Genomic DNA, 57,671 nt, shown 5'->3' with positions numbered 1-57,671 from the left:
ATAATAACGACACAAATGCATTAGTTGCGCCGCCACTTAAAGAAAGCAAAACAGTTAAAAACAAAACGTCAGCAGTGAGTTGCATCAGCATAACCGAGGGTTTAGCGTGGCTAACGTGTCGGTAAGCAAATAGACTGACTAATTGAAACGCAGCTTCTAAAGCAATAACACCAAGTAAGGGCAGTAATGCCAATTGGTAATCAAGTAAAAAATAAACACTTAATACTGCAATTAATTGTACTGCAATGGCGCCGCTTCGTAGCATAAGTAAACGGCTGATAGTGGGATCAGTTTGCATTAACAAAACAATGATTTTCCAATTTAATATATAAAAATGAGTTGAGGTAAAACGTTACTCGTCGTCCATTGAAATTGTAAAAGCAGCGCACGGTGTGCCTTGATGAAACACCATTTGCCATTGCTGTGCGCTATTTTTACGCCATAACGACATGCGAAGTGAATAATTAAATTCGGCACGGGCTGAGCGCCTATACGCTGCTTGATAACTTATTTGCGCCACATCTATACTCAACATTCGGCCTTTAAAATGCTGATTATAAAACTGCGGCACCACTTCAGTAGGTAGGCGTGTGAGTACTTGGTATTTATTAAACGACGTGCCATTAGCAGCAATTTCGATAAACTCATCGTCTAGTAAAGCGTCGAGTGCACGCTCTGATTGGCGAACTTCAGGCTCAAGTAATTGACGCTCAGCCTCAATTAAATGATTAAACAACGACGCTTTAATTTTGCTGCTCATGTGCTTCCCTATTGCTTGTAAATTTGCCCTGCTTTCATAACAAATTGCACGTTTTTAAGTACGTTTATGTCTTCAAGTGGCGAACCATTTACGCTGATAATATCTGCTTGCTTACCAACACTCAAGTCGCCTAACTGATGGCTTTGCCCTAACAATTTAGCAGCATACACTGTGGCTGACTTTATTGCATGCGCCTCACTCATTCCATTATTAACCATTAAACCAAACTCGTTTGCATTAAGACCATGACGCGATACACCCGAGTCGGTACCAAAGGCAATGTTTACCTTGTTTTTGAGCGCTAACTTAAACGATGCCTGCATTTTAGGCGTTACTTCTCGCACTTTATTCGCAATTGCCGCTGGCATATTAGGATTAGTAAGTACCTCTTCACTTACCGTGGCACCAGCAAGCAGTGTGGGAACTAAATAGGCCTGCGTTTTATTGAATAAATCGACTGTTTTTTTATCTAAATAAGACCCGTGCTCTATTGAGTCAACCCCAGCTCTAAGCGCTGCTTTAATTCCTTCTGTTCCGTGGGCATGCGCTGTTACCTTTCGCCCTAAATGATGCGCTGTATCTACAATAGCAGCAAGCTCATCATCAGTGAGTTGTTGATTCACTCCCGCTGCGGTATTACTCAACACACCACCCGTTGCAGTAATTTTAATTACATCAGCACCACTTTTAATAACTTCTCTCACAGCACGGCGGCAATCGTCAGCGCCATTACAAATGCCTAATGTCGTTTTAAAAACATCGGTTATGTCTTTTCTGTAGCCATGCATATCAGCATGACCGCCACTTGGCGATATTGTATTACCCGCTGCAAAAATACGAGGTCCTGCAATGTCTTGTCGTTCAATTGCGCGTTTTAACGGAAAAATAACTTGATAGTCGCTGCCTAAATCACGCACCGACGTAAAGCCGGCATCAAGCGTACGCTGTAAATATTTAATAGAACGAAGCGCATAATCGGCTTCATATTCTGTAGCCCAACGGTGTGGGTTTGCTTTAGCGTCACGTTCAAAAGTTACATGCACATGCATATCAATCAAACCTGGCATAACAAACTGGTTTTTTAAATTAACTATTTCAGCATCGGGTAAATTAAGTACTGACTTTGATACATAACCGTCTTTAATAGCCGTTATTTTGTCATTGGTAACAACTAAGGTTTGTTCTTTTTTTAATGCCTGCTCAGGTGCTACAAGTAAACTACCTGCGTAAATGATTTTAGATTGTGCTGCGTTTACATTATTAACGAACATTGCCAATACAATTGACGATAATGTTGTGAGTGCTGTTTTCATACATGCTCCTTTTTTATACTAGCTTTACTCTAAAAAACCTTTAATAGCGAATATTTACGATACAAAGCATGCTATAAACTAGTCTTATAAGTCGAATTTTGGTATAACTTGCCGGTAATAAATTGAAGTTATACCACCTTAAGAGAACACACTATGCCATACGCACATATCACTGGTTGGGGCAAATGCATACCACCAGCAAGTATTAGCAACGATGAAATTAGCGAAATAGTTGATACCACCGACGAGTGGATCACCACGCGTACTGGCATCAAATCTCGCCGTGTGAGCCATGTAAGCACGGCAGAGCTGGCAACTGTTGCAGCAAAACACGCACTTGCTTGCGCAGGTATTGACGCAAAAGACATTGATCTTGTCATACTTGCAACCTGTACGCCTTCAACAGTTGTTGCAAATACGGCATCCCAAGTGCAAAAAAATATTGGCGCAACAGGCGCAGCCGCCATGGATACGAATGCTGCCTGTTCTGGCTTTTTATACGCATTACAAGCTGCTACTGCGCAAATTCAAGCAGGCATGATCAAAAAAGCGGTCGTTATTGCTGCTGAACGAATGACTTGGTATGTAAACTGGGCGCGCCGCGACAGTGCAGTACTATTTGGTGATGGCGCTGGTGCTGTTGTACTAGAAGCTGCAGAAACACCGGCAGGTTTACTTGGCACTAAAACAGGGTGCGATAGTGAAGACCGCGACATTCTTCATATTACTAACTTTGGTAGTGATTTGAACAAATATGAACCCATTGGCCCGTCTGATCTGCTATTTGAAGGCCGAGAGATATTCAAGCGTGCCGTAAAAGGTATGAGTGAAGCCTGTGACGACGTTCTCGAGCAAGCTAATTTAAGCCTAGACGACATAAACGTACTAGTACCACATCAGGCTAATTTACGCATAATTCAGGCAATTCAGCACCGTTTAAAAGTACCTGATGAAAAAGTAATGGTTAACATTGCAGATTATGGCAACACATCAGCTGCAACCATTGCTATTGCGCTATGTGAAGCAGTTGAACAAGGGTTAATAAAGCCTCATTCAAATATTATGTCTGCGGCTTTTGGCGCGGGTTTGACATGGGCTGCAAGCTACATAAAATGGGGCGAACGTGTAACTCCAATTAGCGTTAGCGACGCACAATTAGCACCTTGCACCCAAACAGGTTTAGAGCTTGTGGCGCCAGCTGTAAAAGCATGTAAAGACGCTGAATGAGCTTGCTTTAAAAACGTATAATTAAACGCACTTTTTAGTGCGTTTTTTATTTAAGGAAGATAAATTTATGGAGCTTTTAGGTATTCATCATGCTGCAATTATTTGCAGTAATTATCCTCGCTCTAAACATTTTTATAGTGAAATTTTAAAACTCAACATTATTAACGAACATTATAGGGAAAAGCGTAATTCGTATAAGTTAGACTTAGCAATGCCTGATGGTAGTCAAGTTGAGTTGTTTTCGTTTGAGGGTGCGCCCTCAAGGCCTAGTTACCCGGAAGCACAAGGCTTACGCCATTTAGCGTTTAAAGTCGACAATGTAACTAAAGCAAAAGAATATTTAGAAAGTAAAAGTGTGGCAGTTGAAGAGATTAGAATTGATGAAATTACAGGTAAAAAATTTACTTTTTTTGCCGACCCAGATGATTTACCGCTAGAGCTATATGAAGTTTAAGCTTCATATAGCGCTAATGTTTTACGGGTAATTAATGATTAAAGCGGTTTTGCAAATAGTTAAACACGGCTCTAATGCCAAGTGCTTCACCGCCAGCAGGGCGACCTGGCAGCGCACGTAAATTCCATGCCATCACATCAAAATGCACCCAAGGCGTGGTTGGCTCTACAAATTCTTTTAAGTAAAGTGCGGCGGTAATTGCGCCACCAAATGGTGTACTTGCACTATTAGCCATATCTGCGACATCACTTTTCAAAAATCCACGATACTGCTCAAATAAAGGCAACTGCCAAACAGGGTCATTCACACTGATTCCTGCATCAATTATTCCATTTGCTACATCACGCTCTGTAGAAAAGAAACCAGGTAACTCAGTACCTAACGCTACACGACATGCACCTGTTAATGTTGCAAAATCAATAATAAGCTCCGGATTATCGTTTTGTGCTTCACTTAACGCGTCACACAAAACTAAACGCCCTTCAGCATCCGTGTTATCTATTTCAACCATAATACCTTTGCGCGTTTTTACAACATCGCCCGGGCGAAATGCATTTCGCGACACCGCATTTTCAACTGCCGGTACTAATACTCTCAAACGGACAGGCAATTTAGCAGCCATAATCAGCTGAGCTAATGCAATAACATGCGCAGCACCGCCCATGTCTTTTTTCATATTACGCATACCATTGCTTGGCTTTAAGTCGAGCCCGCCAGAGTCAAAACACACACCTTTACCAACAAGCGTTATTAGTGGCGCATCATCTGCTCCCCACTTTAAATCAAGCAAACGCGGTTTATTCTCGCTTGCACGACCTACCATATGAATAGTTGGGTAGTTTTGCTCTAACAATTCATCGCCTATCCATTGTGAAAAATCACCGCCATGAGTTGAAGCCAAATCTTCCATCACTTGCGATAAATGTTGCGGCATCATATCGACGGCAGGCGTGTTTACTAAATCACGCGCTAAAAAAATAGCTTCCGCTTGCTGCTTGATACGCGTGTAAAGCTGTTCATCGCCAATACACAACTCGGCTTTAACAGTCGGTTTTTCTTTGTATTCACTAAATTCGTAGCCACCAAGAACAAATCCTAATGCCACAAACTCTATAAACGTATCGTCACCTTGAATTTGATAACTACCCACTGGTAGCGTATTGGCCAAATTGCCAGCAGCCCAAAAGTCGTTTGGGCTTTGCATTAAACAAATTACTTGGGACAACTCCCCGGAATTGCTATCGGGAATTAATGCTAAACCTTGCTTTTCAAAGCCTGTATTGTTTAGCCAATTTTGAATAAATGTAGGCTGCTTTGCTTGCCAATCAGAGAGTTCGCTTTTAAGAATAAATGATAAAGGAATACCAGAAGATGTATTGCGAAGTAATGCACTCATTAAATAGCTCATAATTTGTAAAAATTGTTCTTACGAGCATATCAATAAGCACTATTAAAAGGTATCGCTAATTGTCGGGTTTTTAGTGTTATTTATTGTGTATATTTTTTTTAACTGATTCTTGATGCGATTGTTCTATTTCGTTATCAAGTTCTTTTATTGATTTATTAATGCTAAACGAGCTGGGCAATACATCCACCCCCACTAACCGCCCTAACTTAACAACAAGTGGAATAGTAACGGGTGAAAAAGGAAGCACAGCAAATACGCCCAATCCAAGGCCTTTTAAAATATCGACAAACTGCTCATTCGCTCGTTTAAGCTCTGCACTATTTGTTTGCCCTTGTGTGTAACGCTTGTATATGGCCAACATCTCTTTAGTTTCTTGTTTTTCTTGTGCAAGTGCAATTTTAAGCGCCACCATAGCACGACGAAAACGAAGCTGTTGACGCTTTTTACTAATTTTTACTACACGCCAAGGAGCACGGTGAATAACTTTATATAATCGCATTTCTATATTTTCACACATGCTGTTGGGTTAACAAAGAATAATTTACTTGATTATGACTATACTTTATCCTTTGCACCAAACTAGTGCCAAAAAGTATTAACTATGACTGATTTAACAACTCAAATTCCACAAAAACCTGAAAAACCAAAATCTGATGAATGTTGCGGCAGTGGCAATTGTTATTCATGTGTGTGGGATGAATATAGAGAAAAATTAGCAACATGGAAATTAACAAATTTGCAAACTAAAACAAAAAAACAGGATGACATTTAAAAAGCCAACCTCGAAAACCCCTTCCCCACCTGCATTAATATTCCCAATTACATCTTAACCTGCACACAAATGGTTATAAGTAGCACTAAAATGCACCACCTTTGGATTTTTTACCTAATTAAAGTTTTGTTATTTAATAGTTAATTAATAATTGCTCTTGTTGTTTTTTATGTATAGTCTGTATTCAGGAGTTAACAGAAGGTGAGTATTTACGCTCTTTTGATTCGATACTTCAATCGCGTAAAACCACTCTGTTCGTTCCACAATTATGATTAAGGCGTGCTTTAAAGTACGCCTAAAACAAAATTATTCTAACTGGGGAAATTTAGAATGAAATTAAAAAATAATACGCTAAACCAAGCGATTAAATTTGCATTAGCCACAACCACCGCCGGATTATTCATCTCGGGCTCTGCAATAGCAGCAGATGAACAAAGCGAAGTTAAAGTTAATAAGAATGTAGAGAAAATTGCTGTAGTAGGTACGCGTTCAGCTCCACGTTCAATTGGTGATTCACCCGTTCCTATTGATATCATAGGTGGCGAAGAGCTAGAAAAGTCAGGTAACACTGACATGCTAGAACTTCTTAAAGGCTCAGTTCCTTCTTTCAACGTTCATCAAAACCCTATTAGTGATGCAGCATCACTAGTCCGCCCTGCTAACCTTCGTGGTTTACCATCAGACAGCACGTTAGTACTTTTAAACGGCAAACGTCGTCACCGTGCATCTGTAATCGCATTTCTAGGCGGTGGTATTAACGATGGTGCACAAGGCGCCGATATTTCAGTTATTCCTAGCATTGCAATTAAACAAGTAGAAGTACTTCGTGACGGTGCAGCCGCTCAGTACGGTTCTGATGCTATTGCAGGTGTAATGAACTTCCAATTAAAAGACGCTTCAGAAGGCGGTAAGTTTGAAGTTCGTAAAGGTCAATATTTTGAAGGCGACGGCGATACTACTCAAATTTCTGGTAACGTAGGTTTACCGTTTACAGACAGTGGTTTTGCAAACTTAAGCTTCCAATACAAAACAGCAGATGCAACGAGTCGTTCAGTTCAACGCCCAGATGCAGCAGGTTTTGCAGCAGCAGGCGTACCTGATGTTTCGTCTCTTGCTCAAGTTTGGGGTGCACCAGAAGTTGATGACGATATCTCACTTTTTGGTAATGTAGGCCTAGACTTAACAAACAACTCACAATTTTACATGTTTGGTAACTACTCTGAGCGCGATGTACGTGGTGGCTTTTACTATCGTAACCCGCATACTCGTTCAGGTGTATATTCAAACGATGATGGCGCAACACTCCTTGTTGCAGACCTAACTGACGACATGAGCGGTAACTGTCCTACCATTTCAATTACAGATGGTAATGTATTAGACGACCCGGCTTACGTAAACGGCGTAGCTAACAACCCAGATTGTTTTGCATTTAACGAAATGATCCCGGGTGGTTTTACACCAAACTTTGGTGGCAACATCACTGATACCTCTTTAACCATTGGTACAAAAGGTGAATTTACAGACGGCTTCATGAAAGACGTATTGTATGATTTAAGCGGTACTGTGGGTTTAAATGAATCACGTTACTTTATTTACAACACGGTGAATGCATCTTTAGGCCCAGACACACCGCGCGACTTTAGCCCTGGTAAATATGAGCAGTTAGAGAAAAACTTTAACTTAGACCTATCTAAAGGCTACGACTTTGGCCTAGCATATGATGTGAACGTAGCCGGTGGTTTAGAATGGCATGAAGAAACATTTACAATCATCTCAGGTGATGAAGCATCTTACACAGCGGGTCCATTAACAGCGCAAGGCTTTGGCATTGGCTCAAACGGCTTCCCTGGTTTCAAACCGTCGCAAGCAGGTGAATTTTCACGTCGTAACTACGCTGCATTTGTAGACGTTGAAGCACCATTTACAGAAGACTTCTTAATGGGCTTAGCGCTTCGATTTGAAGACTACGACTCGTTTGGTAGCACAACAAACTACAAATTAATGGCTCAGTACCATGTAACTGAAGACCTAAATATTCGTGGTTCAATTAGCACAGGTTTCCGTGCACCAACTGTTGGTCAAGCAAACGTAAGTAACGTTCAAACAAACTTAAGTGATGGTGTGTTAAGAGATTCTGCATTATTACCACCAACAAACCCTGTTGCTGTTCAACTTGGTGGTACGGAGCTGCAACCTGAAGAATCGCAAAGTTATACATTTGGTGCAGTTTATACAATTGGCGATTTGTTCCTAACTGTTGATTACTACAACATTCAAGTTGAAGACCGTATCAGTCAATCTGAAAAAATTACGCTTAGCCAAGCTGATAAAGATACACTTTCAGCTGCGGGTGTACCTAATGTTGAAGGTCTTGCGCAAGTTAGTTTCTTCACTAATGACTTTGATACAACAACTCAAGGTGTTGATGTTGTAGCTAATTACACGGCAGATATTTTAGGTGGCAGCTCTACATTTAGCCTTGCTTACAACTGGAATGAAACTGAAGTAACTAAGTTCAGTGATATTACGGGTGAGTTTAAAGTTAAACGCCTAGAAGAAGACTTACCTAACCACCGTGCAACACTTACGTGGGCACAACAGTGGGAGTCAATCTCTGCGTTTACTCGTCTTAACTACTATGGCGAATATCAAGGTGTTCACGTTGATTACGATGCAACAGCTAAAACAGCAGACGCATCTGTAACGCTTGATGCAGAAATTACGTACTTTGTGAACGATTCAATCAGCTTCTCTGTAGGTGCACAAAACTTACTTGACCAAGATGCTGAAAAACTTGATTTCCAAGATGCAACGGGTATCCCAAATAATAACTGGGGTGGTAAATACTACGAAACATCTCCTTACGGTATTAACGGTGGTTTCTACTACGCTAAGGCCACATATACTTTCTAATTTTTAGAATGAAAGCATTAAGGCGAAATGTTAAGACATTTCGCCTTTTTTATTTTATAGTAAATAAAAAATAAAATGCCCCACTATGCTACTAGATAAAGCCAACAAACTACTCGCACAAAATAAGCTTAAAGAAGCTGAATTTCATTACAAAACGATACTTGCTACTGAGCCCGAAAATGGCGAAGCCTTATTTGGTTTAGGTAAAATAGCACTAAGACTAGAAAAGTTTGATGCCGCAGTTTATTTACTACAAAAAGCCTGCGAACGTTTACCGCACATGTTAGAACCGCTTCACGCATTGGCAGACGCTTTTAATGGTGTTAATTCACCACAGGACGCACTTACCGTATTAGAATATGCAAAAAGCCTAGCAAGCCATAACCCTGAACCACATTATTACTTAGCCCAGCATTATTTAACACATGGTGATTTGGATAAAGCGCACACAACATTTGCACACGCATTAAGTATGGGCTTATACCCTGTCACAGCCTATATTTTGTTTGAATTAGTACAACTTGGCCGTTTTAATAAAGAACACAATTACATTAGTAATTTGCATCACTTAGTAACTCAAACTAACAACCTACGTCTTAAAATGGTGTGTTACTACGCATTAGGCAAAAGTTACGATAAACTAAACGATACAGATCAAGCTTTTAACTATTTTGAGCTAGCAAATACGCTACAATATAAATTAAGTACGTTTACAACCAAAGAGCTTGACCCTTTTTATGATCAGATCATTAAATACAGTACTCTAGATTTATTAGCTTCACGTGAAGAAGACTTTTCCGCAACAATCACGCCTGTATTTATAATTGGCATGCCAAGAAGCGGGTCAACTCTACTAGAGCAAATGCTTATAAGTCATAGCGAATGTTCAAGCCTAGGCGAAAACACGAGTATTAGTAATAATGTTGTTGCCTTTTTAGAGCAAAAAACCAAAACTCCGTATCCTCAGTGCTTAGCCAATTTAACGCCTAGCCTAATTAATCAAGCTCGTAATATTTATATTGATACACTAAAAACAGCGACACCGTTAAGGCCGATTATTATTAATAAGCTACCAAGCAATTATCAATCGCTCGGGCTGATTTATATTTTATTTCCAAACGCTAAGTTTATTAATTTATCACGTAACGTTAATGCCACAGCATTTTCTGTATTTAGTAATTATTTTGCTGAGAACGAGCCGTACTTTTGCTCTTTAACTGAATTTAAGCACTACCATGGCTTATATGAAAAACTAATGACACATTGGAATACTTTAAGATTACCTGTGTTTAATTTAGCCTATGAAGACTTAGTAAATAATCCTGAAGACCAATTAAATACTCTTTTTGAGTTTTTAGGGTGTAAATATGAGCAAAACTGCTTATCGTTTTACAATCAAAAAAGAGCCGTCACAACACTGAGCAAACAAGCTGTTCGCCAGCCAGTAAATACAAATGCCGTTAGTAAATGGGAACGATACCAAGTCCCCTTGCTCAAGCTAATGAACAAGGGTGACTCTTAAACCATTGAAGTAAATCGTTAAATTGCTCTTTACGGGCTATTGGATGAGTTAACATATTTATGTGGTCGTAATCTATACGGTGTCCATGGCGACGACCATAAATACGCATTTGTTGGATACCAGGGCCAGATTCATCAATAAACCTTTGAATATCAACTGGCTGCGCTAATGCTTTATCTTTAACCGCTGCAATATGTAGCGTAGGTGGCAAATGAAGTGAACGCAATGCTTTTGCATAATCAAAATTATCATCGGAATCAACCCAAGGCTTTTTTTTAGCCCACTGCATGCTTTGATAATGCGACTTTTGGGTTTCGTCGTCACTTCCCCACTTTAAGCGCTTTGCAGGTAAATACCCGTGCTTTTTAGCTAGTAATGGCGCCATAAAATACCAAATAAAATTAGCTTGAAGTAACTTTTTTGGATGATTGTTAAACAGTGAGCGTTTTGAACCAAAGTAAACACATGCTTTTACATCATCAATATAATGTGGAAAGCGTGCAAATACGCTATTCATTAAAACGCCACCCCACGAATGGGCCACCCAGTAATCTGGTTTAGAACCTTCGAGCTGCTCAATTTTATTAATAAACGCGGGAATATCTTCTAATATAGCTTCGGTTTGCCCATAGGCAGCAGATTTAGATATAACAGGCTTACTTTCTCCGCGCCCACGCAGATCAGCGACATAGCAACGATATCCGTGCTCAGCTAAAAATGGAGCAAGACCTTTATTACTATGTGTATAAAAAATTTTGCCATTTTCGACTGCACCATGCATAAAGAATACGATGGGACCATTTTGTTGTTCATCGAATATTTTGCGTAAATGCAGTGTTTGTTTATCTGCTAAATTTATAGTTATTGATTGTTGAGAAATGGCCACGCTTAATCCTTATTGTTACCCTCAACTCATCGTACCAGTATTTTTAAATATGCCAAAGTAATTGTCTGCACTTTAATTACGAGGATTTGTTACAATTAACTATTGATATAGATTGCTAAAATAAATTCATGACTAAAAATACACCACGTGCAAAACTACACCCACGCAATCAGCATAATAACGGTTACGATTTTAACTTACTAACAGCTGCGCTGCCGGCTTTAAGCCCTTATATAGTTAACACGCCTGCAGGTACTAAAAGTATTGACTTTGCAAATAATAAAGCAGTAAAAACACTCAACCAAGCGCTACTCAAAGCGCACTATAATATTGAATTTTGGGATATTCCCGAGCACAACTTATGCCCACCAATACCAGGGCGAGTAGACTATATCCATCACTTGGCCGATCTATTAAGCGAAGATAATAAACAAACAATCCCTCAAGGTAAGCAGGTTAAAGTACTTGATATAGGTACTGGTGCAAATTTAGTTTATCCATTAACAGGGACGAGTGAATATAACTGGCACTTCACTGGCTCAGATATAGACCCTGTCTCGGTTAAAATAGCCAAGCAAATTGCACAATTTAATGCCTTAAAAATAACGGTTAAGCTGCAAAAAAAACCGGCTAATATATTTAAAGGTGTTATAAACCAAAAAGATTTATATCACTTAACGCTTTGTAACCCGCCATTTCATGCAAGCGAACAAGAGGCAAAAAAAGGAAGTGAACGAAAATGGAAAAACTTAGGAAAAGCGCCCAGTAAAACGCTTAACTTTGGTGGTAACAACAACGAGCTTTGGTGCGAAGGTGGTGAAGTACAATTCATCACAACAATGATTGCAGAAAGTGAAGAATTTGCACAACAAGTGTTGTGGTTTACATCTTTAGTCTCAAAAAAAGACTCACTTAGTGCACTTGAAGCAAAACTAAAAACATACCCAATTGCGGAATATAAAATTATTGATATGGCTCAAGGGCAAAAAGTTAGCCGATTTCTTGCTTGGAGTTACTTTGATAAAGAGACGCGTGAACACATTTGTAATGAACTTGATTAAATAAGAAAAAGGAAAAATATGATAGATTTTCGTTCAGATACGGTCACCAAACCAACAAAAGAAATGCGCGATATCATGTACAGTGCACCAGTTGGTGATGATGTTTATGGCGACGATGAAAGTGTAAATAACCTAGAGAACTTCGCTTCTACTCGTTTTAATTTTGAAGCCGCACTTTTTTGCAGCTCTGGAACACAAGCAAATTTACTTGGTTTAATGGCACATTGTGAACGTGGGGACGAATATATTTGTGGCCAAAATGCGCATAATTATAAATTTGAAGGTGGTGGTGCAGCAGTTCTAGGCTCTATACAGCCACAACCGATAGAAAACGAACAAAACGGTTCCATTAATTTCAATAAAATAGCCGCTGCAATTAAACCAGACGATAGCCACTTTGCAAAAACGCGATTACTAAGCCTAGAAAATACCATTGGCGGTAAAGTACTTAGCCTCGAGTACCTCGCCCAAGCACGGGACTTTGTTAATGAGCATAATTTAGCTCTACATTTAGATGGCGCACGTGCGTTTAATGCATCAGTTGAGTTAGAAGTTGATATTAAACAAATAACGAAACATTTTGACTCTGTGTCTATTTGCTTATCTAAAGGGTTAGGTGCACCGGTTGGATCTTTATTATTGGGGTCATCTTCTTTGGTAAATAAAGCTAGGCGATGGCGTAAAGTACTTGGTGGTGGTATGCGACAAGCCGGAATGCTCGCTGCTGCGGGGCAATATGCGCTTGAAAATAACATAAGTCGCTTAAAAGACGATCATGCTAATGCGCGCTACCTAGCTAAATGTTTAAGCTCACTTGAAGGCTTTAACGTAGATATGAGTAATACGACCAATATGGTGTATGCATCTTGTGATGAAGGTTTTAATATTGTAGATATAGCTGCGAAGCTAAAACAGCAAGGTGTTCTAATAAGCCCAAGTAAACAACTCAGGCTAGTCACGCATTTAGGGATAACTCGAAAAGATATAGACACCTTTATTAGCGCGTTATCGGCCCATATTTAAAGCGGCTTTGTAATGTTTGCGGCATACCGATACATAACGATCGTTGCCGCCAATTTCAACTTGGTTACCGTCGGCAATGGCATCACCATTTTCATCGGTACGTAATACGTGATTGGCTTTGCGTCCACAATGGCACACCGTTTTAAGCTCAATTAATTTATCAGCCCAAGCTAGTAGGTATTGAGAGCCAACAAACAACTCACCTCTAAAGTCGTTTCGTAAACCGTAGCAAAGCACAGGAATGCCTAACTCATCTACTACATCCGTTAACTGCATGACTTGCTCTTTGGATAAAAACTGACATTCATCGACTAATATACAATGGCGCTTTTTTTCATTGTTAAGCGATTGAATCAACTCATACACATCTTTACTTGCATCAAATACATGTGCATCGGCTTGCAAACCTATTCGAGACGAAACCTTGCCAACACCTTCTCTATCGTCAATAGCTGCAGTAAGGATAACTGGCTCCATACCTCGCTCTTTATAATTAAAAGCCGATTGTAATAAGGTGGTAGATTTTCCCGCATTCATTGCAGAATAGTAAAAGTATAATTGAGCCATGATGGTGCCAAGTTACAAAAAGTGCGCTTATGCTACCCTAATATGCACTGAATACCAATTTCAAACGCCAAATAAGCTTATGATTTAAAGTATTAGTTTTGAGGTTGTTTGGCAGAATTTAAATAATCAATGTAGATAGGAGCCGAATCAAATTCACTAACCCACTGCCACATTTTATGACTAAGCGTCGGATGATTTTCATAAAGTTGATGCGAAAAAACTAAATAACCAAGCGTAAATTCGTATGGGGGAAATAGTGCTTTTACATCGGTGTCACTATAAGGGTAACTAGACGTTTTAATTTTATTAACTTGGCAAATATCTATGCTTGAGTCCACAACCCCTTTGTTAAGTAGCTCAAATGCATTTTCTTTAGACACCGTCTCGTGAACAAAAAGAGGTTCTTTTTTTAAAACAGCGCTTAAGCCATAACCGCTTGGCACAGCAATTGTAAATGTTTTGGTATTAAACTTATCGCGTGATTGCCATTGCGATCGAAATTTATCACGACCTAACAAGCAGCTGCCAAACCTGCTAATAGCAAACTGAGCATTAGGTTTTGCATCTTCATTCATTGGGTAAACGGCTATTCGCTCTCTGCCTTCTCTGAAGCTAGCAATAACTGCATTTACTTTATTTGATTCAAGATCCTTCAAGCACCTTCGCCAAGGTTTTCTTACAAATTCAATATCAACACCATCAACTGCGTCGTCCAATAGCCGGAGTACGTCTGCCGAAGCTCCGGGCCTTTGAATCGGAATCTCTTGCCCTGTACCTAAAAACATTGGCGCAATTTCCTTGTCTTCATAGCAAAAAAGCAACTTTTTAGCAGCGGCGTTTGCGCCATTAATCGGTACGATGCATAAAAAGATAAATATATAAAATAGTGTATTAAATTGCATAGCTATTTTTTATTAGAGTATTTTTTATAGTGTAACCTTTATAATATATGATACAAAACTTAAGGCTACTAATTTACAAAACCCCTTCATGTTGTAAAAGCCAACGTTTTCTTTCGAGTCCACCAGCGTACCCAGTTAGCGTTGCATTTGCGCCAATAATTCTATGGCAAGGCACGATAATGCTAATTGGGTTTTTACCGTTAGCTGCCCCCACCGCTCTTACCGCTTTTGGGTTATTTAATGCGTGAGCAATATCCCCATACGTATTGGTTTTACCGTAAGGAACATCCAAAAGTGCGTTCCATACATTTTTTTGAAATTCAGTCCCTTTAGTATCTAAGGGAACACTAAATGTTTTACGCTTTTTATTAAAATACTCTTTTAATTGCAGCGCACAGCTTAATATCGGCTCATTAGTTACTTTAGCAAGAGGCATATGTGGGTAGGTTTCAAGCGGATAAAAGCCAACGTAACTCACCCCTTTTTCAGTTGCTTGAATTATTATATTGTCTATGGGACTTGTTATGTATGTTTGAATAATCATGATAGTTGCTGCCAAAGTTGAAACGTTAAATAGGAACGAAATGGGGTGCACTTTTCACTGTTAAACGAACTTGCCGCAGCTTGTGCTTTTTTAATTCCTAAATCACCATCAAGTAATATATCGGGTTGGCTTTGCCCTCTTAATTTTGCATAGTTCACAGTCCATGGGCCTATTCCTTTTAAGTCAAGCCATAAATCTAAGTCACTATTGCCAGGGTTATTGGCGCAAAACAAAGCTAAATTATGTAGCGCATTTTTGCGCGCTTGTGGCATTTTAAAAAAATCAAAGCTGCTTTGTGCTACCTGTTCGGCACTCGGAAAATACACATGGTTTACGTCTTTTTCTCCGAGCTCATCAACTAGTTTAGTGACTAAGCTATGCGCTGCGGCTACGCTTACTTGTTGTCCTAGCACAGCCCTAATACCAGCCTCAAACTCTGACCAAATACCTGGCAACCTAAGTCCGTTACACAGTGTGAATGCATTGTTTATGTTTGTATTTAAATGAGTTTCTATTAAATTAATATCAGCATCTAAGTCTAGAACCCGCCGTATGTTATTTATAACTGTTTGCAAATATTGCGTGTCGTCTATCTCTACCTTTACTTTAAAGTGATGTTTACTTTCGATAAATTCGGCAGTGAAGCACCCTTTATAAAGCGTATTTGAAAACGTACGCCCGTAGCTATTTTCCGAAATCCATTCAACAGGTTTAATTAAACGTTTTTCTATAAACGAGCGTAAAGCAAGCCAATTATAAGGAGGCCTAAAAGGAAGGGTTAAGGTAAGTGACGTACTTTGAATTTTGGTATTTTGACGCAGTGCTGATGGTGTCATATTTAATTGTTTGAAAAAAGCATCATTAAATCGCCTTGTACTTTTAAAACCTGCCGCGTATGCAATGTCGGTTAGCGATAAATGCGTTTCTTGTATCAGCTTTTTTGCAAAATGACATTGCTTAAATAAACGATATTGCGTAAGCGACAAACCAAAATGTTGTTTAAACAAACGTCTTAAGTATCGACTACTCACTCCTAACCTTTCAGCTAACTTTTCGCAATCATGTTCATCGTATTGGTCAATGAGCTGCTTTGCCCTCAAAGCGGTTGTTTTGACCCCTTGCCAAGCCGCACTTCCCGGTGCACTGTCAGGCCTACAACGAATGCAAGGCCTAAAACCGTCTTGCGCTGCATTATGAGCAAACTCATAATAAATAACATTTTTTTCAAGCGCAGTAGGCGCTGGACAAATAGGCCTGCAGTAAATACCCGTACTTTTTACCGCAACATAAAAAAGACCATCAAATCGGTGATCGCGACTTTGACGTGCTTTTTGCCAGTAAGATGAAATCATAAATAGCTCTTTTAATGAGTGACCAGCACAAAGTTTAAATAAATTTTTACCCATTGCTAGCCACAATCGGAACTTTACTATTTAGCAAAATCTATTAACTCTTGACCCGTTAAACGATAAATAATCCATTCAGTTTGGGGCTTTGCACCTATACTGTCATAAAAATCTATTGCAGGCTTATTCCAATCCAAAACAACCCACTCAAAACGACCACAATTATTGCTCAACGCCTTATTAGCTAAATGCTTCATTATGGCTTTACCAGCACCTTTACCACGGCTATCTGGACTTACGTATAAATCTTCAAGATACAAACCGTTTTTACCTAGCCAAGTAGAATAATTGTAAAAATAAACTGCAAAGCCTATAGGTTCATCGCCATCTAAACATATAATACTGTGCGCTGTGGCGCCTTCGCTAAATAATGTCTCTAAAATAGCTTGCTCATTTGTTTTGACCGCATCTGGCTCTTTTTCATATATCGCAAGCTCTGTAATAAAATGTAAGATAATTTTGGCATCGCTTGGCTTCGCATCGCGAATTATAATTGACTTGCTCATAGTAGTGACCCTAAGTGTGCTGCGCTATTGTTAAATTAAAATATGTGTTCAGTAACTATTTATGGTGCTGATAATGTATTACACACCATGAAATTAATGTGTATTTGAGTATGCCATACATCAATTAGCTTAATTGATTAATAAACAAAAAATATAATTGAATTAAAAACTATTAATGAGGTTTGCTATTTTTTGCACCTGAGTTCAGCGCTATAAAGTTAATTACGACACCCGTATTACCTAAGCTGCTTTAAATATATTCAAGCTTCTCTTATTCAGGCAAAAATTGATTGTGCGCCCAAAACGCAGAGAGCCTATAAAGCAAGCAACAATGCAAACTTAAATAAGAATCAAAACCAATAGTAACGCAATGATTTTTATAGAGAAAACTTGCAATTACTTGGTTTTACACTACACTAGCCATAATTAACAAAGCTATGGTGGCATATCATGAAAGGTAATCAAAAAGTAATCGACGCATTTAATGCGCTACTCGCCAACGAGTTAGCTGCAATCGATCAGTATTTTATACACTCTCGCATGTATGATGATTGGGGTTTAAATAAACTTTATGAGCGCCTTAATCATGAAATGGAAGAAGAAAAAGACCATGCTGACTGGTTAATCAAACGTATTTTATTTTTAGAAGGTGTCCCAAACCTTACCAAGCGTCGTGATTTGCTTATTGGAAACGATGTTAAAAGCATGATGCAAAATGATTTAACACTCGAACTAGAAGTTGTTGCCTGCGTAAAAGATGTAATTGCCATCTGTGAAGAACAGCAAGACTATCAATCTCGTGCAATACTCCAAAAACTATTGTTCGATACAGAAGAAGATCATGTTTACTGGTTAGAACAACAACTTGGCCTAATTGAAAAAATTGGCTCAGAAAATTACCATCAATCTCAAATGGGTTAGCAGGAGCTAAAGTTATGAAAGGCGACTTAGAGGTCATTAAAGCGTTAAATAGCGTACTTGCTAATGAACTTGTCGGAATTAATCAATACTTTTTACATGCACGTATGTTTAAAGACTTTGGTTTTAGCCAGCTTGATAAAGCAGACTACAAAGTGTCAATTCAAAAAATGAAAAACGCCGATCGTTTAATTGAGCGTATTTTATTTTTAGAGGGTTTACCAAACCTACAAGACTTAGGCCGTTTACGTATTGGTGAAAACAGCGAAGAAATGATTGCTGCTAACATGAGCTTTGAGCTTGATACTATAGACGAACTTCGCGCTGCGGTTAAATTAGCTGAAAGTAAAAAAGACTACATTAGCCGAGAAGCACTCGACCATATTTTAAACGAGCAAGAAGAGCAAATGGACTGGCTGGAAACACAGCAACAGCTTATTGAGAATGTAGGTATAGAAAACTATCTTCAATCTCAACTTTAACAACACGTTATAAGCATAAAAAAAGCAGCCATATGGCTGCTTTTTTTATGTAATATTTTTTAAAATAATTAAGCGACTTGATCTGTTATGTCTGCAATTTGAATCAGCTTGCGATTCAAAATCTTCTTAGTACAACCACAGCATTTTCCGCATTGGCTGCCGACATTAAGCTCTTTTGCCAACTCACGCATAGTTGTTGCACCATCATCAATTGTTTGTTCAATTTTTTTATCTGTCACACCGTGACATAGACAAATGTACATGATTACAAACCACTCTAATTACTTTCGATATAGTTATATTAATCTAAATAGTAATAGTTATCAATAATTTTTAGAGAGTTATTTGAATTTTATTTTAAACCCAATTATAACTTTAGGGTAACCTTTCATACAAAAATTGGTAACTCATTGTTCCCCTAATCTTTTGTCAATTTTATTTAGTATCGCCATTGATTCAAATTAATAGATTGATCATTAAAATCTAATAATTAGTGAATATAGATTAGTTCATTTGAGAGTTGACTAATAAAACTTTCACTCAAAAGTGTGCACTAACACAAATATAAAGCACTTGAATAAAACTACTGACTACTCAGTTAGGCTCTTTTTGATAAAGAAAAAAGAGTGTGATTTAACACTCAACAAATTTACTTTAAGGAAGCGGCCCCCTGAAGCTAAACCCTATTTTTGCAATAACAGCCTTTAGTATCTGCTACAAGTAATTTTGAGTTAAACCCAGCAACTAAGTTAGTCATTGCCGTTTCTACAAAACCACTGCCCTGTGAGCAAGCTAATCCTTCTGATAATGGCCCCGCATAAACAAACTCGCCATTCTTATCAATAATTACAGCGGCTGGCGTAGCTGGAATAACATGATGTAACTCAGCTAAGTAAGGATGCTCGATAATATTAAAGCCTTTTTCGTCAGCAAATCGTTTAAGTGCGGTAATGTGTGCTTTAGCCTGCTTTGCGCAACCACAGTTTTGCTCTATGACAAGAACTAAAGATGCCTCGTGTGTTTGCGTATTCAACCCTAGCTGCTTTTTAAAACTTAAAAACCAACCATCCTGTAATAATATTCTGTCACTATCAAACGATTTTAGCTGGCTAACCTGAAAATAAACTAAGCCTGATATAACGAATCCTAACCAGGCTAGTATTATAAACTTTAAAAAATGTGGGCTACTTAAATTTAGCAATTGATTGCTCAAGTACGTCAATACTCACGTCGATTAACTGAACTTTGTCGGTGAGTTGCTTAACAATATTGGAATCCTCGTACTGATTTTGGCGCATTTGGTCTGTGCTGTTAGCAATTTGTTCTGTATTACCAGCCTGTTCTGAAACAACTTGTGCAACCGAGCTAGTACTACTCGACACCGCTTTTATCTGTTCACTCATTGCTGAAATATTTTCTTTCATTGCAGTGCTTATTTCAGTTAAATCAACAACAAAGCTTACGCACTGAGTCATTGATTGGGTAGATGTTTTACTATTTGTAACAAGGTCTTTAAGAGTCAGGCCTATTTTGTCAGTAGTTGCTTTACTATGGTTTGCCAATGATCGTACTTCATCCGCTACAACTGCAAAGCCCCTTCCGTGCTCGCCAGCCCTGGCAGCTTCAATGGCTGCATTGAGCGCAAGTAAATTTGTTTGCTCAGCAATCCCAGATATTTCGTTTAATAAGCTTGAAATGACATCGCCGGCAGCAACGAGTTGATTAATTTGCTCTTCTGTATGATTTAACAAATTCAGTAGCTCTCTACTTTTACTGTCGGTCTGTAATACGTCGTCTAAAGCCCCTTTAGCAGATTGTGTGATGCTATCTACTTGTGTTTTCAACACTTCGCTTTCTTGCTCTACTAATTTGAAACCATGCGCAACTTGAGCACCCGAATTAGCTATATCATCTGTTTGCTGAGTTCGCTGCTGTGCACCATTCGCTAGTTGATCATGAACTTGAATTAATTCACCGGAATTGGTTTTAAGAGAATACGACTGAGTTTTGACTTGTTTAATAACGTCCGACAAGTAATCGAGTAAGGTGTTAAAACCAACAACAGCTTCACTTTGCGTGTAATCGGCTCTAAGAGATAATTTAATGTGCTCAGAGTTTTCCATAATTTGCTCAGTTGCTGAGCTAAGTGATGTTCCAGCCCGGCGCTCTCTCTCTAATGTAATTGCTATGTAACCTACAACAAGCACTTCAACTATTGCATAAGCTGCATGAATAATCACAGTACTAAAAGAAAGTCTATCAGGGTCGAATACATAAAAGCCCGTATTTTGGGTTTGTAAGTAGTAGAAAGAAAGGTGATGGACGGCAACAAATACAATGGCTGTTATGAAAACGCGCCATTGAACAAAAATAATTAAAATAGGCATTAATATAAAAATTTCAAAATGCACTTCAATTAAGCCAAAAGCTTGCTGTATATGCAAAAAAGAAAACATCATAATTGCAGCAGCGACTATGTGGGGTGTAATAGGGTTATTTTCTTGAGTTTTAAGTAGCCATATTGGTAATAAACACAACGGCAAACCGACTATAAATGCTTGAGTTAACGTACCAAAATAAAGGCCTAATCCTATAGATTCGACGAATAAGATGACAAAAATAATTGTTAATAAACGACTAACACTAGACATAAAGACCCTAACTTTTAATTTTACTAATACATTTAGCTTAGTGCAAATGCAGCCAAATAGTACCAATATTATCAATGAATAATTTGAAATTTAATATTAATAAACATTTAATTTACACTATATACAACTAACCTATTTAATTATAGGTAATATTTTCTTAAACGTAGGCGTAGCTGCAGTTTTTGTCCATTGAAATATAATAATTTCTGCACATGAAATTACCGCTCCGCCATGCTTTAGCTGTTCTATTGCGATACTTTTATGCTCAGCATTACGAGAGCCTATTGCATCTATTACTAAAACCACTTCAAATCCATTTTTTAATAAATCAATACACGTTTGTAAAACACACACGTGCGCCTCAGTGCCCACTACAACAATCGTTTTTTTGTTAAAACTAATTAACTTATCTAAGAAGCCAGCTTCTTCACAAGCACTAAAATACACCTTACTGAAATACGTAGCACGCGGTAAAACAGATTTAATTTTGTTGTCGGTTTCTCCTAATCCTTTTACATACTGCTCTGAGATAAGTGTTGGTATGTCGTGCACACAAGATGCCTGCGCTAATTTTAGTGTGTTTTTTAAAAGACTTTGAAAATCACTAATCATGGGGGAAAGTCGCTCTTGAATATCTATGATCAGTAAAAGACTATCTTTGGCTTGTATGTTTGTTAAAGCCATTTTAAGACCTCCCTAAAACCCTTAAATAATGTTAAATATTAGTTCATTGCATTAAATTTGCACTGACAAAATATGTTTATTTTTTGTAAAAACATAATAAAAACTGTGCTATATTTAACACTTAGCTGTATGTAGCTGCACCTGTTTTGGAGATCGGTCATCAGTGCCAATAAGTAAATTATCCCTTTTTGTTTTATTTATAATGTTGTGTATGAGCAATGCATTTGCATCGCAAAATTATGCCCAACAGTTACAACGCCTTTCTACCGATGAAGGCCTCTCACAAAATTACGTTGTAAAAATACAAGAAGATGAGATTGGCTACATTTGGATTGCTACGCAACAAGGACTAAATAGGTTTGATGGCTATAATGTTGAAACATTCGACGGTGGTTTTGACCTAGACAAACATTACATTTTTACAGTACTAAAAACACAAGACGGTAAGTTACTTGTTTCTACTGATATAGCTGGTGCATACCTAATAGACCCGCAAACTTTAAAAACAGAAAAAATCTACTCAGGACAGCTCGATAAAGAAAAACAAATTTATTCACCTGTTTCAGCAATGGCCGAAAAAAACGAACTTTATTACTTAGCAATTGATAACCAAATACTCACTTACAATAAAATCACTGGAGCTTTTACACAAACAGCCGCTTTAGCTGAAAAAACGTCGTATATACGTGCTCTAACACTACACAATAATACACTTTTCATTGGAGCCAATAATGGGCTATTCACGTTCAACCTTGTTAGTAATCAGCTTACAGAAATACCGCTTCACCCTGTCGAAAAAACAACAATAGACAACATCAATGTAAAGTTTTTACAGGTAGATAAAGAGCTTGGCCTTCTAGTTGGCACGGTAGAAGGGCTGTATAAATTCGCATTTTCAGAAGATAACCTTGTACTCAGCTCTAAAATAACGACGCTTATTCCCGATCTTAATATCTGGGATTACATTAATTCTGAGCAGGGTGAGTTTGTAGCAACAGAAAAAGGATTATTTAGTTTTAGCCGAATAAACGGCGAAATAGAGTTCATATTAAATTATGAAAAAAGTAAATTTAATATCAACGATAACTCAATTGACGATTTAACAATAAGCCAAACAGGAGTACTTTGGTTATCATCAAGAAGCCAAGGGGTATTCACGTGGCCCATTAATACAAGACGATTTAAAAATATTAAGTTGCCCGTCAATAATACGATAAACAAAATTCACGAAGACGAAGATAATACTATATGGTTTGGTACAAACGATGGCCTAGCTCAATACAACCCTAAAACAAAAACTACACGTACTTTTTTAAACTCAACCGACGCTAAAGCAGTGTTTGGTTCGTCAGCAGTTTATGATATTTTTGCTTCCTCTCTTGGAAACAACCAATATTTATGGCTATATTCTTACAGTGGGTTTGAATTGTTTGATAAAAATAGTAAGCAATTAGTATCAAATTTAAGTACTAATAACGATTTACTTACTCAACCTACTGTTTTCGGTTTTGCCAAAATTGGCTCTCATCAATATGCATTTGCAAACGACAAAAACTTTTACCTATTTAACGAAAAAACAGGTGATATAAGGGTTATTGAAGGACTTAAAAACTTTCTAGACCCTATATATGCCTATGTGTTCCTTCCGCCAATAGAAACACACCCAAATGAACTTTTAATTAGTATGACCAACAGCCTATATAGGTATAACGAGTCAACACAAAGCTTAAACCAAATATTTCAGTCATCAAACAATAGAGACGACATCTATTACACTGTAGATAATTATTACCTTGACTTAAAAAGAAATGTTTTATGGCTTGCAACTACTCATGAAGGCTTGATTGGCATAGACCCACAAACCTATGAACGTAAACATTCTCTGGGGCTCAAAAGCTCTTTAAATTCTAATTCAATTTTGTCTTTAGTGCCTGATGAAAAAAATTATTTGTGGGCAAGCTCTGAGAATGGACTCTACAAGATAAACCTCAACACACTTAATGTTACAAGTTTTTCTGTTAAAGATGGTTTAAGCACCAATAAATTTACAGACTACACGCAAAGAAAATTGAATAATGGGCAAATAATATTAGGTAGTAATGCTGGCGCCCTTCTTTTTAATCCTGCTGATTTCAATGAAAATAAAACAACTGAAAAACATAGATTAGCAATTACAGATGTCAGCTTATTGACGAGAGAATTACCTTTTTCGCCTCTTAAATACAGTAATCAACCCCTCAAATTGAGCCATGATGATATGGGGTTAACGGTAAACTTTTCTGACTTTTCTTATCCAGATACAAATAAAACGCTATATGATGTGGTTCTTGATGGCCCAACATCACTTACCTATAACAACTTAAAATCAAATCAGGTGTTTTTTACTAAACTTCAACCGGGAAGCTACTCTCTCACCATAAACGCACATTTTAAAGATGGTGTAATTAAAGCCCCACCAGTTAAGCTGAGCATGAATGTAGCCTATGCTCCTTGGAAGTCTCCCTTTGCGATATTCACCTATATTATAGTTATGTTAAGTCTCTTCGCTTTATTTTTCTGGCAATACCGTAGCCGCCAAAATGTTATTCAACAAGCGCATACAGACACTATAAATTCGAAAAAACAAACAGAGCTCGCTCTTAAAAATAATAAAAGTGGAATATGGGATTTTCGATTTAAAGATGGTTCTGTAAATACCTTACGCGGCATAGAACTGGGTTATGAGAACCTTGAAGAACGAGTATCGATAGAGCTGTTTTTTTCTATTATACACCCTGACGATAAGCGTCGATTTGAAACCAAATGGCAAAGCTTTATAAGCAAAAAAAGTAAAAATAAAAATTGGCAATCAACATATCGTCTCCGCCATAAAAATGGGCAGTGGTTGTGGTATCAAGACACTGGCCAAATAATTTTTGACACTCAAACAGGTAAACCTTTGTATGTATCTGGTATTTATACCAATATTACAGAGCAGCGTGCCAATGAAGAACAAGCCAAAATACTAGGTGAAGCATTTAGCCAAATAAACGATTGGTTACTGATTTTAGACGATCATTTAATGCCATTTTCAGCAAATAATAGTTTTATAAGAACGTTCTCTGATTCAGAGGAATTTACAAATATTAGCCCGAAACTATTTATAAAGTCTATTGGTAAAGAAAACTGTAAAAAGTTTGCAAAAATACTTAAAAAATTGCAACCAACTGAAAACTGGCATATTGATACGTTAATAAAAACAGCTAAAAGCAGTAAGCACCCAGTGCATATTAATGTGACTGCTGTAGCAAAAAGTACAACAGAAGTAAGCTACTATGTAATTGTTATTTCTGACCTAACAGAGCAAAAAAGAGCTGAAAATGAGCTGCGTTATTTAGCCAATTACGACGCACTAACAAAACTACCAAATCGTAGTTTAATGTATCAAGAAATTGAGGAAGCCATCAAACAAGCCGAAAGTTCAAATACACATTGCGCACTCTTATTTATAGATTTAGATAAGTTTAAGCCAGTAAATGACTCTTTTGGTCATGCTGTAGGTGACAAGCTTCTTTGTAATATTACTGAACGGTTGGGTAATATCCTTAACGAAAATGCACAGCTTGGCCGTCAAAGTGGAGATGAGTTTTTAGTTCTGATTAAAAATGTAGAATCTCAGGACTCATTAAAAGAAACAGTTATGCTAATTAGTAAAGAATTAGCAAATAAAGTGATGATTGAAGACTTTGCGATTAATATTTCTGCCAGTATAGGCGTTGCTTTGTACCCATTTGATGCAATAACAACCGACATTTTAATTCGTAACGCAGACGTCGCTATGATGCAAGCAAAGCAAAATGGCAGGAATGGTTTTAGCTTCTTTAGCGATGAAATGAACGAACAAATAAAACAAAAGCTAATGCTCGAAAATGATTTAAAAGATGCAGTAAAAGCCGACTTATTTTTTAATCATTATCAGCCAATTGTTGATATTGAAGCAAGAACAATAAATGGTGTAGAGCTACTAATGCGCTGGAAAAACAAAGAGCAATTTGTTTCACCCGCAGTGTTTATTCCAATTTCAGAAGAAACCGGTTTAATCGAGCGCTTAACTGAGTTAGCCCTTAAACGTGCACTTATTGAATTAGCGCCACTACTGAATGACAATCCATTATTTTATATTTCCTTAAACCTATCACCAAAACATATTTTAAAGGAGAACATAACCGAACGTTTACAATGCATACTAGCAGACGCGGGTATTCTGCCAAAGCAACTGAGGCTCGAAATTACAGAGACTATATTGCTTGAAGATAAACTGAAAGCTGCTAAGCAGTTACAAAAATTAAAAGCAGCAGGATTTAAATTATTGCTTGATGACTTTGGTACAGGCTATTCATCGCTGACTTACTTGAGCCAATTCCCAATTAACGTCATAAAGATAGATCAAAGTTTTGTAAATAGTATTGGTGAGGACAAAGGAGACGAGTCAATTATTAAAACTATTATTTCTTTAGCTGAAAATTTAAACTTATATTGTATTGCTGAAGGCGTTGAAAATCGTGACCAAATGGAGTTTTTAGTTAACGCTGGTTGCCATGTGCTTCAAGGATACTACCTTGCAAAACCAATGAGCGCTGAAGCACTTAATGAAAATAGTTGTTTTAGAAAAATTATTGAGCTTATTTGAAGCAACTAGCAAGTCATTAGAACCCCCATCCACTAACACACAGCTCTAATGACCTTTGTGGGTTAGTGTTTGTTAAAACTTAAAGCGGTTTAATCGCAGCACCAGGTTGGCTACTACTCCTGCACTACTCTTCAGCCTTTACACGGTGTAACAGTAAACCAAAGCCGAGCAACAAGAATTAAACTGCCCCGGGAGATTCCTTTGGGGCCGCTTCTGCTTACATTAATTCTGCGTTATCAACTATTTGTGAAGGTACACACCTTATGTGCACTGTCTTGCCTAAGCACCATGTAGGCCGTTGGAATTTAACTTTGAAAGGTTAATAAACTTTAGTGAATATGATGGCATTCATGGCTTTCAATTTGCAGTACGCTACTGGTTACTCTAAACCTTTCAGCAAGCAGATTCTCTACCTTTAAGCGACATGCTTCGTCATGCTTTTCAATAGTACAGTGCTTTTTGAGTACCACATGAGCCCCCACCACTAGGCCATCGTAATTACGTGTTACAGTTACATTATGTACGTTATGTACGTGTTCTATGCTTGTGATTTCGCTTTCAATATCTGCTACCTTAGGAAGTTTTGCTTTATTTAAACGCAAACCTTTAATACAACTTATAATTACTTTAATGCCCGTAAACAATACAAACGACGCTATAAGCATACTCGATAAAATATCGATGACCGCAAGGCCTGTGAAATATATTAATACACCAGCAACAAAAGTGGACACAGTAGAAATCAAATCAAAAAACGAATGTAAGAACACGGCATAAACATTAATGCTTGCTTTTCGTCCCTTGTATAACACCCAAGCAGCGGCACCGTGGAACAAAAAGCCCAGCCCCGCAATTACCGACATTAAGTAACTATTTATCTCAAGTTCGTTACCTTCATGCTGATGAATAAATCGCTCCCCACCTTCATATAGAATCACCAAACTAATTGCGAGATATAAAATGCCATTAATAAGCCCACCCATTAACTCAGCCCGTTGATAGCCATCATTGAAAGTTTTAGCTAAGTGAATAGCAAAACTTGAAGCAATTAAGGCAATAAATAGCGAACTATTATGCACAAACAAATGTCCTGCATCAGCTAATACAGCAAGCGAATTAGCATAATACGCGCCAATTACTTGTATGATCATAAATGAGCATGTTATTGCAAGCGCAATGAGTAAGCGCCTACGAGAAGCTTGGTGTGTTGTAATTTCGGTCATGAAATACTTGGGTTACCTATACTTAGAATGCAAGTAAGCCGCTAAAGGCTCACTGAAGAAAGGAGTAATGATATACAGTATCAATTATAATGCGTGACTCACATAAACGCACTAAAAAAGTTAGTAATATCAACAAAACTGTACTAAAACTATATTATAAGAATAAAAATCAATCGGATATGTCCTATCTTTTATAGAAAATGAGGTAACTTAAACGTTGAACTCGATTAAAGAGATCTGGAGTACATTAAAGTGTCTCCCTTTTGCTGTTTTGGTCCACGACTCAAAAACACGCAACTACAAAGCAAACGAATCCGCGTTAAACCTGTTTAATTTAAAGCAGCATTCTGACTTGAATGAAAATCACTTTAGTCACATAAAGCTAATAAGCCCTTTAAGTAAAAAAACTTTATTATTACAGAACCTTTTTGATGTTTATCTTATACCTAATGTTCAAAATAAAGTGGTGCTTGAAGTAGATCAAACAGCCTTCTTACTGAACATTAAATTTGCCAATATTACCGAGACCGTTTCAATGATCACCTTTGAAATAGAAAAACAAACAATTGATGAACAATATAATTTTGATGTTGTTATATCGAATATATCAGCCGATCTCATTGATATTCAAAACGATGATGTAGATAAACATATTAATTATGCATTAAAAGCAATTGGCACTGTATGTCATGCAGATCGCAGCTATTTATTTAAATTTAACGACGAAAACACACAAATGAGTAATACACATGAATGGGTAAATAAAGGCATAATGCCTTTTAAGGATTCGTTGCAAAATGTACCTAAAAGTGAACTACCCTACTTTTTTAAATTAATGAACGACACTTACCTTTTTAAAGTAAATGATGTTGCGGATTTACCAGCCTCTGCAGGTGGTGAAAAAAAGGAATTTGAACTACAAAAAATCAAATCAGTAATGTGCATTGGCTTAAGCTACGAAAAAGAGCTTGTTGGTTTTATTGGCTGTGATTGTGTAGCAGTAAAACGTGAATGGACAAACCTTGATTTAATCCGAATAAAATTAGTGGGTGAAATACTAACCAACGCGTTCAAAAATATAAACTATAAACAAAAATTAGAACTTACTCAGCAGCAACTTATCACAGCCAATCAACAATTAAGTGAGCTGGTCAATACAGACGGCTTAACAAACATAGCTAATCGTCGATGCTTTGATCAAACTATAGATGACGAAATACAACGATGCGTTCGTTACCAACAACCCATTAGTTTACTTATTTGCGACATCGACTTTTTTAAAAAATACAACGATAGTTATGGTCATCAAAAAGGGGATGAGGCATTAAAACAAGTTGCTGAAACACTGCAAAATTTATGTAAGCGCCCTGGCGATCTAGCAGCTCGATATGGTGGTGAAGAATTTGCACTTATTTTACCCTGTACCAATACTGATAATGCATATTGCTTTTCCACTCTAATTCAAAAAGAAATAGCCAAGTTGGGCATAGAGCATAAATATTCAGAAGTAAGTGATATGCTTACTTTAAGTATTGGTTTTTATAGCCTAATTCCTAACACAAAAACAATAGCAGAAGACATTATTGCAAAAGCAGACGCTGCTCTTTATAACGCTAAAGAAACTGGTCGAAATAAAATTTCCGAGAGCCCCCCTCGATAATATGTACTTCTTAAGTGCCCACTTTTTGTAGGTAATTACATTGAAAAGTGGTAGTCTTTATTAGTTTAAAATTAAAACAACACACCATTTTATGATTAATTATTATAAGGAATATTTAAATGGATCCAGTGTCACAAATTCTCGATGTCGTATTTACTGTTGAGGCATTTTTACTCATATTTGTTATTGTGCTTCTAAAAAGCAGTGTTAAATTTGTCCCTCAAAATAGAGCTTGGCTAATTGAACGTTTTGGTAAATACCAATCAACCAAAGAAGCCGGCCTTAATTTTATTATTCCGTTTATCGATAGAATATCTGCCGACCGCAGCTTAAAAGAACAGGCCCAAGATGTTCCATCTCAATCAGCTATAACAAAAGACAACATCTCGTTAATTGTAGATGGCGTATTATACTTTCGAGTATTAGACCCGTACAAAGCTACCTATGGTGTTGACGATTATACATTTGCGGTTGTTCAGCTTTCGCAAACAACAATGCGCTCAGAGCTTGGTAAAATGGAGCTAGATAAAACTTTTGAAGAGCGTGACCTACTAAACACAAATATAGTAGCTGCAATAAACCAGGCATCTGAGCCATGGGGTATTCAAGTACTGCGTTACGAAATTAAAGATATTGTGCCACCGAACTCGATTATGGAAGCTATGGAAGCACAAATGAAGGCTGAGCGTGTAAAACGTGCTCAAATTTTAGAGTCTGAAGGTGACCGTCAAGCAAATATAAATGTCGCTGAAGGTAAAAAGCAAGCACAAGTGCTTGCTGCAGAAGCAGATAAAGCTGAGCAAATTTTACGTGCAGAAGGTGAAGCTACCGCAATTACAACCGTCGCTGAAGCACAAGCCAATGCACTATTAAAAGTCGGTGAAGCCGCTGATACAGAGCAAGGACAAAAAGCGATTCAACTTGATTTAGCAACCAAAGCCATTTCGGCTAAAGAAGCCATTGCACGTGAATCATCTGTTGTTCTACTCCCTGACAATGCAACAGATGCAAGCTCAATGGTTGCGCAAGGCATGGCAATCATTAATAGTTTAAACAAGCAAAATAAAGGTTAACACCTAAAGAGGTTTGTATGGATTTTATTATGCAAAATTTACCACAAGCACTTATGGTGCTTGGTATAATTGCCTTAATAATAGAAGTAGCCGTGCTGGGTCTCTCTACTATTATTCTATTATTTTTTGGCTTATCACTACTGATAACTGGTTTTTCAATGAGCATAGGAATATTGCCTGACTCATTAACAACTGCACTATGGAGTAACACAGTGGTAACGGCTATTTTAGCCATTGGCCTGTGGAAACCTCTAAAAAAAATGCAAAACCGTGTGGATACAAAGCCCGTAACAAACGATTTTGCAGAGCTTACTTTTACCCTAGATGACGACGTTACCGATCAAGGGTTAACTACGTATAATTATTCAGGTATTAGCTGGAAATTAAAAAGTGAGCAAACAATTACTGCAGGCACTCGCGTATACGTTATGAAAAAAGATGTTGGCGTTATGTGGGTCAAACCAGTCTCCCAGTCTCCCAGTAACCTGTAACCTGTAACCTGTAACCTGTAACCTGTAACCTGTAACCTGTAACCTGTAACCTGTAACCTGTAACCTGTAACCTGTAACCTGTAACCTGTAAACAAATTATAAAATAACGGGTGGCTCGAGTTGCCCGTTTTTTATCCCGCTAATTTGAATTGTCGTCCCTTGTATATTTTGTAAGTCATTATTAGAGTCGCATAATGCTGAAGTCACAAATAGCAGCTCACCTTGTTTGCCGCCAAATGCTGTACATGTAGGATTGAGGTTATTTACTTTTATTGTATGAATTACTTCTGCATCAGGCGATAAACACATAATACAGCCCATTCCCCATACCGCTAACCACAAGTTACCAATACTGTCGATTACGCAACCATCGGGATCTACATCGGTGTTATTAAATTGATAGAATACCTTCGCCGTGCCAGCAACTTCACCTGTATTAACATCAAGGTCAAGAACGTAAATACAGCTTGTAAAAGAGTCACAATAGTAACCACGAGAGCGAGCTTTATCAAAACACAAACCATTAGGAATGGTTAAATCAGTCACAATGCAATCTAGCTTTTTATTGTAATAGCGGTATATCTTGCCCTGCCCTTTTTCGGCAGTCATATCCATTGTACTTAACCAAAAACCACCCCAGGGATCGGCACGCCCATCGTTTGAGCGCCTATTCGTGTCGCCACTTTCAAGTTCCGTAATTAACTGAGGTATTTTACGCTTTATATTGTAACGATAAATCCCAGATTCAGTTCCTAAAATTAAATGCTCTTTATCTTGCCAAGCTATAGCTGTCACTATAAAAGGCATTTCAACCGAGTAAGCATTTGCTGGTTTACCGAGTGAGCAACAAAATAACAGTTTTTTATTGATATCAACCCAGAAGAGTGTTTCCAACATTGGGTGCCATAGCGGACTTTCGCCAAGCTGATTTTGCGTATTATTAAATAAGGTGATTTTAAAATCGCTCATTATAGAGTTTATTTACCTTTTAGGAGCAAACTATGACCTTGGTACAATTATTCGCAGTACAAGGCTCTTAAATTATCGGGCTCGAAAGCAACAACGGCTAAATCATACTGACTTACATTCGCGATATAATAACTATAACAATGTCAATTTATGCAAAAATATTGACGCATATTATCCATCTTAATGTTGCAAAATCAGTGACCCTTTTAAAGGTTTATTATTAACATAAGCTTGAAGCCTAACATTAACAAAAAATATAACTCAGTGCGATGGAATTACAGCCATAAAATTACTAAAAATAGTATGCCAATTAATTAATATATTAACTACCGACATATTTATTAAATTAAATGCCTTATTTATTGTTTACTTATTATTGAATTAACCTTTAATAGGAATGCAACTTATTGATAGTATGTGTTTTATAAGTCGCCCTCACTCGCCATAGTTGGTAACATAAAGTCAGATTAAAAGGAGTTACAATTATGGCTAAAAATATAAAACATGCACTTGTAGTCGAAGGTGGCGCAATGCGCGGTATATTTGCTGCAGGCGTCCTTGATGAATTTTTATCACAAAATCATCAGCCCTTTGATTGTTACTTTGGCGTTTCTGCAGGAGCAACAAATGTAGCTGCATTCTTATGTAAGCAACCCATGCGAAACTACAAAGTGATAACAGATTATTCATGTAGGCCGGAGTTTATTAATCTGGCTCGGTTTTTAAAAGGTGGTCACTTATTTGACCTTGATTGGTTATGGGAAGAAACTATTCGTGAAATTCGTCTACAAACCGAAATATTTGAGCAAAACCCACAACCGTTTTATATTGTTACTACCGCTATAGATTCAGGTAAAGCCTATTATTTAGAAGCAACAAACGACAAAATGGTTGAGCAATTAAAAGCATCCTGCGCAATTCCTATTGCATATCGTGATTACCCGATTATAAATAACACACCTATGACGGATGGTGGAGTTGCAGACTCTATTCCTGTTATCAAGGCGTATGAAATGGGGGCGCGCGAAATAACGGTTATCTTGTCACGTTCACGAGGGTACAAAAAAAAAGCGACAAAAACGTCTTGGCTCACTAAACAAATTTATAAGGGCTATCCTGCACTCATAAATGCAGCATTAAATAGAGCTGACGTTTATAATAAAAGTATCGATTTTATAGAAAACCCACCCAGCGATTGTATAGTTAATATTATTGCACCACCAAAGCACTTTAAAGTGGGCAGAACCACTAAATCGTTTAATATTTTAAATAAAGGATACCAAATGGGCATAACTGAAGCGCGTGCTCACTTGCAAGCACCCTAAAATAAACAATTAAAGAAAATACTTTAACCGCCGATATTAATTTAGTCAGGAGAAAAATATGAGTGAAAAAATAAATGACGATGCACTTCATGCTCTTAAAATAGCGTTTACATATATGCCAAAAGCTATTGAAGTGACTAAATATGAATATGGTGAGCGTTATCAAACGGTCCTTGATCATATAGAAGCCGTAAGAGAAACACTGCTGATAAACGATGTTGATCCAGAAGAAGTTGATGGAGATATCAACCCAGAGTACACACCTAACTCAACATACTAGATTAAATAACGTGCACACAGATACGCTAAATCTATATTTTAATCAAATCGTGTTTTTATGTATTTAGTTGCCGAGATAGTAATAGCTTTTTATCACTTTTTAACGTTATTCTAAGCTTGCTAAATAAAGTTTAAAAAAATTAATACTATAGGGTTTTTCTATTGAATTTTCTTAGGCAATTTCACGACATAGTCTCTGATCAAAGTTTAACATTTGACAACAAAACGCAAAAGCTTTTAACGTTTGGGCTTAACGTTTTTCATCTTAATTTAGCTATTATCAGTAAGGTTGAAGACCAGTGTTACACTGTTTTATATGCGGTTACCCCCAACAACGATCTTGCTATAGGTACACAATTTGACCTAGAAGGTACTTACTGCACACACACCCTCAAAGCAGGCTCAGCCCTCGCTTTTCACAATGTATCTCAGAGCGAAATTGCAGACCACCCTTGCTTTGCTAATTTCCAACTGGAATCCTACATTGGTGCTCCTATTAAAATAGGTAATGAAGTGTTTGGAACCGTTAACTTTTCTTCTGCTGACTCATCGCCTGTTTTTACAGACCAAGCCTATGACTATATAGAATTATTTGCACAATGGTTAGGTGCGGAATTTGCCAGAAGCCAAACAAAAGATCGCCTAATAAAAAATAGTAATAGCCTTATTAAACTTGAAAGTGTTGCTAATATAGGAACTTGGGAAGTTGATATTGCCCACAATAAAATTTATTGGAGCAGACAAACTAAGCTTATTCATGAAGTTGATGAAAACTATCAACCTATGATGGAAACAGCAATTAACTTCTATAAAGAGGGAGCAAGCCGAGAAAATATTACCAAAGCAGTAGAGTTAGCCGTTAGCAAAGGCGAAAAGTGGAATTTAGACCTTGAAATTGTTACTGCAAAAAATAACAACATTTGGGTATCGACCTTTGGAGAAGCTGAATTTGAAGGCGACACCTGCGTAAGGTTATTTGGCACGTTTCAAGATGTAACAGAGTCGATGACACTTCGTGAAGAACTTAAAAGCAAAAAAGCAGAGGCTGAACGCTTACTTTTTGACAGAAGCATGCTTTTTGCAAAAATTAGCCATGAACTTAGAACGCCACTCAATGGTATTACAGGCATGCTCACCACCTTGATAGATGAGCATGATGAACAAAAAAGAACAGAAAAAATTAAAGTTGCGCTACGCAGCTCAGACATATTATTGAATATTATTAATGAGGTTCTTGATTTCTCAAAAATTAATCATGGCGAGCTTAAGCTTGAACCAAACAATGTTTTATTAAAAACTGTTTTCACTGACCTTGTTTCACTTTATACCCCTTTATTTACTGAAAAGCGTGTCGCACTTGAAGTGAAAAATGAAATTAATGACGATTGCTGGGCCTTTTTCGACAACACACGCCTAAGCCAAATTACCTCCAATTTACTCAGTAATGCATTAAAGTTTACAGAAAAAGGTAGTGTAAAGCTGGACACGTTTTTGACCAATATTGACGACGCTTTGTCACTCACTATTACCGTGACTGACTCAGGCAGAGGGATGACTCCTGAATTTCTTAAATCGCTATTTTCACCATTTACGCAAGAAGTCGATGCTAAAAATACAAAAGGCGGTACAGGTCTAGGCTTAGCAATTGTAAAAGAACTTGTTCAGTACATGGGCGGTAAAATTGAAGTCAGTAGCGAAATTAATAAAGGCTCTACATTTTCAGTTTATATCCCTATAACCCGAGGTGAAGAGCAAGCACTTGAAAATAAACCGCTCGCTAACATTGATTTAAACACAAGCGAGTTATCTGTGCTTGTTGTTGATGACAACGACATCAATAGATTAGTGCTTAACGCATCCCTAAATAAGCTTAATATACACCCCGACTTTGCGGTTGATGGTCAAGACGCTGTTTTAAAATGTAAGCAAAAGCCGTATGACCTTATTTTTATGGACTGTATTATGCCTATTTTGGACGGTTTTGAAGCAACTAAGCAGTTAAGAGAGCAAAAAATTTGCCCCGCAGATAAAACGTATATTGTTGCGTTAACGGCTAATACGTCGTCGCAAGATAAACTTGCCTGTAAACAAGCTGGCATGGATATGTTTATATCAAAACCTTTTAAAATGTACTCACTTGAGCTCGCTATCGCATCAGCAATAAAAACCGTTAAGCCAAAATTACATTAAATATACCTGACAGTAAGTAAAAGGAAATAACAATGAAATTAATAGCTCGGACCATTTTGATTACTATTTTAGCTTTGTCACTTTATGTCGGTTATTCGTCACAGGATTGGCAGTCAATCATGGTAATTTTAATTGTTAGTGGCTTTTTGCTACTACTTACCTTTGTCACTACAAACTCAAAACAAGGTGCAACCACATATAATACTAGTACAAGTTACTCTGATAATAATTGCAGCGGTTCAGATTCTGGCTGTGGTGGCGGTGGCGATTAACCTATTTATATATGATTAATTACGCCATAAAAAAGCCGCCTTTGGAGAGGGCGGCTTGGGTTAACAAACAGCGATGGGTGTACCTTGCTGTTATATCAAGAGAGGTTTTGCACGTTAAGCAGCTGTTTTGTCTTGCTCGCTTTCTTCGCTGTTGCGAATTAAGTAATCAAAAGCACCTAAACTTGCTGTTGCACCGCTGCCCATGGCAATAATAATTTGCTTAAATGGGGTATTTGTTGCATCACCTGCGCCATAAACACCTGGTAATGACGTAGCACCTTTTGCATCAATTAATATTTCACCAAATTTACTTAGCGCTAAGTCACTAATTTTTAACCATTCAGTGTTAGGAATTAAGCCTATTTGTACAAAAATCCCCGCTAGAGTAAGTGCCTTGCTATCACCTGATACTCGGTCTGTGTAAGTGAGTCCTGTTACCTTTTTACCATCGCCAAGTACTTCTGTAGTTTGGGCGTTTTTAATAATAGTAATATTATTTAAGCTTTTCGCTTTGCGAATAAGTACTTCATCGGCGCGAAGTGTATCTGCAAATTCAAGCACTGTTACGTGCTCAACAATGTTTGCTAAATCGATTGCCGCTTCAATACCTGAGTTACCACCACCAATCACTGCTACAGGCTTACCTTTAAACAAAGGGCCATCACAATGCGGGCAGTATGCTACACCATGTCCGCGGTACTCTTGCTCACCGGGTACGTTCATTTCACGCCAGCGTGCACCGGTTGCTAAGACAAGTGATTTAGCTTTTAAAGTAGCCCCGTTCTCAAGCGTAATTTCGTATTTGTTATTAACGCGTTCAAGTCCTGCAGCACGTTGGTTATGCATTACATCAACATCGTACTCTTTCACATGCTCTTCAAGCTGTGCAACAAGTTTTGGCCCTTCAGTGGCTTTAACAGATATAAAGTTTTCAATAGCTAATGTGTCAGCAACTTGCCCACCAAAACGTTCAGCTACAACACCTGTATTTAAGCCTTTACGTGCAGAGTAAATAGCAGCTGAGGCACCCGCAGGCCCACCACCAACTACTAGTACGTCAAATTCATCTTTTTCACTCAGTGCCGCTGCTTGGCGTGCTGCACCTTTACTATCTACCTTGTTTAAAATGTCAGTTAGGCTTAATGCACCTTGGCTAAATGGTTCGCCATTTAAATAAACAGCCGGTACGGCTAAAATGTTGCGCTCTTCTACTTCCTCTTGGAATAGTGCGCCATCAATCATTGTTGCTTTAATTTTGCTATTAGTCGCGGCCATTGTATTTAGCGCCTGCACTACTTGAGGGCACGTTTGGCAGCTCAAGCTAATGTAAATTTCAAAATTAAGTTCTTGATCAAGTGATTGTATCTGTTCAATGTCTTCGCTTTTTGCTTTACTTGCATGCCCGCCAGTATGTAAAAGCGCCAACACTAAACTTGTAAATTCGTGTCCCATCGGTACGCCTGCAAACGTAATATGGGTATTTTTAACTGGTGAATGTACAACCATAGACGGGCGGCGTGCGCTGGTATCTGGGTTGTTAACTACCGTAAACTTATCGCTTAATGATGCTAAATCATTTGCTAAGCTTTCTACTTCTGTTGATTTTTTGCTGTCATCCAAGGCAATAAGCAGCTCAACAGGTTGAGTAAGCGATTCGAAATGGCTTTTTAATTGATTTTTAATGTTGTTATCTAACATGGCTTAACCCTTTTTAGGAAAATTTAAACAGCAAGCCTCCCATGCCAATAAATGCATGTGCTTAATTACCATATTGAGATAGGAGGCACCAATAAACGAATATTTATTGGTTTAAGGACAGTTACCTGCCCTTACAGTTGAGGTAATCTATGCTTAGATTTTACCAACTAGGTCTAGTGAAGGAGCAAGTGTGTCCTCACCTGGCTGCCACGATGCTGGACAAACTTCACCGTCGTGAGTTGCAATGTACTGTGCAGCTTGTACTTTACGCACTAGCTCTTTAGCGCTACGGCCAATACCTAAATCGTGAGTTTCAATTACTTTAATTTCACCTTCAGGGTTCATTACAAACGTACCACGAAGTGCTAGGCCATCATCTTCAATCATAACGCCAAAGCTGCGAGTAATACGGCCTGTTGGGTCGCCAATCATCGGGAATTTAATTTTACCGATTGTGTCTGACGTATCGTGCCATGCTTTATGAGTAAAATGAGTATCAGTTGATACTGAGTAAACTTCTACACCCATTTCTTGTAGTTGCTCGTAGTAATCAGCAACATCGCCAAGTTCAGTAGGACATACAAATGTGAAATCTGCTGGGTAAAAGAAGAAGATTGACCACTTACCAAGTACATCTTTTTCAGATACTTCTACAAAATCACCATTGTGGTATGCAGTTGCGTTAAAAGGTTGAATTTTTGTGTTGATTAATGAAGTGCTCATAGTATTCCTCATTTATATTTAATTTATTAATTTAAGTTACCAAGCAAAGCGAGATTTGTTGGCTAACCTTGCTGGCTTGATTAATACAATAAGCCCATCGATAAATTAAATAAAATTGATTGTTTAGATTAAAACAATCGATTTTTAGGATGAAACTAAATAATAACTAGATTCGTAGTTAATTTATTGCAATTTATCGGTTTGCGCGCGTAAGGCTGATACAATTGCCTCGCTTACTATTAAAAATACTCAGGGCACACTGTTATGAACAAGTTTATCAATCACATCCAATTAGGCTATCTTGGCCTAATACCATTTCTAGCCTGTTTAGCGTGGCCGCTGATGCTCGGTAGTAACAGTGTTAACTTAGAGTTTTTTACGTTTTATAGCATTGCTATTCTTGCTTTTATGGCAGGTAATCTTTGGCATGCCGGCCAGCAAAGCTATGCTGATGCAATAAAAGCGGTACTACCTGTTATTCCGGTACCATTTTTAGCATTTTTACCTGTTGAATGGGTTTTAGGGTGGTTATCGCTGAGTTTTTGGCTTGTTCTACTTTTTGAAAAATCAACATCACAGTGGCAAACCTACGACAAAGACTATCAAAAAATGCGCTTTGTGCTGACGTCGGTCGTGTTTGTATGCCACATATTTATTATTGGTATGAGTATTTACCCAAAATAGTAGCTATTACCTTAAATATTGCGCGGTAATAATGTACCATCCGCGCACTGCTATTTGAGGACTCACCATGATTGACCAATTACGCCAGCAGCTTGACGAGCTTGGCGAAAACTATGTAGAAAAAAACGCCGCTTTCAAAATCAAGGTCATTCCATTTTTTTGCGCTATTAGCATTAAAAAAGATCACAAAAATGAAAACCGCCTCAACTTTTATTCAAATCAACTTATTGAGATATTTTTAGTTGTTTTGCTCATATTATTTGGCGTAACGTTATATAAAGCGGACGGTGGGTTTACAGATGGCCCACTGCATTTTGCATTTGCAATTGTAATCACTTTTAACTTAATTATTAAGCAAATAGCCATCGAAGGCCTAAAAACAAGGCTTGCTTTTGAGCGTTTAAATACGGCGAATAAGCAACTTCAAAACGTTAATAAGCAAAACACATAGCAAAGTATGTACTTAAACCCTAATTGGCGAATACTGACTGTTGGCGATGGCGACCTATCGTTTTCTCATGCGATTTTTGAGCACGTAAAACCAAATAAATTAGTCGCCTCAACTTACGATAGCGCACAAACCATAGAACAAAAATACCCTGATAACGCTTTAAAAAAATTGCGTGAATGCAGTGTTGACGTTCTTAATAATTTTGATGTGACGAGCAAAGCGTGTTGGCAAACATTAAAAAGTAACAACCAATACTTTGATGTAGTCATTTTTCAGTTCCCACTTATTCCTGCATTTGTAGGTAAAGAGGCATTTGAAGCTAGCACTCGTCAATCAAGTATGAACGTTTTAAACAGAGCCCTATTACATCAATTTATTAAATATGCCACTGAGTTTGCGTTAAACCCAAATGGCCCAATGCTTTGCTTTATAACCTCTAAAGATGTAAAACCTTATCGTGAATGGAACATAGAAGGCAGTTTAAACGAACGTTTAAGCAGCAAATATTGTGGCCAAATGCCATTTGATATAACACGTTTTTCGGGCTATAAAATTCGTAATGTTGACCGTGACAAACACGTCAAAGACACAAGCGGGATCACGTATGTATTTAGCCCAAAAAGTAGCACCTTAGAACCCCAACTAGCCAAACAATTAACCAAACCCAGCTACTTAACATCAAACCATTGCGCGCTTTGCCGAGTTGGACCGTTCATCGCAGAAGAAGACCAAGCAAAACATCTTAAAGCTAAAAAGCACTTACAAATGTTACGCCTAGAATCTGATTGGCAACACTGGCTAAACACCTTTTACAGCTAACTATTGGCTGCCTTAATTAAGTCAGCCGCTTTTTCTGCAATCGCTATAACAGGGGCATTAGTGTTACCTGTGACAATTGTGGGCATTATCGACGCGTCAACAACACGTAAATTATTAACGCCATGCACTTTTAACTTGCTGTCAACAACCGACATCTCGTCCTTACCCATTTTACATGTCCCAACGGGATGATATTCAGTGTCAGCTGTTTCACGAATAAACTCTATTAACTGCTGATCATTATTTATATCGAGTGGATAAACCATATCTGCACGTATTTCATCAAAGGCTGGGCTATTCATTATTGCGAGTGTTTTTTTCAAACCCAACAACATTATGTTTAAGTCATCTTGATGGCTTAAATAATTAGGATCAATCAGTGGTGCTGCATAGGGGTCATTGTTTGCAAGCTTGATAGTCCCTCTACTTTTAGGTCGCATAATACTGCTATGAATACTGTACCCATGCCCATAATGCAACTTGCGACTATGATCGTCTACAAGCCCAATTACAAATTCGAGTTGAACATCAGGTGCCGGCGAATCTTTAAACAATTTAATAAACGCATGAGACTCCGCAAAGTTACTTGTTAAACATCCGTTTCGTTTACTAAACCAATCTGCAACCCCTTTGGTAACTTGAAGCGCACCTTTTGGGCTTATACCAAACGTACCGGCACTATTATTGGCTTTAAAAAGTGGAACCACTGTAAGGTGGTCTTGTAAATTTTCACCAACGCCTTCTAACACAACCTTCACATCAATATTATGTAATTTTAATTGCTCTTTTGGTCCAATCCCCGACAACATTAAAATTTGCGGCGAATTAATAGCCCCCGCACTCAAAATCACCTCTTTATTAGCCGTTAACTCTATTTGCTGTTTGTTACGTGTTATTTGCACTCCTAGCGCAGTTTTATTTTTTATATTTATTTTTTTAACGTGGCAATGTGTGAATACGGTTAGGTTATCCCTATTTAAATTAGGTGTTAAATACGCTTTCGCTGCACTACAACGTTCTCCTTTATGCTGTGTAACCTGCGACAAACGTGCACCACTTTGTTCTTTACCGTTAATATCATCATTTAGCGGTACCCCTTGTTCAGCGCAAGCATTTAAAAAATACTGATTAACAGGACTTGGCGTATTTAGCTCTTGTACATAAAGCGGTCCACCAACTCCATGCAATGGGTTATTTATAAATTCACTGTTGTTTTCAGCTTTTATAAAATAGGGCAACATGCTTTTATAATCCCAGCCAATGTTCCCCTGCTTTTCCCACTCATCATAATCGTGTTTATTACCTCGAATATAAACCATTGCATTGATTGAGCTTGAACCACCCAGCACTTTACCCCTTGGCATAAAACCGCACCGATTGTTAAGTGCTTTTTGGGGTACTGTATTATAGTGCCAACTGTTAATACCATAAGGCACGCTGGCAGCAACTGCAGCTGGCATTTGAACAAGAGCGCTTTTATCTCCCCCGCCGGCTTCAATTAAACATACACTCACATTTTTATCTTCAGATAAACGCGAAGCAATAACACACCCAGCACTACCTGCCCCTATAACAATGTAATCAAATGTTGTGCTCTGCATGTGAGCCCTTATGAAAAATTAATACCTTATTAATACTGCATAGAAAAACACATCAAAACTTGATATTTTTAGACACCAAGTTGCTGGAGTAATGCATGAAAAATTTTATTAAGGCCACATCACTACAGGGGATAGACTCGCTTGTTAAGAGCTTAGGCGCTGACATATCACAAATAATGACACAGCTTGGCCTTAACATTTGCTTTAATAACTTAGAGCAACAATACTTGCCCTATAGTACTTACGCCGAACTCCTTGAGCATTGTGCACACACGCTCAACTGCCCAAGCTTTGGGCTGCAACTAGCCAATAAGCAGAGCTTTGATATACTTGGCCCTATTGCTATAGCAGCAAAAAGTAGCACTAATTTAGGTGACGCCCTCAACTGGGTTATTAAATATTTGCACCTACACACTCCCGCTTTAAGTTTAACTATTCATCCGTTAGAGGCTGATAAAACACTCTTTTTATCATTTCAAATAAACTTAAACCCATTACCTAAAACAACCCAGGTTTTAGAACTAACTATCGGCCTCGCCATGGGAGTAATAAAAAAAATAAGTAATAACACCTGTAAACCACAAGCGGTATTTTTACCTCAAAAGCAACTTACTAATACCCGCGCATACAACACTTACTTTGGCTGCAAAGTCACGCACAATAGAAATAGTGCCGGTATTGTTATTTTAAAAACAGATTTAGCATTATCAATTGCACAACCCCAGTACGATAAAGTACCTGCCGCGCTGCAGTTTTTAGCTCAAAGCGAACAGCAAAATCAATCCCTGCCAACTCAAGTAAGCGCGTTAATTAGGCCCATGTTGCCAATATATCAATGCACAAACGAAACCATAGCAGCAGCGCTGGGTATGCACCCAAGAACATTGCACAGAGAGTTAAATAAACACAACACAAGCTTTGTAAAACTAAAAGACTCAACCCGGCGCTCATTAGCTGCGCACTATTTGGCGCAAAACCATTACAGTATTTCAACCATCTCAGAGCTATTAGGTTATCAAGAACAAGCAACACTTAGCGCCAGTGTAAAACGTTGGTTTGGTTATTCTCCGCGAGCATACAGAGCTAAAAAAATGATAAACTTAAATAAACATAATTCTAAGGAATGAGTATGAACTTTGTAATTGTAGGTACTAATTTTATCAGCGACACATTACTTGACGCTGCTAATACTCTCGCTGATTTTAATTTATACGGGGTTTGCTCTCGCGCGCTTTCAAGCGGCGAAGCATTTTTAGCAAAGCACCCGCAAAATACACATGCAAAAACGTTTACCAGTATTGAACAAGTTTGCCAAGACGAATGCGTTGACGCAGTTTATATAGCCGCGCCCAACAGCTTGCACAAACAGTATGCGGTTAGGTGTTTAAACGCAGGTAAACATGTACTCGGTGAAAAGCCGTCCGCAGCCAATAGCCAAGAACTAGAAGAAATCATAGCCACCGCCAAGCAAAACCAGTGCTTATACATGGAAGCAATGATGACCACCCATTTACCTAACTTCACATTGTTAAAGCAAGCACTTAGCAGAATAGGCACTCCTCGAAAGTACATTGGTCAATACAGTCAATATTCATCTCGTTACGATAAGTACAAAAATGGGGAGCGCCCTAACACCTTTTTACCTGAATTTGCCAACGGTGCTTTGGTCGATTTAGGTATATACCCTCTTTACTTGTTAATTGCACTTTGGGGCGCGCCGCATAGTGTAAATGCAAGTGGCGTATTACTAGATACCGGTGTTGATGGCGCAGGCGATGTACTGCTTAATTATTCAAATAAGCAAGCTGTGATTAGCTACTCAAAAATATCGCAAGGTGACAACATAACAGAAATACAAGGTGAACTTGGCAGAATGCGTATTGAAGCCGTATCGCAACTCAAAAAAGTAGAGTTTATTGCTAACAATGGCGAATCAGAAATTATATCTGAACAATTTGATAAGCATTTTATGAAGTTTGAAGTTGCTCACTTTATGCAACTCATAGAAAAAAAACAGTGGGAATCTGATGTAAACACCTTCGCGTTGTCATTAGATGTTATGAATGTACTTGACGAAGCTCGTAAACAATTAGGTGTGATTTATCCAAACGATAAAACACATTAATTTAGCCCTTGACTGGGGTAAGTTGTATATGGGCGTTAACCAACGACAGTTAACGCCCATGGGGAAATGCAAATCACTATACTAACTACACACTTTTACTTACGCACATTACAACAACGATCCCCATCCGTGGGCAATCAATTTGATATAATGACCTAAAGTATTTACCAATTACTGACTGACAATAGAGCTATTACTCAATCTTAATCAGAAAACAGCCATTGCTCATTTTAACGGCGTAAATCAAAACTAACACACAAAAACATAACCAATCAAGCTGGCCAATTGTTTAATTTTAAACTAAATTGGTATTACACAAATTAAACCAACAAACAATATTGTTTTATAACCAAATCATAGCGCTAGAATTTTGACATATTAGTGAGGTTTGGGGTAACCTTGTCGGTTAATAAATGATATAAATTTTTAGACCTAAATGGTCAATATTCCTTAGGGTATGAAGGTACAATATGGGTAATCGTCGCTTATTTTGGCGCATTGTTGATAAAATAGAGTCTTTAATAAATCAAGGTGAGTTTACTGCTGGGAGTCGTTTACCTCCTGAGCGTGAACTTGCAGAAATGTTTGACGTAAGTCGCCCAACAATTCGAGAAGCAATTATTGCATTAGAAGTACGTGGACGGGTTGAAGTTAAAACCGGTTCGGGTGTTTATGTTGTTGAACAAAAAAATGCCTCTATAAAATCAAAAGAGATCAGCGCATTTGAATTAACTCAGGCCCGCGCACTCATCGAAGGCGAGATTGCAGCACTTGCCGCTCAAAGTATTACAGAAGAAGAACTTGAGCAGCTAAATCAAACGCTAATAGTAATGGAAAAAGGGCTTTATGTAGAGCAAGCAGACCGAGAATTCCATGAAATAATTGCCAGAGCAACACGCAATAAAGCGCTTGAATTTGCTGTTTCTAACTTGTGGGATTTACGATTAAAAAACCCACAAATTGTTGCCGATTACAGTAGTGTTTGTACTAATAACAACGAATGTGTGATGGATGAGCACACCGCTATTTACACGGCATTAAAAGCACATGACGCAAGTGCAGCCCGTGCGGCCATGCATAAACACTTCAACCGATTAATAAATGCATTGTTTGACGCTGTAGAAGCGCGTGCTCTTGAAGAAATAAAACGTAAAAATGACGAAAAACGCGGTCTTTACTCTTTGGACGGTCTCGTTAATAAAAGCGCTCACTAAGTTTAAACATACTAGCAAACACCTGTTTGCTAGTATGTTGCCCTTCATTAGATCTTACTCTAAACAGCCACACCTATTTTTTAATCGCAAACACTTACCAATCGTACTAAAAGCAGATATTATCCCGCCACAAAATATAGCCATTGCATCTTAAATAGTGGAAATTTATGAACCCTATTAACAGTGCTTTAAATTAGGGACAACAATGCAATCAAGTACCAAAGACTTCATATTAGCAACTGTTTGTTTATTAATTGCCATGATGACCATTCAATCGGGTGCGTCGTTTGCAAAGCAACTATTCCCCATTATTGGCCCCGAAGGGACGACCGCGCTTAGGCTTGGTTTCTCTGCACTTATATTATGTTTAGTATTTAAACCATGGAAACATATACCCGCCAGAGGAAGCCGCTTAGCTATTGTGGTTTATGGTTTAAGCTTAGGTGGAATGAACATTCTGTTTTACTACGCTATTGAGCGCATACCCTTGGGTATTGGTGTAGCACTGGAGTTTACTGGCCCCCTTGCCGTTGCTTTATTTAGCTCTCGCCGTAAACGCGATTTATTTTGGGTTGCCTGCGCCATTGCCGGTATATTACTTTTATTGCCCGATATGAGCGGTGAAGAGAGCCTAGATCCTGTTGGTGTTATTTTAGCTTTAGCAGCAGGTGCATGTTGGGCTGGCTATATATTGTTTGGTAAAAAAACCGGAATGCAAAGCTCAGGTGGTGCAACGGTTGCCCTAGGTATGACCGTTGCGGCCATTGTGCTTGTGCCCTACGGAGGCATTATGCAAGCGAGCGCATTCACATGGGAAGTTATTCCTCTGGGGATTGGTATTGCAGTTTTATCAAGTGCGTTACCCTACACGTTAGAGATGGTGGCACTGCGTAATATGCCTTCTCAAGGCTTTAGCATAATGATGAGCCTTGAACCTGCCATTGCATCACTTGCTGCCTTTGTTATTTTAGGCGAGCTACTCACACTCTGGCAGTGGTTAGCCATTTTATTAGTAATTATAGCCTCGGCAGGAAGCTCCTTCTCTGGCGAGTCAAAAAAGTAGCCTAAACCAAAAGCCATCAACCACGATGGCTTTTTTGTTAAGCTGTATGTGCTTTTTGTTTTTCTTTTTTAGCAGAATAAACAAACCCTATTAACGCAATAAGCGGCATTGCAGCCGCAACTAAAGCTATACTTTCCCACCCCCCAAACTCATATAATGAGCTAGCAATTAATGACCCGACAGCACCGCCCAAAAATATACTGGTCATGTAAATGGCGTTAAGCCGAGCACGGCTTTGTGGCTCTAGCGAATAAATTACCCGCTGACCAAGTACCATATTGGCTTGCACTGCAAAATCAATTAAAACACCGGTTAGCGCCAATATGATAATGCCGTTTGGTAAATCAAATAAGCTGGGTAAAAAACACAATAATGCAATCACTTTGGCTAATAACGACATTTCGTAGGTATAGCCTTTGTCAGCTAAACGCCCAACAATAGGCGCTGCAACAGCACCGGCTGCGCCCACTAAAGCAAACAATGCTATTTGAGTTTGCGAAAAACCATATTCTCTGGCAAGCACAACAGGCACTGTCGTCCAAAACAAGCTAAATGACGCAAACATTAGCCCCTGGTAAAAAGCACGTTGACGAAGCACAGGTTGACTTATTACCAGCGACTTTAACGATCGTAATAAAGCAAAGTAACGTGTGTTATGCGTTGGCAACCTTTTGGGTATAGCAAAGTGAATAACTAAAGCAATAAATACCATGCATCCCGCGGCAAAAAAGAACACGGCACGCCAGCCAAAATGATCAGCAATTATGCTGGCTACAGGTCTTGCTAACAAAATACCCAACAACAGCCCCGCCATAATATTACCTAAAACTTGCCCCCGCTTTTCGTCTGACGATAAATGCGCCGCCAACGGAATAAGTACCTGCACCGATACCGAGCTTGCCCCCACTAGCAAACACAAAAACAGCATTGTATTTGGAGTTTGAACAACCCCCAGTCCAATTAGGCTAAAAAATGTAATACACAGAGTAATTAACATTAACCGTTTATTTTCAACTAAGTCGGCTAACGGCACTAAAAAAAATAACCCAATGGCATAGCCAATTTGAGTTAAAGACACAATAAAGCTGGCACTGTGTGCACTTAAACCCACATCCGGAGCTAACAATTCTATAATAGGTTGTGCATAGTAAATGTTGGCAACAATTAAGCCGCAACATAGTGCAATAACGCTTACAAGAGTACGGCTGATCTGCACAGGGTCTGCGCTTAAATTAGACATGGCATTCTCAAAATTAATTAGATAAAACCTCAAAAAAATGAGGTTTTTTTATTAGGTCACTTTATGGGCGAAGGCTTTCCGTGCGGGCTTGAACGTAAATATTGCTTAGGTGCGTTAACTGTTGCACCCAATTCAGCTGCTGCATGCCATGGCCAATGTGGGTTATATAAAATACCTCTAGCTAAAGCCACTGCATCCGCTTTGTGCTCGCTTAAAATATTTTCTGCTTGTTGCGCTTCGGTAATTAAACCCACCGCAATAACCGGCATATTAACGGCCTGTTTTATTGCAGTAGCAAAAGGCACTTGAAAGCAAGGCTCAACAGGTATTTGCTGTAAAGGGCTTAAACCCGCTGTACTTACATGAATAAAATCACAACCAAGCTCATCAAGCGCTTTAGCAAGCGCTATTGATTGCTCTAAATCCCAACCACCCTCAACCCAGTCAGTCGCTGAGATTCGAATACCCACGGGTTTATTAACATTAAACTCAGCGCGCACCGCTTTAAAAACCTCCATTACAATGCGCATACGGTTTTGTAAACTGCCTCCATATTCATCGTCACGCTTATTACTCAAAGGTGATAAAAACTGATGCAACAAATACCCATGAGCACCATGTAATTCGATCAGATCAAGGCCTAGCTCGTCGGCGCGTTTAGCAGCGCTTGCAAAGTCCGCAATTAATTGCGCTATATCTGCTTTACTCATTGCAACAGGTTCAAACGAATGCTCATCATAAGCCTGTGCTGATGGCGCAATAGTCTGCCAACCATTTTTATCGCTAGGTGAAATAGCACCTACGTCGTCCCAAGGTTTACCGGTTGACGCTTTACGCCCTGCATGCGCAAGCTGAATACCTATAGGCATGTCACTATATTGCCTAACCGTGTTTAAAGTTTTACCTAATGCTTGTTGGGTTTCATTATTCCACAGACCTAAATCACCATAGCTTATTCGCCCCTCAGGGCTTACAGCCGTCGCTTCCATAATAAGTAAACCGGCTCCACTTAAACTCAGTTGACCTAAATGAATAGTATGCCAATCAGTTGCCTCACCATTAATAGCTGAATATTGGCACATAGGTGCAATAATAATGCGGTTAGGTAAACTGAGCTTACCCAAAGATAACGGCGAAAAAAGCTGGCTCATAACAGATCCTTGATGCATACGAATTAAAAATTAAATTGAGTGTACGAACTAATAAACACATTCGCCCATTTAGTCATATAAAAACCTTTATTTAAAAGTAGGTTATGGGGAGGTAAAACTTTTTTTAAACCGCTACAACTTACTAAAAAATAAATGGCTCCTGCCCAACCAAATAAACTTACAAAAAATTAACACCACCAAAATCCAAGCATACAAAAAAGGATGAATAGTCATTCAAATATTCACAAAAATTAAAACCGTACATTAATTGTACCTTGCACGGGTAAAGCTAATAATAAATGGGTGATAAATTTAACAAACCCAACAAACCACACTCATCCAACCCTTTTTTATTCTAAAAAAGTGAATTTTAATTCAATTTATACATTCCCTGATTCGATTGTGACTGATATCATATTCACTGTACTTTACTTATGTTAAATCTTTGAACTAGGGATCATTTTTATGTTTAAACCAAGCTTGTTAACCTTGGCTATGTCGGGCGCCCTATCTAGCGCTTTTTTACTTCCAAATACTGCGTTTGCCCAAGAGCAAGAAGCCGCAAAAGACAAATCACTTGAAGTTATTGAAGTAACAGCAACACGACGTAGCGGCTCAGTGCAAAACGCACCGCTTAACATTACAGCGCTTGATGCCGACATAATGAAAGACCAAAACATCAGCGAGCTCGCCGATGTAGCACGTTGGGTACCTGGTTTAACAATTACCGATCAAGGTGGTCGTTCTGGTTCACCTATTATTGTACGTGGTTTAAATACAAACTCTTCAGGTCCATCATCAGACGGTGGCACCGTTGCAACTTACATTAACGAGATCCCAGTCGCCATTGATATGCGCCTAGTCGACGTAGAGCGCGTAGAAGTTCTTATTGGGCCACAAGGTACGCTGTACGGTGCAGGTACATTAGGTGGTGCTATTCGTTACATGCTTAAAGAGCCTGAGCTTGATTTCACATCACTTGAAGTATTCGGCAATGTATCGCAAACACAAGAAAGCGACTCTATTGGCGGTGAAGGTGGATTCATATTTAACTTACCATTAATTGAAGACACACTTGCCGTTCGTGCTAGCTTAAACATTTACGAAGACCCAGGTTTTATTGACTATGGTTACGTAGTGCGTGAGCCGGGCGTATCGTTACCTGACCCAGATTGGACCGACAGCGCAGCAGTTAACAACAACCTTAAAAATGTAGAAGACTCCAACGGTGAATCAACCACTACAGGGCGTATTTCTGTTCGCTTTAAACCAAGCGAAACATTTGAAGGTACACTTAACTACTTTTACCAAAATCAAGACAGCGAAGGTCGTTCAATTGTTCATTACAATACATTAAGTGCCGATAACGGTCTTAGTGATTTAATTGGTGAATACGAGTCAGGTTACCGCTACGAAGAGCCACGTGAAAAAGAAAACCAACTACTAAGCTTAGAGTTAAAAGCAGACCTAGGTTTTGCTGAATTAGTATCGGCAACAGGTATTTCGAATTTTGATGCAGACGGCCAACGTGACCAAACCGATTTACTTATTCGCCTTGATTACGGCTACGAAGAATTTCCTGCGTTTTCATCGTTCACACGTGAAATTGAAGAGCAAGATACGTTCACACAAGAAATTCGTTTAGTATCACAAAACGACAGTGACATTAACTGGATTGTAGGTGGCTTTTACAACAAAATTGAAAGCGATGCGTCTAGCCAAGAATACACGCCAGGCTTTGGCGACTTTGCAGTAGAAAATTTTGGCGCAGATCAATCTCGTCCAGATCAACTTGAGTACTACTCAATTGACCGCGTTGAAATAACAGAATCGGCTTTATTTGGTGAAATTGGCTACCAAGTTACCGACAAACTCGATATTACTGTAGGCGCTCGTTTTTACAAGTACGATGTTGAGTCTGAGTCAGCGGTCGATTTTCCATTATTTAATACCTTATTCGGCGGCGCAGGCCCAGACGAAGTAACACTTAACTTTGAACAAAATGAAGCAAGCGACAACGGCAGCCTATTTAAATTTAACGCCAAGTATCAATTTACTAATTCAGTAATGGGTTACGCAACAATAAGTGAAGGCTTCAGAATTGGTGGTTCAAATGGTTTAGCACCTTGTCCTGATCCATTACCAGCTAACCAAGCGGGTTGTGGTAACCCAAGTGAAATGCTTTACGATGCAGATACAACAACTAACTACGAGCTTGGTTTTAAAAGCACATGGTTAAGAAGCCGTTTACACTTTAACGCTGCATTATTTAATATAGATTGGGACGACGCACAAGTTGCCGGTGCAACTGAGGTAGGCCAACTACCGTACTTGTCTAATGCCGGTTCAGCCAATGCGAAAGGTATTGAAATATCGTCGCGTGCAATTTTATCTGACTCATTCTCTGTGTATTCTACATATGCATACACAAAAGCAGAGTTAACATCAGACGCACCATTCTTATTTAATTCAGACGGAACAGATGGTGCAGAAGATGGCGACCGTTTACCAGGCTCGTCTGAGCACCAGTTTTCAATGGGTGTAAACTATCAGACCGATGTGTTTAACGACAAAACGCTTGATATTAACTACGGTATTACCGCACAAAGCGATGTAATTTCTCGTGTTGGTTTACGCGATAACGGTGAAACATTACCAGGTTATAGCTTAAGCAATATTTCAGCTAAACTAACCGCCGATGAGTGGTCAGCGACCGTTTACGTAGACAACGTATTTAATAAATACGCCGTTACGTCTGTTCGCCGTTCAGATGCCGATATTACCTCAGCAAATAGAACTGATATACAACGTAACTATGGTTACTTTATCAACCGTCCATTAACGGTAGGCATTAAATTTAATTATAAGTTTGAAATATAATTAACCGTTAAGTTTAAGTACAATCAAAAGGCTCAAATTTATTTGGGCCTTTTTTCTTTATTAACGCGTAACTAAACAATACAAATAAAAAATGCAGCCAAATTTAAAACAACTCCATCAAAGCGCTATTAAATATTTAAACGAAGGCAAAGTACAACTTGCCCACAAAAGCTTAGTTGAACTGGTTTCGCATAAACCTGACTTTGCCGACGGCTATTTTTTACTGGCAATGGTTAACTTGCAAGTAGGGCAAATTTATAAAGCCATCAAGCTAATCGAAAAAGCCTTAACACTTGGCTCTAGCATTGAATATACTGCTCAACTGGCAAAATGTTATGCGCTTACCGGTGACTTAAAAAAAGCAAAGAATGTAGCGCTGTCGGTGCCTATTACACAAATAAAAAAAGCACTCGACGCCGATACTCTAGGCGTTGCACTTACGCAAGCAGGCCTACACGAACACGCTTTACATTATTTTGAATGTGCACTCACATTAGCCAATGCCAAACAACAACCTCAACCCCAGTTTTATTACAACTTTGCAGTAAGCGCCAAGTTTTTGGGCCTATTTGACAAAGCACACACCGCGTTTGGACATGCCATTGCACTTAACCCGCTTCATCATCAAAGCCACTTTGCACTCAGTGATTTAACTAAAGTAACAAAGCAAAAAAATAATATTACACGGTTAAAGCAAGTGTTTGAGCAGGTTTCACACCCTGATGCTAAATTACACATAGGCCATGCACTGGCAAAAGAATACCAAGATATTGGCGCATTTTCTGACGCCTTTACCGCGTTACAACAAGGTAAAGCAGCAAAGCATGCACTTACCCCGTTTGATAACGCATCGTCAAATGCGTTGTTTGAACATATAAAACAACTCAGTGCTAAACACAAAAACCAACAAGTAAACGGCAATCCCACCGCTGAGCCTATTTTTGTATTAGGTATGCCCCGCTCTGGTACCACATTAGTTGAGAGAATATTATCGAGCCACAGTGACGTGCAGTCAGCCGGTGAATTACAAGACTTCGGCCTAAGCGTAAAAAGATTAAGCAACACACCCACACCTAACGTGCTCGACATACAAACACTCACTAAAGCGTATGAACTTGATTTTAATCAGCTTGGCTCAACATATTTAAACGCCACCCGCGTTACTACCGGTAGCCATAAACATTTTATAGATAAACTCCCGTTTAACTTTTTTTATATCGACTTAATCACTAAAGCACTGCCAAACGCTAAAATTATTTGCATGCTGCGCGACCCAATGGACACCTGTATTGGTAACTACCGCCAACTATTTACTATTAACAACCCTTACTACGCGTATTCGCTAGACCTACTCGACACTGCTAAATTTTATAGCCGTTTTTATAAACTCATACAGCACTTCAGCACCCTGCACAGCAATATAAAAATTGTGAAATACGAAGAATTAGTCGCACAGCCCGAGCAGCAAATAAAAGAGTTAGTCAGCTTTTGTGATTTAGAGTGGCAAGAACAGTGTATAGACTTTCACTTAAACACCGCACCGGTATCTACTGCCAGTAAAGTGCAAGTACGCCAACCGCTAAACAACAAAGCCATTGGGCGTTGGAAGGCATTTAAACCCCATACTGACGAGGCTCAAAATTACCTGTTAGAGCAAGGAATTACGTTGCAATAGCCATTAATTATGCATTGCTTTAGTAAAAGTGAATTTATAAGCCAAAGTTAAAGCTTAGGTTTATAAATTCATAACACAATAAACTTCCCAGCTTTAACTAGAGAGTTTTTATATATTGCAATAGAGAGCATTTAACTTGGCTTTTTAGATTGAACTTTTCTTATTTGAGAAATAGCTTCCATTAAAAAAGCCGTATTAAGCCCTACAATTATTAACCCATTTACAGCCGTTAAACTGCCAAGCAGCCGCCATTGAGTGCCCAACACAACATCGCCATAACCAAGTGTTGTAAAGGTAACAACCGAAAAGTAAAGTGCGGACTCTAATTCGCTAAAAACATCAAAAATTAAAAATATAGCAGCCCATAACCACGCACTCGCCGTTAAGCCTCCTACCAACCAAATTACCATTGCCGTGACGACTAAAATCATCTTTAGAGTTTTTGAGCCATTTAGTAACCAATCGTTAATATTAGCCAGCACTTTAGACAAAACACCAATAAACATTGCTTGTATTAGCACCGTGCCACAAATAACAAATGTTCCAATAATAAGCTGTATTAGCATTTTGATCCCACTGCTTAAATCCTTATATTTTAAGTAACATTATACATAAAATTCACAACAGGGTAGGAACCTACATTCACTATAATAAAGTATTTTTCCTACCGTTATTTAACAGTTTATTACTGCTATTACTACCGTGCTAAAACTCAGCCAAAACCTAAGTAAGACAATATTTAGGTAAATAAAAACAGAAATAAACACTTAAAACCAAAAGGAAATGCAGTAACCGTAAACATCACTGTACCACTACACACTTAACCGCTAAGTAATCACCGGGAAAGCAATAACAAAAATGTTTGGCGTAAATCATCAATTTAATAAAACTACAGATAGTTATGCCTGTACTTGCTTTAACTCACCTGACTCATATTTCGTTAAATTTTCATTTAACTCGATAGATTAGGTTTAATCTGCAAAGTGCCCAGACTGTGTGAAAACTCTGATCACCTTTTGGTCTAAGTATCTGCTGCTTATGATCGATTAATCTATACATTTAGTTCACTTAATATACTGATATTTATATAATAAGACTATTGATTCAGTCGAGGGTTGAGGCAATATGTCAAAGTTTATAAGCGGTGAAGATCGTAACCAATCAACGTTATTTCCAGAATCGTTGGAAGACTACGTCAGTGAAGATAATACGGTCAGAGTAATTGATGTTTTCATTGAGGAACTAAATCTAGCTGAATTGGGGTTTAAAGGATTAACCTTAAAGTCCACAGGCCGCCCTAAGTATCATCCAGCCACACTATTAAAGCTTTATCTTTATGGTTACCTCAACCGTATTCAATCATCCCGCCGATTAGAAACCGAATGCCAACGCAATATTGAACTGATGTGGCTACTTGGTAAGTTGGCACCCGACTTTAAAACGATTGCTGATTTTAGAAAAGACAACGGAGGCGGTATAAAAAATGTATGCAAAACGTTTGTTGAAGTCTGTCGTCGCCTGAATATGTTTGAGAAACCCGTTGTTGCCATCGATGGTAGTAAGTTTAAAGCTAGCAACAACAAAGGCAATAATTTTACGCCAAGCAAAGTTAAATTTCACATCGACCGAGTCGAAAAGAACATTGAACGTTATCTTGAATTACTTGATGAAGCCGATAAAGAGCAAGCTAACGTCACAAAAATTAAAGCCACAAAAGAGAGACTAGCTGACTTTCGCAGCCAGTTAAAAAAACTATACGAGATTAAAGAACAAGTTGAAGCTCATCCTGATAAGCAAATATCCACTACTGATCCTGATTCACGTTTAATGAAAACTCAAGGTTTTACAAGAGTTGTGAGTTATAACGTACAAAGTGCGGTTGATACCAAGCATCACCTCATAGTGGCGCATGACGTGACCAACGTGCCAGATAGAGGCCAGCTTGCGTCAATGACGAAACTCGCACAAGAAGCATTGCGCAAGAAAGATATACGGGTATTAGCAGATAAAGGTTACTTCAGTCAGCCTGATATAAAAGACACTATCGATTTGGGTGCAGAGCCAATCATGCCCAAGACGGATACATCGTCCTCTGAAAAGAAAGGGATATTTAACCGCTCACTTTTCAAATACGATGCAAATAAAGATATTTACTTATGCCCCGCTGGTAATGAACTTCAAAATCGAATGCAGGTATTTGAGCAAGGTAAATACCTTGATGTTTACTTCAATCACATTGCTTGTCGAGATTGTAAAATAAGAAGTCAGTGCACTAACTCTAAAAAAGACCCTAGGCGAATAAGGCGGTGGGTGCATGAGATTCTGACAGAAGAAATGCTTCAAAAGCTAAAGAATCAACCTGAATTGATGCTTCATCGAAAGCAAACTGTTGAGCACCCCTTTGGCACAATTAAACTCTGGATGGGAGCTACCCACTTACTAACACGAGGTTTAAAAAGCGTGGGGACAGAAATAAGTCTTCATGTCCTAGCTTACAACTTCAGAAGAATGATAACAATTATGGGAGTTAACGGCCTAAGTAAAGCAATTAGAGTAGCGTTGCCATAGCAGTTTCGCTCGCGCGGAGAAAATTGCGATACTGAGAAAAAATCGATCGCAACCATCTTAAATGGTTTCAAACTAAGAACATACCCAAGACAATTTATTAAAAATTAGTTTTTACACAGTCTGTGCCATGAGCAGACATCGAAGGCTTTAATGTCTGAAGTCAAAATTTGACCCCGCTTGCTTCCTAAAATGACTAGAAGCATAAGTAAGACTCTAAACAGGAGACTAAACTTTCTGTTACTCATGGCACATAACGCAAAACTAAGCGGCTGGCGATAGCCTGTCCTTACCTGAGCATATTGTCATGACCGTAATTATCACTCACGTAATCACTTTTAAAACTACCATCAATAGTTAAAGATTTGCTAAAAGTACTTTTCGCAGCCTCGCTATCTCCTTTCGATAAATAGGCGAATGCCAAACTGTCGTAGGCCTGCGGTGCATTGGGAAACAATGAAACTAAATATTCGAACATATCAAATGCTTCGGTCCATGATTTTGTACTAAGTAGTTCCATTCCTACTTCATTAATTGTTCTGCCGATGAATCGACTGTAACCATTGTCTTTATAAACCTGTTTGAAGTGTTTATAGAATTGTTGTTTTCCTTTTGATTGATAGTACTTAAAGGCAAAGTTTTTTTCCAATTGTCTAATTGGTTGATACTCACCATTTTTGATGTAAGAGTGTATTCGACCAGAAATGCGTTCGGCAACTAAGTGATCAGTGTTTGCCAGAACAACTATTTCATAGCTAGTGTCCAAATCTACTTCCGCGGCTGCACTGACGCCCTGACCACCTCCATATGCGCCCCAATGGGAGCCGTCCATTGCAAATAGGTGGCGATTAATCGAGTCTGAGTTTTTTAATAACTTATTGCTATAGAATAACGCTCGATAAAATCGCTGCACATCCACAACAGTCGATTCAATGCCGCCATCGGGACTAGGGTGTTCATTAATACCGACCTTTCTCAAATTGCCATTGTACTGGAATGTATATCGGACTGACTGATATTCATGAGAATTAACCGGCCTGAAGGTCGTTGAAAACATCTCAACCCGATTGAAGATATTGTTTTTGAGTAGTTCTTCGAAAGGCTTTCCAGTTACTTTCTCAAGAATCACTCCTAATACCACATACCCATAATTTGAATATTTTCGATCAGTTCCAGGTGTATATAAAAGGGGGTTATTTATCAATATCTTTATTTTCTTGTTTAGAGTATCAAATGCAAGTTGATTCTGACGATATTCAGCCACAAAGATATCAGCAAAGCCTGCACTATGATTGAGTAGGTGCTCAATCGTGATTTTATCAGCATCAGGTTGTTTGAACCCCAACTCGAAGGTAACTAGTTTATCACTTAACTTTAATTTGCCAGCCTCAACCTGTTGCAAGATCAAGACCTTGGTAAAGTCTTTCATGATTGAGCCAAGATTAAAGCGACTTTGAATGCTGTTCTTTATTTTTTCTTCGACATTCTGAAAGCCATAAGATGACGCAAACTCCACCTCATTATCTTTAGTTATCAGTAATGCGCCGGAAAACCAGCCCATCTGCTGGTATTGCATGGCGATGCTGTCTGCAATCGTTGCGAGACTAACAGATTTATCTTGCTTTATATCCT

General features: G+C 38.4%; 51 protein-coding genes (2 of these 51 running past the window's edge). 27 read left to right on the top strand and 24 right to left on the bottom strand.

Features of this window, described 5'->3' with window-relative positions; translation table 11 throughout:
* The 3 genes in view from MTP24_RS18200 to MTP24_RS18190 are tightly spaced (at most 54 nt apart) and all read right to left on the bottom strand, a layout consistent with a single transcriptional unit that may run on beyond the window.
* On the bottom strand, nt 1-298 hold the start of the coding sequence (locus MTP24_RS18200) for an ATP-binding protein (RefSeq protein WP_243533961.1). The gene continues 938 nt to the left of window position 1, outside the view; the window shows 298 of its 1,236 coding nt (coding positions 1-298); it begins with the start codon at nt 296-298; its stop codon lies off the left edge, out of view.
* A gap of 54 nt (nt 299-352) precedes the next feature.
* Complete coding sequence (locus tag MTP24_RS18195) at nt 353-760, bottom strand: DUF4440 domain-containing protein (protein ID WP_008126189.1); 408 nt, start codon at nt 758-760, stop codon at nt 353-355.
* A gap of 8 nt (nt 761-768) precedes the next feature.
* Complete coding sequence (locus MTP24_RS18190) at nt 769-2,073, bottom strand: amidohydrolase family protein (protein ID WP_243533959.1); 1,305 nt, start codon at nt 2,071-2,073, stop codon at nt 769-771.
* Nucleotides 2,074-2,226: 153 nt separating this feature from the next.
* Between MTP24_RS18190 and MTP24_RS18185 the strand changes: the two genes are divergently transcribed.
* Complete coding sequence (locus tag MTP24_RS18185) at nt 2,227-3,300, top strand: ketoacyl-ACP synthase III (RefSeq protein WP_006791646.1); 1,074 nt, start codon at nt 2,227-2,229, stop codon at nt 3,298-3,300.
* A gap of 67 nt (nt 3,301-3,367) precedes the next feature.
* Nucleotides 3,368-3,754 (top strand): VOC family protein, encoded by a 387-nt coding sequence (locus tag MTP24_RS18180; protein WP_203987382.1) that lies wholly within the window; start codon nt 3,368-3,370, stop codon nt 3,752-3,754.
* A gap of 31 nt (nt 3,755-3,785) precedes the next feature.
* On the opposite strand, the gene MTP24_RS18175 is transcribed toward MTP24_RS18180, so the two are convergent.
* Both MTP24_RS18175 and MTP24_RS18170 read right to left on the bottom strand, forming a co-directional pair.
* Nucleotides 3,786-5,150: a leucyl aminopeptidase family protein gene (locus tag MTP24_RS18175; RefSeq protein ID WP_138739613.1), complete on the bottom strand. Its 1,365-nt coding sequence runs from the start codon at nt 5,148-5,150 to the stop codon at nt 3,786-3,788.
* A gap of 88 nt (nt 5,151-5,238) precedes the next feature.
* Nucleotides 5,239-5,661: a hypothetical protein gene (locus MTP24_RS18170; protein WP_033018928.1), complete on the bottom strand. Its 423-nt coding sequence runs from the start codon at nt 5,659-5,661 to the stop codon at nt 5,239-5,241.
* Nucleotides 5,662-5,763: 102 nt separating this feature from the next.
* On the opposite strand from MTP24_RS18170, the gene MTP24_RS18165 reads away from it, so the two are divergent.
* The 3 genes from MTP24_RS18165 (at nt 5,764) to MTP24_RS18155 (ending at nt 10,369) form a co-directional block, all read left to right on the top strand.
* Nucleotides 5,764-5,934, top strand: coding sequence for an oxidoreductase-like domain-containing protein (locus MTP24_RS18165; protein ID WP_203987379.1), 171 nt, complete (start codon nt 5,764-5,766; stop codon nt 5,932-5,934).
* A 330-nt stretch (nt 5,935-6,264) separates the two neighbouring features.
* A complete protein-coding gene (locus tag MTP24_RS18160) occupies nt 6,265-8,847 on the top strand; it encodes a TonB-dependent receptor (RefSeq protein WP_243533957.1) in 2,583 nt (860 codons plus the stop codon).
* Nucleotides 8,848-8,932: 85 nt separating this feature from the next.
* The gene (locus MTP24_RS18155; RefSeq protein ID WP_243533954.1) at nt 8,933-10,369 is read left to right on the top strand and encodes a sulfotransferase; all 1,437 of its coding nucleotides are present in this window, start codon (nt 8,933-8,935) and stop codon (nt 10,367-10,369) included.
* Here the strand turns inward: MTP24_RS18155 and MTP24_RS18150 are convergent.
* Entirely contained in the window at nt 10,341-11,255 is a 915-nt protein-coding gene (locus tag MTP24_RS18150) for an alpha/beta fold hydrolase (protein WP_010556770.1), read from the bottom strand. The genes MTP24_RS18155 and MTP24_RS18150 overlap by 29 nt on opposite strands.
* A 128-nt stretch (nt 11,256-11,383) precedes the next feature.
* On the opposite strand from MTP24_RS18150, the gene rlmF reads away from it, so the two are divergent.
* The gene (gene rlmF / locus MTP24_RS18145; protein ID WP_010556771.1) at nt 11,384-12,316 is read left to right on the top strand and encodes a 23S rRNA (adenine(1618)-N(6))-methyltransferase RlmF; all 933 of its coding nucleotides are present in this window, start codon (nt 11,384-11,386) and stop codon (nt 12,314-12,316) included.
* An 18-nt stretch (nt 12,317-12,334) separates the two neighbouring features.
* Entirely contained in the window at nt 12,335-13,339 is a 1,005-nt protein-coding gene (ltaE, locus tag MTP24_RS18140; protein WP_243533952.1) for a low-specificity L-threonine aldolase, read from the top strand.
* Here ltaE and MTP24_RS18135 read toward each other — a convergent pair.
* The 5 genes from MTP24_RS18135 to MTP24_RS18115 form a co-directional block, all read right to left on the bottom strand.
* Nucleotides 13,322-13,906: a thymidine kinase gene (locus tag MTP24_RS18135; RefSeq protein ID WP_243533950.1), complete on the bottom strand. Its 585-nt coding sequence runs from the start codon at nt 13,904-13,906 to the stop codon at nt 13,322-13,324. The genes ltaE and MTP24_RS18135 overlap by 18 nt on opposite strands.
* 92 nt (nt 13,907-13,998) lie before the next feature.
* Entirely contained in the window at nt 13,999-14,808 is an 810-nt protein-coding gene (locus tag MTP24_RS18130; RefSeq protein ID WP_243533947.1) for an amino acid ABC transporter substrate-binding protein, read from the bottom strand.
* Nucleotides 14,809-14,881: 73 nt separating this feature from the next.
* Nucleotides 14,882-15,352: a methylated-DNA--[protein]-cysteine S-methyltransferase gene (locus tag MTP24_RS18125; protein WP_243533945.1), complete on the bottom strand. Its 471-nt coding sequence runs from the start codon at nt 15,350-15,352 to the stop codon at nt 14,882-14,884.
* Nucleotides 15,349-16,704 (bottom strand): AlkA N-terminal domain-containing protein, encoded by a 1,356-nt coding sequence (locus tag MTP24_RS18120; RefSeq protein ID WP_243533943.1) that lies wholly within the window; start codon nt 16,702-16,704, stop codon nt 15,349-15,351. Before MTP24_RS18120 ends, MTP24_RS18125 begins: the two co-directional genes overlap by 4 nt.
* A gap of 77 nt (nt 16,705-16,781) precedes the next feature.
* Complete coding sequence (locus MTP24_RS18115; RefSeq protein ID WP_010556777.1) at nt 16,782-17,264, bottom strand: GNAT family N-acetyltransferase; 483 nt, start codon at nt 17,262-17,264, stop codon at nt 16,782-16,784.
* A gap of 450 nt (nt 17,265-17,714) precedes the next feature.
* Here MTP24_RS18115 and bfr (MTP24_RS18110) point away from each other — a divergent pair, with 450 nt between their 5' ends.
* Both bfr (MTP24_RS18110) and bfr (MTP24_RS18105) read left to right on the top strand, forming a co-directional pair.
* A complete protein-coding gene (bfr, locus tag MTP24_RS18110; RefSeq protein ID WP_006791631.1) occupies nt 17,715-18,185 on the top strand; it encodes a bacterioferritin in 471 nt (156 codons plus the stop codon).
* A 14-nt stretch (nt 18,186-18,199) separates the two neighbouring features.
* Nucleotides 18,200-18,664 (top strand): bacterioferritin, encoded by a 465-nt coding sequence (bfr, locus tag MTP24_RS18105; RefSeq protein ID WP_006791630.1) that lies wholly within the window; start codon nt 18,200-18,202, stop codon nt 18,662-18,664.
* A gap of 68 nt (nt 18,665-18,732) precedes the next feature.
* On the opposite strand, the gene MTP24_RS18100 is transcribed toward bfr (MTP24_RS18105), so the two are convergent.
* The 4 genes from MTP24_RS18100 to MTP24_RS18085 form a co-directional block, all read right to left on the bottom strand.
* Nucleotides 18,733-18,927, bottom strand: coding sequence for a (2Fe-2S)-binding protein (locus MTP24_RS18100; RefSeq protein WP_006791629.1), 195 nt, complete (start codon nt 18,925-18,927; stop codon nt 18,733-18,735).
* Between the two features lie 413 nt (nt 18,928-19,340).
* Nucleotides 19,341-19,865, bottom strand: coding sequence for a DUF6436 domain-containing protein (locus MTP24_RS18095; protein WP_243534520.1), 525 nt, complete (start codon nt 19,863-19,865; stop codon nt 19,341-19,343).
* Nucleotides 19,849-21,315, bottom strand: a complete 1,467-nt coding sequence (locus tag MTP24_RS18090; protein WP_243533941.1) for a methyl-accepting chemotaxis protein — start codon at nt 21,313-21,315, stop codon at nt 19,849-19,851. The genes MTP24_RS18095 and MTP24_RS18090 overlap by 17 nt, the downstream gene beginning before the upstream one ends.
* Nucleotides 21,316-21,447: 132 nt before the next feature.
* Entirely contained in the window at nt 21,448-21,999 is a 552-nt protein-coding gene (locus tag MTP24_RS18085; protein WP_243533939.1) for an isochorismatase family protein, read from the bottom strand.
* 211 nt (nt 22,000-22,210) lie between these two features.
* Here MTP24_RS18085 and MTP24_RS18080 point away from each other — a divergent pair, with 211 nt between their 5' ends.
* Nucleotides 22,211-26,668, top strand: a complete 4,458-nt coding sequence (locus MTP24_RS18080) for an EAL domain-containing protein (RefSeq protein WP_243533937.1) — start codon at nt 22,211-22,213, stop codon at nt 26,666-26,668.
* A gap of 329 nt (nt 26,669-26,997) precedes the next feature.
* On the opposite strand, the gene MTP24_RS18075 is transcribed toward MTP24_RS18080, so the two are convergent.
* Nucleotides 26,998-27,891, bottom strand: coding sequence for a cation diffusion facilitator family transporter (locus tag MTP24_RS18075; RefSeq protein WP_006791624.1), 894 nt, complete (start codon nt 27,889-27,891; stop codon nt 26,998-27,000).
* A 217-nt stretch (nt 27,892-28,108) separates the two neighbouring features.
* Here MTP24_RS18075 and MTP24_RS18070 point away from each other — a divergent pair, with 217 nt between their 5' ends.
* The 3 genes from MTP24_RS18070 (at nt 28,109) to MTP24_RS18060 (ending at nt 31,115) form a co-directional block, all read left to right on the top strand.
* Nucleotides 28,109-29,551, top strand: a complete 1,443-nt coding sequence (locus MTP24_RS18070; RefSeq protein ID WP_243533935.1) for a diguanylate cyclase — start codon at nt 28,109-28,111, stop codon at nt 29,549-29,551.
* 119 nt (nt 29,552-29,670) lie between these two features.
* Nucleotides 29,671-30,624, top strand: coding sequence for a slipin family protein (locus MTP24_RS18065; protein WP_006791622.1), 954 nt, complete (start codon nt 29,671-29,673; stop codon nt 30,622-30,624).
* A gap of 17 nt (nt 30,625-30,641) precedes the next feature.
* Entirely contained in the window at nt 30,642-31,115 is a 474-nt protein-coding gene (locus MTP24_RS18060; protein WP_243533933.1) for an NfeD family protein, read from the top strand.
* Nucleotides 31,116-31,211: 96 nt separating this feature from the next.
* Here the strand turns inward: MTP24_RS18060 and MTP24_RS18055 are convergent, their stop codons facing one another.
* Nucleotides 31,212-32,084 (bottom strand): SMP-30/gluconolactonase/LRE family protein, encoded by an 873-nt coding sequence (locus tag MTP24_RS18055; RefSeq protein WP_243533931.1) that lies wholly within the window; start codon nt 32,082-32,084, stop codon nt 31,212-31,214.
* Nucleotides 32,085-32,569: 485 nt separating this feature from the next.
* Between MTP24_RS18055 and MTP24_RS18050 the strand changes: the two genes are divergently transcribed.
* The 4 genes from MTP24_RS18050 to MTP24_RS18035 all read left to right on the top strand — a co-directional run bounded on the left by MTP24_RS18050 (nt 32,570) and on the right by MTP24_RS18035 (nt 36,150).
* Complete coding sequence (locus MTP24_RS18050) at nt 32,570-33,409, top strand: patatin family protein (protein ID WP_243533929.1); 840 nt, start codon at nt 32,570-32,572, stop codon at nt 33,407-33,409.
* 58 nt (nt 33,410-33,467) lie between these two features.
* The gene (locus MTP24_RS18045; protein ID WP_006791618.1) at nt 33,468-33,689 is read left to right on the top strand and encodes a hypothetical protein; all 222 of its coding nucleotides are present in this window, start codon (nt 33,468-33,470) and stop codon (nt 33,687-33,689) included.
* A 161-nt stretch (nt 33,690-33,850) separates the two neighbouring features.
* Nucleotides 33,851-35,878 (top strand): ATP-binding protein, encoded by a 2,028-nt coding sequence (locus tag MTP24_RS18040; protein WP_243533926.1) that lies wholly within the window; start codon nt 33,851-33,853, stop codon nt 35,876-35,878.
* Nucleotides 35,879-35,910: 32 nt separating this feature from the next.
* Nucleotides 35,911-36,150 (top strand): hypothetical protein, encoded by a 240-nt coding sequence (locus MTP24_RS18035; RefSeq protein ID WP_058429858.1) that lies wholly within the window; start codon nt 35,911-35,913, stop codon nt 36,148-36,150.
* Nucleotides 36,151-36,264: 114 nt separating this feature from the next.
* On the opposite strand, the gene ahpF is transcribed toward MTP24_RS18035, so the two are convergent.
* The gene (gene ahpF / locus MTP24_RS18030; protein WP_243533924.1) at nt 36,265-37,848 is read right to left on the bottom strand and encodes an alkyl hydroperoxide reductase subunit F; all 1,584 of its coding nucleotides are present in this window, start codon (nt 37,846-37,848) and stop codon (nt 36,265-36,267) included.
* Between the two features lie 153 nt (nt 37,849-38,001).
* Nucleotides 38,002-38,571: an alkyl hydroperoxide reductase subunit C gene (gene ahpC, locus MTP24_RS18025; RefSeq protein WP_004587118.1), complete on the bottom strand. Its 570-nt coding sequence runs from the start codon at nt 38,569-38,571 to the stop codon at nt 38,002-38,004.
* A gap of 264 nt (nt 38,572-38,835) precedes the next feature.
* Here ahpC and MTP24_RS18020 point away from each other — a divergent pair, with 264 nt between their 5' ends.
* The 3 genes from MTP24_RS18020 (at nt 38,836) to MTP24_RS18010 (ending at nt 40,525) form a co-directional block, all read left to right on the top strand.
* Nucleotides 38,836-39,255, top strand: a complete 420-nt coding sequence (locus MTP24_RS18020; protein WP_058429860.1) for a DUF3429 domain-containing protein — start codon at nt 38,836-38,838, stop codon at nt 39,253-39,255.
* A 67-nt stretch (nt 39,256-39,322) separates the two neighbouring features.
* On the top strand, nt 39,323-39,706 hold the full coding sequence (locus MTP24_RS18015; protein WP_006791613.1) for a hypothetical protein: 384 nt from the start codon (nt 39,323-39,325) through the stop codon (nt 39,704-39,706).
* A 6-nt stretch (nt 39,707-39,712) separates the two neighbouring features.
* Nucleotides 39,713-40,525 (top strand): class I SAM-dependent methyltransferase, encoded by an 813-nt coding sequence (locus MTP24_RS18010; protein WP_008129714.1) that lies wholly within the window; start codon nt 39,713-39,715, stop codon nt 40,523-40,525.
* On the opposite strand, the gene MTP24_RS18005 is transcribed toward MTP24_RS18010, so the two are convergent.
* On the bottom strand, nt 40,522-42,126 hold the full coding sequence (locus tag MTP24_RS18005; RefSeq protein WP_243533922.1) for a GMC family oxidoreductase N-terminal domain-containing protein: 1,605 nt from the start codon (nt 42,124-42,126) through the stop codon (nt 40,522-40,524). The two genes, MTP24_RS18010 and MTP24_RS18005, sit on opposite strands and share 4 nt — an antisense overlap.
* Nucleotides 42,127-42,221: 95 nt before the next feature.
* Between MTP24_RS18005 and MTP24_RS18000 the strand changes: the two genes are divergently transcribed.
* From MTP24_RS18000 to MTP24_RS17985, 4 genes are all read left to right on the top strand, one after another.
* Entirely contained in the window at nt 42,222-43,253 is a 1,032-nt protein-coding gene (locus MTP24_RS18000; protein ID WP_008129710.1) for an AraC family transcriptional regulator, read from the top strand.
* Between the two features lie 2 nt (nt 43,254-43,255).
* Complete coding sequence (locus tag MTP24_RS17995) at nt 43,256-44,251, top strand: Gfo/Idh/MocA family oxidoreductase (RefSeq protein ID WP_138739591.1); 996 nt, start codon at nt 43,256-43,258, stop codon at nt 44,249-44,251.
* A gap of 470 nt (nt 44,252-44,721) precedes the next feature.
* Complete coding sequence (locus MTP24_RS17990; protein WP_006791608.1) at nt 44,722-45,465, top strand: FadR/GntR family transcriptional regulator; 744 nt, start codon at nt 44,722-44,724, stop codon at nt 45,463-45,465.
* A gap of 205 nt (nt 45,466-45,670) precedes the next feature.
* Nucleotides 45,671-46,528 carry a DMT family transporter gene (locus MTP24_RS17985; protein ID WP_243533920.1) on the top strand — a complete coding sequence of 286 codons (858 nt, stop codon included), beginning with the start codon at nt 45,671-45,673 and terminating at the stop codon, nt 46,526-46,528.
* Between the two features lie 37 nt (nt 46,529-46,565).
* Here the strand turns inward: MTP24_RS17985 and MTP24_RS17980 are convergent, their stop codons facing one another.
* Nucleotides 46,566-47,768, bottom strand: coding sequence for an MFS transporter (locus MTP24_RS17980; protein WP_008129705.1), 1,203 nt, complete (start codon nt 47,766-47,768; stop codon nt 46,566-46,568).
* A 56-nt stretch (nt 47,769-47,824) separates the two neighbouring features.
* Nucleotides 47,825-48,919 (bottom strand): NADH:flavin oxidoreductase/NADH oxidase, encoded by a 1,095-nt coding sequence (locus MTP24_RS17975; RefSeq protein ID WP_138739587.1) that lies wholly within the window; start codon nt 48,917-48,919, stop codon nt 47,825-47,827.
* A 465-nt stretch (nt 48,920-49,384) separates the two neighbouring features.
* On the opposite strand from MTP24_RS17975, the gene MTP24_RS17970 reads away from it, so the two are divergent.
* Nucleotides 49,385-51,799: a TonB-dependent receptor gene (locus MTP24_RS17970; RefSeq protein ID WP_243533918.1), complete on the top strand. Its 2,415-nt coding sequence runs from the start codon at nt 49,385-49,387 to the stop codon at nt 51,797-51,799.
* A 91-nt stretch (nt 51,800-51,890) separates the two neighbouring features.
* A complete protein-coding gene (locus MTP24_RS17965; protein WP_243533916.1) occupies nt 51,891-53,474 on the top strand; it encodes a sulfotransferase in 1,584 nt (527 codons plus the stop codon).
* Between the two features lie 131 nt (nt 53,475-53,605).
* On the opposite strand, the gene MTP24_RS17960 is transcribed toward MTP24_RS17965, so the two are convergent.
* A complete protein-coding gene (locus tag MTP24_RS17960; RefSeq protein ID WP_006791602.1) occupies nt 53,606-54,040 on the bottom strand; it encodes a potassium channel family protein in 435 nt (144 codons plus the stop codon).
* Nucleotides 54,041-54,599: 559 nt separating this feature from the next.
* On the opposite strand from MTP24_RS17960, the gene MTP24_RS17955 reads away from it, so the two are divergent.
* Nucleotides 54,600-56,042 carry an IS1182 family transposase gene (locus tag MTP24_RS17955; RefSeq protein ID WP_202819450.1) on the top strand — a complete coding sequence of 481 codons (1,443 nt, stop codon included), beginning with the start codon at nt 54,600-54,602 and terminating at the stop codon, nt 56,040-56,042.
* Nucleotides 56,043-56,328: 286 nt separating this feature from the next.
* Here the strand turns inward: MTP24_RS17955 and MTP24_RS17950 are convergent, their stop codons facing one another.
* Nucleotides 56,329-57,671: the 3' portion of a serine hydrolase domain-containing protein gene (locus MTP24_RS17950; protein WP_243533913.1), read on the bottom strand. Its footprint extends 67 nt past the window's final position; the window shows 1,343 of its 1,410 coding nt (coding positions 68-1,410); the start codon falls outside the window, past its right edge; the stop codon is at nt 56,329-56,331.

It is taken from the genome of Pseudoalteromonas sp. APM04 (assembly GCF_022809815.1).
GTDB classification, from domain to species: Bacteria; Pseudomonadota; Gammaproteobacteria; order Enterobacterales; family Alteromonadaceae; genus Pseudoalteromonas; species Pseudoalteromonas marina.
This window is presented reverse-complemented; position numbering and strand designations above follow the sequence as displayed.

Bases quoted from the DNA above. Each gene is read 5' to 3' on its own strand.
- bfr (WP_006791630.1), top strand. From the start codon at position 18,200: ATGAAAGGCGACTTAGAGGTCATTAAAGCGTTAAATAGCGTACTTGCT.
- MTP24_RS18115 (WP_010556777.1), bottom strand. From the start codon at position 17,264: ATGAGCAAGTCAATTATAATTCGCGATGCGAAGCCAAGCGATGCCAAA.
- rlmF (WP_010556771.1), top strand. From the start codon at position 11,384: ATGACTAAAAATACACCACGTGCAAAACTACACCCACGCAATCAGCAT.
- MTP24_RS17970 (WP_243533918.1), top strand. From the start codon at position 49,385: ATGTTTAAACCAAGCTTGTTAACCTTGGCTATGTCGGGCGCCCTATCT.
- MTP24_RS18180 (WP_203987382.1), top strand. From the start codon at position 3,368: ATGGAGCTTTTAGGTATTCATCATGCTGCAATTATTTGCAGTAATTAT.
- ltaE (WP_243533952.1), top strand. From the start codon at position 12,335: ATGATAGATTTTCGTTCAGATACGGTCACCAAACCAACAAAAGAAATG.
- MTP24_RS18020 (WP_058429860.1), top strand. From the start codon at position 38,836: ATGAACAAGTTTATCAATCACATCCAATTAGGCTATCTTGGCCTAATA.
- MTP24_RS18010 (WP_008129714.1), top strand. From the start codon at position 39,713: ATGTACTTAAACCCTAATTGGCGAATACTGACTGTTGGCGATGGCGAC.
- MTP24_RS18080 (WP_243533937.1), top strand. From the start codon at position 22,211: ATGAGCAATGCATTTGCATCGCAAAATTATGCCCAACAGTTACAACGC.
- MTP24_RS18120 (WP_243533943.1), bottom strand. From the start codon at position 16,704: ATGATTTCATCTTACTGGCAAAAAGCACGTCAAAGTCGCGATCACCGA.
- ahpC (WP_004587118.1), bottom strand. From the start codon at position 38,571: ATGAGCACTTCATTAATCAACACAAAAATTCAACCTTTTAACGCAACT.
- MTP24_RS18195 (WP_008126189.1), bottom strand. From the start codon at position 760: ATGAGCAGCAAAATTAAAGCGTCGTTGTTTAATCATTTAATTGAGGCT.
- MTP24_RS18160 (WP_243533957.1), top strand. From the start codon at position 6,265: ATGAAATTAAAAAATAATACGCTAAACCAAGCGATTAAATTTGCATTA.
- MTP24_RS17975 (WP_138739587.1), bottom strand. From the start codon at position 48,919: ATGAGCCAGCTTTTTTCGCCGTTATCTTTGGGTAAGCTCAGTTTACCT.
- MTP24_RS17990 (WP_006791608.1), top strand. From the start codon at position 44,722: ATGGGTAATCGTCGCTTATTTTGGCGCATTGTTGATAAAATAGAGTCT.
- MTP24_RS18055 (WP_243533931.1), bottom strand. From the start codon at position 32,084: ATGAGCGATTTTAAAATCACCTTATTTAATAATACGCAAAATCAGCTT.
- MTP24_RS18155 (WP_243533954.1), top strand. From the start codon at position 8,933: ATGCTACTAGATAAAGCCAACAAACTACTCGCACAAAATAAGCTTAAA.
- MTP24_RS18005 (WP_243533922.1), bottom strand. From the start codon at position 42,126: ATGCAGAGCACAACATTTGATTACATTGTTATAGGGGCAGGTAGTGCT.
- MTP24_RS18035 (WP_058429858.1), top strand. From the start codon at position 35,911: ATGAAATTAATAGCTCGGACCATTTTGATTACTATTTTAGCTTTGTCA.
- MTP24_RS17960 (WP_006791602.1), bottom strand. From the start codon at position 54,040: ATGCTAATACAGCTTATTATTGGAACATTTGTTATTTGTGGCACGGTG.
- MTP24_RS18065 (WP_006791622.1), top strand. From the start codon at position 29,671: ATGGATCCAGTGTCACAAATTCTCGATGTCGTATTTACTGTTGAGGCA.
- MTP24_RS18170 (WP_033018928.1), bottom strand. From the start codon at position 5,661: ATGCGATTATATAAAGTTATTCACCGTGCTCCTTGGCGTGTAGTAAAA.
- MTP24_RS18060 (WP_243533933.1), top strand. From the start codon at position 30,642: ATGGATTTTATTATGCAAAATTTACCACAAGCACTTATGGTGCTTGGT.
- bfr (WP_006791631.1), top strand. From the start codon at position 17,715: ATGAAAGGTAATCAAAAAGTAATCGACGCATTTAATGCGCTACTCGCC.
- MTP24_RS18090 (WP_243533941.1), bottom strand. From the start codon at position 21,315: ATGTCTAGTGTTAGTCGTTTATTAACAATTATTTTTGTCATCTTATTC.
- MTP24_RS18075 (WP_006791624.1), bottom strand. From the start codon at position 27,891: ATGACCGAAATTACAACACACCAAGCTTCTCGTAGGCGCTTACTCATT.
- MTP24_RS18050 (WP_243533929.1), top strand. From the start codon at position 32,570: ATGGCTAAAAATATAAAACATGCACTTGTAGTCGAAGGTGGCGCAATG.
- MTP24_RS18100 (WP_006791629.1), bottom strand. From the start codon at position 18,927: ATGTACATTTGTCTATGTCACGGTGTGACAGATAAAAAAATTGAACAA.
- ahpF (WP_243533924.1), bottom strand. From the start codon at position 37,848: ATGTTAGATAACAACATTAAAAATCAATTAAAAAGCCATTTCGAATCG.
- MTP24_RS18190 (WP_243533959.1), bottom strand. From the start codon at position 2,073: ATGAAAACAGCACTCACAACATTATCGTCAATTGTATTGGCAATGTTC.
- MTP24_RS17955 (WP_202819450.1), top strand. From the start codon at position 54,600: ATGTCAAAGTTTATAAGCGGTGAAGATCGTAACCAATCAACGTTATTT.
- MTP24_RS18125 (WP_243533945.1), bottom strand. From the start codon at position 15,352: ATGATTATTCAAACATACATAACAAGTCCCATAGACAATATAATAATT.
- MTP24_RS18135 (WP_243533950.1), bottom strand. From the start codon at position 13,906: ATGGCTCAATTATACTTTTACTATTCTGCAATGAATGCGGGAAAATCT.
- MTP24_RS18185 (WP_006791646.1), top strand. From the start codon at position 2,227: ATGCCATACGCACATATCACTGGTTGGGGCAAATGCATACCACCAGCA.
- MTP24_RS18085 (WP_243533939.1), bottom strand. From the start codon at position 21,999: ATGGCTTTAACAAACATACAAGCCAAAGATAGTCTTTTACTGATCATA.
- MTP24_RS17985 (WP_243533920.1), top strand. From the start codon at position 45,671: ATGCAATCAAGTACCAAAGACTTCATATTAGCAACTGTTTGTTTATTA.
- MTP24_RS18130 (WP_243533947.1), bottom strand. From the start codon at position 14,808: ATGCAATTTAATACACTATTTTATATATTTATCTTTTTATGCATCGTA.
- MTP24_RS18045 (WP_006791618.1), top strand. From the start codon at position 33,468: ATGAGTGAAAAAATAAATGACGATGCACTTCATGCTCTTAAAATAGCG.
- MTP24_RS17995 (WP_138739591.1), top strand. From the start codon at position 43,256: ATGAACTTTGTAATTGTAGGTACTAATTTTATCAGCGACACATTACTT.
- MTP24_RS18175 (WP_138739613.1), bottom strand. From the start codon at position 5,150: ATGAGTGCATTACTTCGCAATACATCTTCTGGTATTCCTTTATCATTT.
- MTP24_RS18000 (WP_008129710.1), top strand. From the start codon at position 42,222: ATGAAAAATTTTATTAAGGCCACATCACTACAGGGGATAGACTCGCTT.
- MTP24_RS17980 (WP_008129705.1), bottom strand. From the start codon at position 47,768: ATGTCTAATTTAAGCGCAGACCCTGTGCAGATCAGCCGTACTCTTGTA.
- MTP24_RS17965 (WP_243533916.1), top strand. From the start codon at position 51,891: ATGCAGCCAAATTTAAAACAACTCCATCAAAGCGCTATTAAATATTTA.
- MTP24_RS18015 (WP_006791613.1), top strand. From the start codon at position 39,323: ATGATTGACCAATTACGCCAGCAGCTTGACGAGCTTGGCGAAAACTAT.
- MTP24_RS18165 (WP_203987379.1), top strand. From the start codon at position 5,764: ATGACTGATTTAACAACTCAAATTCCACAAAAACCTGAAAAACCAAAA.